This is a genomic window from Acidithiobacillus sp., from assembly GCF_023229925.1.
GTDB lineage: Bacteria > Pseudomonadota > Gammaproteobacteria > Acidithiobacillales > Acidithiobacillaceae > Acidithiobacillus.
The window spans coordinates 1-57671 of the sequence record NZ_JALNYM010000004.1 but is presented as its reverse complement, the minus strand read 5'-3'; the positions used below and the strand labels follow the sequence as shown (position 1 = coordinate 57671).

Below are 57671 nucleotides of genomic sequence, written 5' to 3'. Positions count from 1 at the left end.
CGGCCACGTCATCCAAAATTGGCAAGAGGTCGGCTGGCTTTGCTCCACCTGCCCGCAGCTTGAAAAGGCTGCCAAGAAAACCATCTTGCATGATCACTCAAAACGGCATATAAACACCTAAGCACTCAAACACTGGAGTAATCATGGATTCAGTTCGCTGGAACATCGCTGTGTCGCCGGAAACGGATCAGTCCGTGCGTATGTTCATCGCCGCACAGGGAGGCGGTCGCAAAGGCGACTTGTCGCGCTTCATCGAGGAGGCCGTGCGTTCGTACATTCTGGAGCGCGCCGTCGAACAGGCCAAAGCGGCCACCTCCGGCGTGAGCGAGACGGAAATGACGGACCTGATTGATGAGGCGGTGCAATGGGCACGTAAGCACTGATGCGGGTCGTTCTGGACACCAACGTTTTGCTCAGTGCATTGATTTCGCCCCACGGAGCACCCGACGCCATCTATAACGCCTGGCGGGCCCCACGATTCGAACTGGTGACATCTACAGTACAACTCGACGAACTGCGTCGCGTGAGCCGTTACCCGAAGCTCAAAGCCTTTCTTCCGGCTCATCGCGTCGGTGCGATGGTAAACAACATGCAGCGTGCCATCGTGCTGGAACACCTGCCGAATCAGCCGGATGGTATCGATGTGAATGATCCTGATGACGCTTTCCTGTTCACGATGGCTTTGACCGACGAAGCGGACTACCTCGTGACCGGGGACCGCCGTGCCGGGTTGCTGCAACTGGGCAGCGCCAGTCGCGCACGCATCGTCACCCCGGCCACTTTCTGCGCCGAAACGCTTTGATGCGATACCGGTCAGATTCCTGTCCATCACACAACGGGACTGTCTACTATCGCCAGGCTACCTCAGCCACGCCATGAGTGAACAGTCCAAACAGTTTTATCTGAAACAGGGATTTCTGGAATCCGAACTCGACAGCACCACGCTCCTCTATCCGTTGCCTCGCCACTTCTCCTGACCACGCCGTGTTTAACAGCGGTTCGGAGCCGCTGGATCGCTATTTGCGAGAGCCGGATGGGGCCTATAAACTGAGCCATCCGGTCAGCGCGGTGGGGTCGCCAAAACACGTGGCGGCACCACTGGCGTCCAAGCGTTCCGCGCTGTGTACGCCGCAGAGCACCCCCACCGGCAAGACCCCGGCGGCAATGGCCATTTCCATGTCATGCACGGTGTCGCCCACCATGATGGCCGCGGCTGGGGGCAGGTCGTAGTGCTGCAGCAGTTCATGGAGCATCAGGGGATCCGGTTTGGAGCGGCTTTCATCGGCACAGCGACTGGCGCTGATGCAAGCGGCGAGACGGGGATGTTCGCCCAGCACCCGATCCAGCCCGCGGCGGGCTTTGCCGGTGGCCACGGCGATCTCATAGCCGGCGTCGGCGAGTTGCACCACCGCGTCTTCCACCCCCGGAAAGAGGGGCATTTCACGAACCGGCGTGCCGAAAAAGCACTCCCGGTAACCCTTCAGAATCCGTTCCCGGGTAAGCTTATCCGCATCCGGGGCGAGGACTGATAGGGCGCTTTCCAGCCCCAATCCGATGATTTCCTGGTACTGCCGTGCACCACGGTCCGCCAGTCCTGCAGAGGCAAAAGCATGGGCCATACAGCCGCAGATGGTAGAGATGCTGTCCATGAGGGTGCCGTCCCAATCGAAAATGATCAGTCGGCAATCATCAGGGGGCAAAATCATCCGGCAGACTCCTTACGCAGTGGGGTGAGAATGGCTTGCAGATCAGCAGGCAGCGGGGCCTCAATGCGCATGGGCCGGCCATCCTGCGGGTGGCGGAAGGCCACCAGGGCCGCGTGCAAAAAAAGTCGCCGCAGACCCAGGGCGCGCAGACGCTGGTTGAAGGCCGCATCGCCGTATTTCTCATCGCCCGCCACCGCATGCCCGATCGCTTGCAGGTGAACCCGAATCTGGTGCGTGCGCCCGGTATCGAGATCAGCCTGCAGCAGCACCGCGCCGGGGAAATGTTCCAGTGGCAGAAAACGCGTATGTGCGGCCTTACCCTCCACCGGGTCCACCCGCACCATGCGCTCACCGGACTGCAGGGTGTTCTTGCGCAGGGCCAGACGCACGGAACGCGCCTTTCCCTGCCAGTCACCGGCCGCCAGCGCCAGATAGCGCTTCTCCATAAGGCCTTCCCGCAGGGCTTCATGGAGCGCGCGCAGCGCCGAGCGTTTTTTGCTGAGTATCAGACAGCCGGAGGTATCGCGGTCCAGGCGATGTACCAGCTCCAGTTCGCGGGCAGCGGGCCGCAACTGGCGCAACGCCTCAATGACGCCCCAACTCAGGCCCGATCCCCCGTGCACGGCCAGCCCGCTGGGCTTGTCCAGCACCAGCAGATGGCTGTCTTCGTAAAGGACAGCGGCTTCCAACTGACTCTGCAAAGAGGCGGGCAGTACGGCGGGATCGCTGGGCGCCGCCATCCGTACCGGCGGCAGACGCAATACGTCGCCCTCGGCCAGATGGTAGTGCGGCCGCGCCCGCCCCTTGTTTACCCGCACTTCACCACTGCGCAGGATTTTGTAGATATGGGAGCGCGGCACGCCTTTCATCACCCGCAGGAGGAAGTTATCCAGCCGTTGCCCCGCCTCCGCGTCGGTTACCTGCCATTGTCGCACCCCATTGTCTGCCATTTTTCCTTACCCTTGCGCTTTTCATTTGCGATTCTATTCTTTTATGGCATATATTTCGACCTGGGACGCTGCGCTTCTCGGAGCGCGGCCCCAATTTCAGCATCGCCTGGTAAATCCCGGCGGTCCCAATTACAAACGCTGCGCTCCCTGACGGGTCCTTTCGGGCTTGCGGGTTGAGCGCCGGAGAAAGAAGAACTTATGAAACGGATGTTGATTAACGCTACCCACGCAGAGGAGTTGCGGGTGGCTTTGGTAGACGGTCAAAAACTCCTCGATCTGGACATTGAACGCGCTTACCGGGAGCAGAAAAAAAGCAACATATACAAGGGCCGCATCACCCGTGTGGAGCCCAGCCTCGAAGCCGCCTTCGTCGATTACGGTGCCGAGCGGCACGGCTTTCTGCCCCTCAAGGAAATCGCCCGGGAATACTTCCTGCAACAGGAACAGGGCCGCAAACGCATCCAGGATCTGGTGCGGGAAGGTCAGGAAGTCATCGTTCAGGTGGACAAGGAAGAGCGCTCCAGCAAAGGTGCGGCGCTCACCACCTTCGTCAGTCTGGCCGGACGCTATCTGGTGCTGATGCCAAACAACCCGCGTGCCGGTGGCGTCTCCCGGCGCATTGAAGGCGAGGACCGCACCCAGATCCGCCAGCACCTGCAACTTCTGGACATTCCCGAAAACATGGGGGTCATCGCCCGCACGGCGGGGATCGGTCAGGAGCTGGAGGCCTTGCAGCGCGATCTGGAGTATCTCAAACAGATCTGGCAGGCCATCGTCGATACGGCGGCACCGCGTGCCGCTCCTTTCCTGATTTATCAGGAGGGTAATGTCGTGGTCCGCGCGCTGCGCGATCATTTCTCCGAAGATTTCGGGGAGGTGCTGATCGACGACGAGGCAGCCTACAATGCTGCGGTGCAGTTCATGGGCTCCATGATGCCGAAGATGGTGCATCGTCTGAAGTATTACGACAACGACGTACCCCTCTTCTCTCGCTATCAGATTGAACAGCAGATCGAGTCCGCATTCAGCCGCGAAGTGCGCCTGGAGTCGGGGGGCGCCATCGTCATCGATCATACCGAAGCGCTGGTGGCCGTCGATGTGAACTCGGGCCGCGCCACCAAGGGCCAGGACATCGCGGAGACCGCGTTTCAGACGAACCTGGAAGCCGCTGAGGAGATCGCTCGGCAGATTCGTCTGCGCGATTTGGGCGGGCTCATCGTGGTCGACTTCATCGATATGGAATCCCCCAAGCACCAGCGCGAAGTGGAGAACAAGCTCAAGGAGGCCCTCAAGCTGGATCGGGCCCGGGTGCAGTTGGGGCGCATCTCCCGCTTTGGCCTCATGGAAATGTCCCGGCAGCGTCTCGGCGCCAGCCTGGAGGAATCGTCTTCTGAGCCCTGCCCGCGCTGTAACGGTACCGGTCAGATACGGGGCTGCGAAGCCACCAGCATGCACGTCCTGCGCCTGCTCCATGAGGAGTGCATGAAACCCGGCGCCGCCGAGGTGGAATGTCAGGTGCCGGTGGATGTGGCGGTGTATCTGCTCAACGAAAAGCGCCGCCCGATTCTGGAATTGGAGGCCAAGACCGATACCCGCATCCTGATCATTCCCACGCCGGACATGGTTACGCCCCATTATCAGATTCAACGGACGCGCGTGGAGGGCGGCAGCAGCCGGCCGACGCCGGTGCCCAACGGTGACAGCAACACGCTGCCCGCACGCCCCAGCCGTCCGACGAGCGAATCAGCGGCGCTGAGTCCATTGACCGCGCCGCCGCCGCCCGAAGTGTTACCGCCATTACGCACACCACCAGCACCTAGCGGCCCGAAGGCGAAAGCGCCCGCCAAGGCCGTTCCGCCGGAAGAAGGTATTCTGGCCCGGCTGGTGCGGGCTCTGGTATCCCGTTATGTGCCCGTTGACGCGGCGACTTTCCTGGCGGAAACCAGTGGCACGGAGCTGCCGACAAGCACGGAGCCCGTCAGCGAGACGAGCACCGAGGATCAGGAAAACGACGGCGAAGGCCGCAGCAGCCGGCGCCGGCGCCGCGGTGGACGCCGGGCCCGTGCACGGCGCTCCATTCAGGGCGGAGAGAATGGCGCAGAATCACCTTCTGCAGATGAGGAGGTCTCTGAGAAGAATACCTACACGACAGGGGGGTTCCAGGAGAACGATCTGCTGGCGGGTCCCGAGGAAGACACCCATGTCGCGGAAGCACTCGTCTATCCCGGCACGGTACCCGCCGCCGCCGACTGGCACCAGATGCTGGTCCCCGCCAAGGCGCTGACTCCAAGTGCGGTGCATCAGGAGGAGACCGCCCAGGAACCCGTACAGGGTGACTTACTGGCCGTGGAGGCGATCCCCGGTGAAACCGAGCAGCAGTCTTTCCCGCTGGACGAGCGCTGAGAAACGGCTACTTATCGCTCAAACCGGGTAAGTAGTGCCTCATTCCCGCCGCCACATGGTGCCGCCGGGGCCATCTTCGAGGATGACTCCCGCGGCGGTTAATTCCTGCCGGATCCCATCGGCACCCGCAAAGTCGCGCGCCTGCCGCGCTGCGGCGCGCGCGGCGATACGCTCCTCGATCCAGCGCGCATCGGTCGCATTGCCGCGGAGAAAATCTTCTGCTTCTTGTCCCAACAAGCCCAGCACACCCGCCAGTTCACGCAGCAAAGTGGCGAGCGGCGCGGCTACTTCGCTGCCTTCATCCCGCAGGCGATTTATCTCGCGGGCCAAATCAAAGAGCACGGCAAGGGCTGCTGGCGTATGAAAGTCGTCGCTCATGGCGGCATGGAAACGTTCCCGCCACTCGCTGCCCAGCTCCGCCACGATTTTGCGCTTGGGCATCCCGCGCAGGGCGGTATAGAGCCGGGTGAGGCCCGCCTTGGCTTGCTCCAGCGCCTCTTCCGCATAATTCAGTGGGCTGCGGTAATGGCTGGACAGGATAAAAAAACGCAGCACCTCGCCCGAATAGCGGGGTAAGAGTTCCCGTACCGTGAAGAAATTATTCAGCGATTTGGACATTTTCTCGTCGTTGATGCGGACAAAGCCGTTGTGCATCCAGTAATGGGCAAAAGCGCAGCCCGCGCCCTGTGACTGAGCGATTTCATTCTCATGATGCGGGAACTGCAGATCCGCACCACCACCATGAATATCAAAGGCGCAGCCCAGAGCGTCGGCGGACATGGCGGAACATTCGATATGCCATCCGGGCCGTCCTTCTCCCCAGGGGGAGGCCCAGGACGGCTCGCCGGGCTTGGCCGCCTTCCACAGGGCAAAGTCCAGAGGATCACGCTTGTCTTCGCCAATATCCACCCGTGCGCCCGACGTCAATTCGTCAATGGATTTGCCGGACAGGCGCCCGTACTCCGGGAAGCTGCGCACCGCGTAATACACATCGCCATTGGCCGCCGCATAGGCGTGCCCTCTGTGGATGAGTTCGCCGATCAGGGTCTGCATGGCGCCCACATGCTCCGTCGCCCGCGGTTCCTGATCAGGGCGCTGGCAGAGCAACGCCGCCTCGTCTTCGTGCATGGCGTCGATGAAGCGTGCCGTGAGAGACTGGATCGATTCGCCACGCTCCAACGCCCGACGAATGATTTTGTCGTCGATATCGGTGATATTGCGGACGTAAGTCACCTCGTAGCCGCGTTCACGCAGATAGCGCGCCACCGTATCGAAGGTGACCATGACCCGGGCATGGCCGAGATGACAGAAGTCGTATACGGTCATCCCGCAGACGTAGAGTCCCACCTGATTGGGGCGCAGCAGCTCCAGCGGCGTTTTACGGCGGCGCAGGGTGTCATAGAGGGTCAGTACCGGCAGGGTGGTCATATTTTTAGCCTCGACAAGCGTTCAGGAGCGTTGGGCGGCGGCATGAAGACGCGTTAACGCGCGCGCTTCACCGATGAGGGGGAGGAGCGCCGCCAGTTCCGGTCCGTGGGTGAGCCCGGTAAGCGCGGCGCGCAGGGGCATGAACAGCGTCTTGCCGCGCTGCCCGCTGGCGTGCTGCAAGGCTTTGGTCCAGAGCCGGTAGTCGCCACCCGACGCCTGCAGCGTCGCCTGGGCGATGGACCAGAACTCAGGGCTGGCTCCGGTGATGGCCCCGACCGCCTCGGCATCGACGGTGGGGGAGGCAAAACAGCGTTCAGCCCAATCCAGTGCGTCGACGGGCAGCCGAATATTGGCACGCACCGCCGCCACAAAATGCATTTCCTGCCCTGGCGGCACCTTGTCCTGCAGATGGGGTGCCAACCAGTTCCAGACGGCGGCATCGTCCAGCGACTGTACCGCTTCGTGCTGCCAATGCTGCAACTGCACCATATCAAAATGGCTGGGCGCCCGGCTGATCTGGGCCAGCGCAAAGCCCTGCGCCAGTGCGCTGCTATCCAGAAAGCCCGTCGCGCTGTAATGATGACCCAGACGGGCGAGGTAGTTAAGCACCGCCGGGGCCAGATAACCGGTCTCGCGCAGACCGCGCAAGCTGACTGCCCCGTATCGCTTGGACAGAGGTTGACCGTCGGCACCGAGTAACAAAGGCAGATGACCATAATCGGGAACCGGCAACCCCAGCGCCTGCAAGATCAGGATTTGGCGGGGGGTATTGGTCAGGTGGTCCTCGCCACGCAAGACCAGATTCACCCCCATCAGCGCATCGTCGACCGCGTTGGCAAAGAAAAATGCCGGGCTGCCGTCACTGCGGCGGATGACGAAGTCCCCCAGATCAGCCAACGCATACTGGCGCTCGCCCCAGACCAAATCCGATACCGGGAGGGTGCCCTGATCCGGCACCCGGAAACGCAGCGTGGGCCGGATGCCCGCCGCCTCCCGTTCAGCCCGCACCTCGGCATGAAGATGCCGACAATGTCCACCATAGCGTGGTGCCTTACCCGCGGAACGCTGTACGGCGCGCTCAGCGGCCAGGTCGTCGGCGCTGCAATAGCAGGGATAGGCCTGTCCACTGGCCTGCAAACGGGCATAGTACTGGTCATAAATGGCCAGACGCTCCATCTGCCGGTATGGACCGTGATCACCACCCCGGTCCGGGCCTTCGTCCCAGTCGATACCGAACCACCGCAGGTCTTCCAGCAAGGCCTTCTCATAAATTTCGGGAGAGCGCTGCTGATCCGTGTCTTCAAGACGTAAAATGAATGTTCCACCCGCGCCACGCGCCGCCAGCCAGGCGAAAAGAGCTGTGCGGGCGTTGCCAAGGTGCAGGTAACCGGTGGGGCTGGGTGCGAAGCGACTCTTTAGATTCATGGTGGTATAGTATTGCGCCATCGGCCGCGTCGCAATGCAAAAGCCGGGACAGGATACTTCGCAAAGTGCAGACTCGAATGCACTTTGCGAAGTACTCATACACACGGAAGAAACGGAATGGCTCAAGCTAATACCCCGCGCACGCGCTCTAAGCAACCTAAGCGCCACCATTACGGACGCTGGATTTTACTGATTATCCTGTTGATTCTGATTAATATCGGGATTGGTGTCGGTATCTACGTCTACCGCATCTGGCAGACCCTGCCGCCCATCCACGAGCTCAAGGAATGGCGTCCCGACGAGCCTCTGCGCATTTATGCCGCGAATGGCGCACTACTCCAGGAGGTCGGTCCGCAGATGCGTTATGCCCTGCCCATCGACCAGATCCCGGTCAAGTTGCAGGAAGCCTTCATATCCGCCGAAAACGCCCGCTTCTACAGCGACAACCCCCTTAACTACCCGGTCAGCTACCCTGGGATTCTGCGGGCCGCGATAGTGGACGTTATTCACATGGCACCGGTCCAGGGCGCCAGCACTATCCCGGAGCAGGTAGCGCGCAACTTTTACCTGACTCCGCAAAAAACCATTTCCCGCAAGATCGCGGAAATCCTTCTGGCCTACAAACTCGCCAATCACTTTACGCACAAACAGATTCTTGAGCTTTATCTGAACAAGATTTATCTCGGTCAGGGTGCCTACGGTGTGCAAGCTGCGGCCCGGACCTACTTTGGAAAAGGCGTCAGTCATCTGACTTTAGGGGAGATGGCAACCATTGCGGGACTACCGCCGGCACCTTCCGTTTTAAACCCTGTCGTGAATCCCGATCTCGCCAAAAAACGGCGTGCTTATGTGCTCAAACGCATGGAAAGGCGCGGTTACATTTCTGCGGATGAAGAGGCGAAGGCCAACGCGGAACCCATTCTTTCGCGGTATCATGCGGCTGCCAGCAACGGTGCACCGTATGTCACCGACTGGATCGCCAGTTGGCTTACCCAGCAATTCGGCAGCGATTTCACCTACCGTTCCGGACTCAAGGTGTATACCACCATCCTGCCACAGGATCAGGAGGCGGCGAATGAAGCGGTTGCCGTGGGGCTGGAAAACTACGATATGGGGCTATCCAGTATGGACCCCAAAAGCTACCGCGGCCCCATCGCGCATCTCAGCGGGGACACGCTGCAGGCCGCACTCGCGGGTAAGCGGCCCGATGTGCTGCCACCCCATGACCCTGCCAACCTGCGCTGGGGCGTAGTGGTCAGCGCCGATGCCAAAAGCGCCACGGTCTCTCTGGAGGGCAAGAAAAACGTCATTCTCACCTTGCGCGACGTGAGTTGGGCACGCCCCCGTTACGGCGCCCCCAAGCCACGTTCGGTGAATGCGGTTCTGCACAGCGGTGACTTGGTCTGGCTGCGCCCTTATGTACATTCGGTTACAGCGGGGGCGGGTCAGGAATGGGGTGCCAATGTCTGGTCCTCTGCCGGCAAGGATGCGGGCTGGCAGCTTTCACAGATTCCTCAGGTACAAGGCGCTTTGGTGAGTCTGGACAGCCGTACCGGGGCTATCCACGCCCTGGTGGGTGGCTTCAGCTATGAACTCAGCCATTTTGATCGCGCCGTTTTTGCTTATCGGCAGCCGGGCTCGGGCTTCAAGCCCTTCGTTTACGCCGCGGCCATGGATGCGCCAGCGCTGCTGGCTTCAGGCAAGAGCAGTTATATGACGCCACAGACGCCGATTCCAGATACCCCCCTGTCCATTACCCTGCCCACCGGACAGGTCTATGCGCCAACCAACTATAGCAATCAGTTTTCCAATATACCGATCCCGGTGTGGTCGAATCTGGCTTACTCTCATAACGTACCCAGTGTTCGCATCCTCATGGATATCGGCATCCCCTATGCGGCGCAGTATGTGCAACGCTTTGGTTTTCCGGCCAAGCAAGTACCGCAAGTCCCCTCCATGGTGCTTGGCGCGGGAGATTACAGCCCCTTACAGCTCGCCCGCGCCTATGCGGTCTTCTCCAGCGGCGGTTTTCTGCCCAATCCCTATCTCATCACCAAAATTGTGAATAGCCGCGGTACGCAAATTTCCTTGCTCAATTGTCCCATGGGCTATACCCCGCCCGCCCAACAGACGGCCATACCTCCGGGCGTAGCCTATTTGCTGACGGAGATGATGCAGCAGGTGATCAAGATCGGAACGGGCGTCGCGGCACAAAGTCTGGGGCGCAATGACATTGCGGGCAAAACCGGCACGACCAACCACGAAGATAATGCGTGGTTCAATGGGTTCAGTCCGCATATCACCACCAGTGTCTGGGTGGGTTATGATGACAACCGCACCATGGGCCGTTGGGCTGCGGGGGCGCGCGAGGCACTGCCTATCTGGATTCACTTTATGCGAACGGCCATGGCAGGCAGCCCGGCCACCGGCTTCTTCCGGCCGCCTTCGGTGACCGGCCCCACCATCAGTGGCGGTAGTAACGTCATTGGTGTCAGTGATTATCTCGCCGGGTATCCACCGGTTGCGGCTTCCACAGCTTCCACGGAAAGTGGTGCTGGGGATAGTCTTGGCGACAAATTGATTAACACCATCAAGAACCTTTTCTAAAGAAAAAGCGGGGATCGGCGGGTGGCTATGGCGCCGCCTCCGGTACTTCGTTCAGACTTTCCACATAATCTCTCATCACCTGATCGGCCACCCTGGTGCGCAATGCCACAAAAAGTATAACGAGACTAAATAGAGCAATGATTCCCATATCCCAGAAGAAAGGCACGAGGCCTTTGCCGCCGAGATTTTGCGGGCCCAGATAGCTGCAGATCCATAGACCGGCAAAATAGGGTAATACCCACCACGCATAACGCCATCCCAAACCCTCCGCACGGCGCTCTTTGACCAGAACATAATGGTAAATCAGAAAAATCACCATCAGCATGGCCAGGGCGACAAAGGTAAAGCTCAAGGTGGCGAGCCCGGCCCAGAAGATAATCCAATTGGCCACCACAAAGGCCGCCGGAGCGATCACTTCCGCGCCCCGGAGACGAAAAGGACGTGCCGCATCGGGCATGGCGCGGCGCAATTGCAACAGCACAATCGGCCCCAAACTGTAGGAGAGCACGGTTACCGAAGAAATATAGCCCACCAGTTTCTGCCAGGAAGGAAAGGGGAAAAAAAAGAGCGCGCCAACCGCATATACCACCAACAGAGCGATCCACGGCACGCCACTGCGGTTAATCCGCGCCAGCCCTTGCGGTGCACTGCCCATCTCCCCTGCCGCCATGGTAACGCGTGCCGATGAGGTCGTGTAAATGAAGGCGGTCCCCGCTGGCGACACCAGGGCATCCACATAGAGGATGACGCCCCACCAGGTGGCGCCCACGGCTGCGGCCAACGCCGCAAAGGGGCCAGTGAGCCCGGTAAAAGTCAGGTGTGACCAGCCCCCGTGCGCCAGACCGGCCGGATCCACAGCCACCAGAAACGCGAATTGCAACCCTTCATACAGCAAGGTGCCAATCAGCACCGAACCGATGACCGCTATGGGGATGCTACGCCCCGGATTCCGGCTTTCTCCCGCCAGATCAATCGCCTGCCGAAACCCGAAAAAGGAAAAAATAATCCCGGCACTGGCCACGGCAGTGAACATGCCCTCCAGCTCCCCCTGGGAATGATGCAATTGCAGGTTCTCGGGGTGCCAGGACAAACTCAACAAGACGAAAATAGTGGCAGCCGGAATAATCAGCTTCCACCAGGTCGCGGCGCTATTCAGCAACAGCACCCAGCGAATCACCAGAAAATTAAGCAGCACAAAAACGCCCAGCAGCAGAATAGCGGCGCCAAAACCCCGGCCACTGAGCACGCCCGCCTCACCAGAAAGAAAACCCGGCAGATAATTATTCGCATAGGTGAGCACCGCCGTCACTTCGACCGGCGCAATGGAGACATAAGAAAAAAAGAGGATCCAACTCCAGATGCGGCCTAACAACGGGCCATTACCCAGGTGACTGATATGGACGATAGAACCGCTGCGCGGAATCATTGGCCCCAATTCGGCGTAAACCAGCGCCAGTAGTAAAATGGCTGTCGCCCCCACCGCCCAGGAGCCCAGGCTCAGCGGCCCTGCCTGCTGCGCCGCATGCAGCGGCCCAAACAGCCAACCGGAACCCACTATGGCTCCCAGACTCGCGTAAAGCAGCCCGATCAGCCCCCCTTCTCGCCGCAGATGACCCGCCGCCATGGCATATTTCCTCGTTTATGGCCTGTGTAAATAGCAGAACTGAGTGGGGAGTGTAATGCAACCTTGCGCATCACAACACTGCATCAGTTGGTTTTCCCGGTCTCGCCCATGGCGCAGGCCGTCTATTGAGTACGTTGACGATATCCCTGCGAATCAGAGAGGATATCGCTCAAGCAGATATGGCTTACCCGACAAAGGAGAAATGGAGATTGGCAGCCCGCAAAAAAAAGCAGGTCAAACCCGCTCGTGGCCGATGGGTGATTTTCGGCGTCCTGACGGTCCTGTGCGCAGCCGCCGCTGCGGGCATTGCGCTTAACCTGCCGATTCATTTGCGCAAAATCAGCGCGCCCGTAGCGACACCGGAGCGGACGGTGTCAGCGCCCGTTCAACGTGCCGTCGATCTGGGGTCTTATGGCGTCACCGTCACGAATCATGCCGGAAAAATCCAAGCGCTGACTATTCATCCGGTGGCGATCATGCAGGGCAATGGCCCCTGGAAGAAGCTTCAGCCCCTGCAGGGACAACTGGACGCGCGTATCGCCAACCCCTTCATGGCTTTTCCGGACTTGGCTGGCATCACCACTTCCATCTCCGCCCAGTCCGCACTGGAGCAACAAATTCTACAAAACATTGCGCCGCTGCTGAAGGGCGCGGAACCGGGCTGGAAAATCATCGGGATACAGCTGCACCCGGCGCTGCAATCTCCACCCTAATGAAATATCTGGGCCGCCTGAATCCCCACGATCCATTCCACGCGTATCTGCAAGAGCAGATATTCCCACAATTGCTCACCAAACAGCCCCCCCATCAATTCCGGGTATTCCAGTTTCCGGCATCCAATGCGGTTTTTCTCTACGAGGAAACCCATTCACAGCATAAAGTCATCGGTAAATTCTTCAACCGGATCGGGAAGGATCCGCAACAGGCCTGGGAGCGGGCCCATAACGAATGGCAATATATGCATACGTTGCGCGACCTGGGCTTCAAAACCGGGCGATTGTATATTCCGCAACCCCTGGGAATTTCATGGGATATAAACAATGTCATCATAGAGGAATTCTGTCCGGGACAATCCCTTTCCGGAGTCATTGCGGAGAGCATTGAGCGCAATGATGCAAAATTATTATATGCACGCCTGACGGACCTCGCCTATTTCCTTGCCAAATTACATAACTGGACAGCGCGCTCTGAAACCGTGCGCTTTGATGCGCACTTTGCCTATTTCGACAAGATCATCGCGCGTCTGCAAAGACGCCACCGGATATCCAGCCATCAAACCAGTGAGTTCTACCATTACCGGGAACTCTGGCAACAGATGGGCAGTATGTGGGCGGACCGGCAAGTCTTGATCCATGGCGATGCCACACCCTCCAATTTTCTCTTCGCAACCCATCGGCGTACCACTGCCATTGATCTGGAACGTATGCAATTTGCAGATCGCGCGTATGATCTCGGCATGATTGCCGGAGAAATAAAACATCATTTCATGCGCACCACCCATCATGGGGAACATGCCGAACCATTTATCGGCCATTTTCTCTGGGAATACAGCACTCATTTTCCGGACCGCCATGCGGCTTTTGCATCGATTACCGAGCGAATTCCCTTTTATATGGGTATGACCCTGTTACGCATCGCCCGTAATTCCTGGCTTGACTGGCGTTACAGCCAAGCCCTGGTCCACGAAGCCGTTCACATTCTGCGGAGGTAGCACCATGTCCATACGCGCCGTTTGCATAGATCTTTATGGCACCATGATCAACATTGAAACCAATGAGGAAATGGAAGATATTTATCGTGGCATCTCCCATTATCTCACTTATCACCGGGTCTTTATGAACCGGCGAGAGGTCCGGGAACGCTACTTCGCCATCATGAAGGAGAGAAAACGTCAATCTGCTGAACGATACCCGGAAATAGACGTCGAGGCGATCTGGCACACCTTGCTCACCCAGGAGAACAGCAAACCGGTCAAGGGCCGGGAAAGACTGGCCAAAGAGTTGGCACGCCTGCACCGTGGCCTCTCCCGCACTCGCCTGGAGCGTTACGATGGCATCAAACGCACACTGAAAAGCCTGCAGGAAACCTACCGCCTGGCCACCATTTCTGACGCACAACGCTGCTTCGCCCTCCCCGAAATGCGCGCGATGGGTATTAAGAAATATTTTGATGTACAGATTATTTCCGGTGACTATGGTTATCGCAAACCCGACTCCCGGTTATTCGCCATGGCCGCAGAACAATTGGAAGTGGCCCCCCATGAGGCCATTTATGTCGGCAATGACATGTATCGCGATATTTATGGCGCCCAACAGGCGGGGATGAAAACCATCTTTGTGGACTCCAATCAGGGCAGCAAATCCTATAACGACGTAGCGCCGGATTATTATGCGCGTGACTTTTATCAAGTGCTGGATGGCGTCGGCTTTCTGGCACAAAAACATGCAGACGGCGATGACTGATTACGGTTTTATCCCGCCGTAAGAGCGCGTGCCATCAGGCCCTTGAGTGGTGTCATCTTGACATCTCCGGAGCGCCGAATCGGTACCCAACCCCTTTTTCGGTCACCAGATACTGCGGCATTCCGGGATCATCCTCAATCTTTTCCCGCAGGCGTTTGATATATAACCGGACATAGTGGGCCTGACCGCCACTGTGCTCTCCCCACACGGCATTGAGAATTCGTCGATAGGACAATGTCCGCCCCTGATTCATCACAAAAAGGTGAAACAGTTGATATTCCTTGGGCGTCATCGGAATGGTCACCCCGTCCTTGCGAACGGTATGGGTGAGATCATCCAGCTCCAAGACGCCAATGGCCCAATGGAATGATTCGACGGATGAACCTGCTGGTCGTCGCCGCAAATGCGCGCGCAGACGTGCGAGCAGCTCGCCAATGGTAAACGGCTTGGTGAGATAATCGTCGGCGCCACTATCGAGGGCTTGTACCTTGTCAGCCTCGCTTCCGCGCGCAGAGATGACGATGATGAATGCCTGCTCCCCTTCCTGCTCGCGTATTCGATGGATTAGTCCCTGTCCATCCCCATCCGGTAAACCAAGGTCCAGCAGAATCAGGGCGTACGGCCGACCTTCCTGGATTTGTCGTTTTTCCCAAGCCTTCCAGGCGTGTTTCAGCGTGGTTACCCAGTGCAAGCGATACCCTGGTTCGCGGTCCATCGCTGCCTGTAGAAACCCGCCAATACTCGGGTCATCCTCCACCAGCAGGATATCGAGATCGCCTTCGTGCGTGGTCGTCATGGCTTAGTCTCCGTCCGGTGGCATAGGCGGTTCAGTCTCCCGAGGTACGGTAAAACAAAACACCGCGCCGCGCACGACGACCCGGTTACGCACCCAAATGCGTCCTCCATGCAGCTCAATAATCGCAGCGCAAATCGCTAAACCGAGTCCGCTTCCACCCAATCCGACAGGGGGTTTAATCTGGCTGAAACGGGTGAATATTTCCTCTTCGCGACCGGGCGGCACGCCAAAGCCGTGGTCGATGACGCAAACGGTAATCTCCGCATCGTTCGCATAGGCCTCTAATTCGATAGCGCGGCCCTGCGGGCTATATCTGCAAGCATTTTCCAGGAGATTAGCGAGCACTTGCACCATGAGTTGCGGATCCACGAGGAGCAGTGGCAAGTCTTTGGATATCCGCGCCTGAAAAGGGCGATCGGTGCATGCGGCCTTAACCTGATCGCGCGCTATGACCAACAGATCTTCCAGAGGAACCCATTCTTTTCTGATATGGAGTCGCCCGGACTGCAATGCGGCCATGTGCAGAATGCGATCCACGGTGTGTTCCATCTTTTGGGTTTGCTCGCGGATATTCTCCAGGAGATCGTGCTCATCGGCCGTCAGGCCCTGCGCATTGCGTTGCAGTGTCGTCGCTGTACCCAGTACGCCAGCCAAGGGCGTCCGGAGGTCATGGGAAACGGCGCCCAAGAGCGCATTTTGTAATCGCTCGACCCGCAAACGGACATCCGCTTCCGTACGTTGCAGGGATGCTTGCGCTGAATCCAGAGCCACCGCGATGAGTCGCGCCACCGTTTCGAGAAAACGCAACCAGTCTGCAGGGGCGCGACGCAGGTCGAGATCGGACAGCATCATGACCCCCAGCGCACGCTCGCCGGACAGCATGGGCATAAACAGCGCCGGGATATCCGCCAGCGTGTCGGTGCTCATTCCGGCGTTCTTTTTATTGAGGAAACTCCACCGGGCGGCAGCCCGCAGGTTGCGTTCTGGCGCTTCCAGTTCGGTGGACGCTGGAAACATCTGCAACGGACTATCCGCATTGTCCGCCGGTGGCAGCCAGAATGCGGTCGCGATACCCAGGGTCTGATGCAAATTCTCGATGCTGGCGTTGAGAATCCCTTCGACACCACGGGCGCCGCTGAGCGCCTGAACCAGTTGATAGAGATTGCGCGCGCGCCGCTCGCGGGTCCGGGCCATGAGCTCCTGATCGCGGGATCGCGCCACCAGTTGGCTGATGAGCAGGATCAAAGAGAGGATCAGCGTAAAGTAAGCAAGCGAGCCCACCGTCGTTGGCAAACCACGATCCAACCCAAACGAGTAATAACTGACCACGGCGGCAATGAATGTGATGAGGGAGGGCCAGCGGCCGTACATCAGGGCGGTGCCCACCGCACCCAGCATGTAGAGCATGAAGACTCCGGCAAAACCCAGGTAAATCCCCAGAGACCAGGCCAAACCACTTAAAGCGAGGCCTAACGCCCCGCTGATCACAAAAGCGCGATTCCGGGTGCGGCGTCGCAGGGACGTGTCCACGATGCCAAGGTACTGTTGATTTCGCAGGCGTCGATCTTCCGAAATAAATTTTTTTACCGGCAACGGATGAATCACTACATCAATACCGCGCTCGCTGTTCAACAGGTGCGCCGTCAAAGAACCGGGCCACCACCAAAGAAATTTGCGCAAACCCTGCGTCTGTCCCAGTACAATCTGGGTGACGTCGCGCAGTCGCGCATAAGCCAACACTTCCGCGCCGACATTTACTCCGGTCAGACGTGAGGTTTCCGCGCCCAGACTTTCCGCAAGATGCAGGTGATTCCATATCCACGCCTGGGTCTGAGGTTTCTGCAGCAGGCCGCGTGGGGTGTCCACATGAATCACCAGCCAGTCGGCCCGTTGAGCGGTCGCCAGATGATAGGCCGCGCGCACCAGATGCTCATCTTCCGGGCGGCCACTCACGGCGACCAGCAAACGATCCCGGCTACCGCTGCGTCGCCCCTCTTCCGGATTCTGTTGATGAAACTGTCGCAACTCCAGATCAACCCGGTCCGCTGCCAGTCGCAATGCCAACTGCCTCAGGGCGATCAGGTTACCTTTACGAAAAAAATGCGTCATCGCGCGCTGACCGCGTTCGCCCAGGTACACCTTACCTTCTTTAAGCCGTTGCAAGAGATCCTCGTCAGTGATATCTACCAGAATCACTTCATCGGCCTGCTGGATGATCTGATCCGGCAGGGTCTCCTGAACCTGTATCCCGGTAATCTGCTGGACGACTTCGTGAACGCTCTCCAGGTGCTGAACATTCACGGTGGTCGCCACGGAAAGGCCCGCGTCCAGTAGTTCCTCCAGGTCCTGCCAGCGCTTCTTGTGACGTGAGCCAGGGGCGTTGCTGTGGGCAAGCTCGTCCAGCAGAAGCAGTCCGGGGCGGCGAGCAAGGGCCGCATCCAGGTCAAACTCTTCAAGCACCACATTTTTATAAGGAATATGCACGCGCGGTAATACCGGCAGGGCATCGGCCAAGGCTTGGGTTTCACTGCGCTGGTGGGTTTCGACGATACCCACCAAAACATCCACCCCTTTGGCCATCTCTTGCTGCCCGTAGCGCAGCATGGCGTAGGTCTTCCCAACACCCGGGGCGGCACCAAAGAAAATCTTGAGGCGGCCGCGCTGGCGCGCCTGCTCCTCTTGCTGCACCTGTGCCAGCAGGGCATCCGGATCAGGTCGCCCATCTTTGCGATCTTTAGTAGCCATCGGTTATTACCAGGTACCGGATACCACCGTCCATAACGCTCCCTCGTTGCCACGCCTGCCCGCGCTTGAGCATAGGCCAAAGCCCGGCCATTACCAAGCGGGTTCACGCCAAAGTTATCTGCAACGAGTAAGGTGTACCCCAAAAAAGCACCATTTATATAGAATTTATAGATGCTTTATATGGGATTTATAGATGAAGCCTTGCTAGACTTTCATGCGAGCATTTTATGATTGGGTGCGGGATGTTGGCCCGTGCTCACGCAGGAGGTTGGCATGGAATTTGTGTACTTATTTATTATTATCGGCTTTTTCCTGGCATCCATAGGCGTTGTTGAGCTATTGGATCGCCTGAGGAGCATAAAATGAACGCGTTCGTGTGGATAGGCCTCGGATTGGGCGCCATGCTCTTCATCTATCTTCTGGTATTTTTGATTAATCCGGAGCGGTTCCTATGATATCCACTACCATACTGACAGCCGCGGTTTTGTTGTTGACCATTCTGCTGGCCTTACCTCTGGGACGCTATATGCATCGCATCTATGCGGGCGATCGATTCTGGGCGACACGTCTGATGGGTCCCGTGGAACGGGGACTGTACCGCGTCACTGGCGTTTCGGCGAGCGAGGAAATGGGTTGGAAGCGCTACGCCATCGCTCTGTTGATCTTTAACCTGATCGGTGGCGTTTTTCTCTATACCTTGTTGTTGGCGCAAGGTGCGCTGCCCCTAAATCCTTTACACTTCGGTGGCGTCCAGGGTGGCTCCGCATTCAATACTGCAGTGAGCTTTCTCACCAATACCAACTGGCAGGATTACGCTGGCGGCTCGACCATGAGTTATCTCTCGCAGATGCTGGGCCTGACCGTGCAGAATTTCCTTTCGGCGGCGACGGGTATCACCATCGTCCTGCCCATCATTCGCGCTATCGCCCGTCATAGAACCAAGGACCTCGGAAATTTCTGGGTCGACATGACCCGCACCGTTTTATACGTGCTGCTTCCCCTCTCCGCGCTCTTTGCATTGATTCTCATGGAACAGGGCGTGGTCCAAACCCTCACCGGTGCGGTGCGGGCAGATCTTATTGCACCCTTTGTATCCGGCGGCAAGACCATTCTTCATCAGATAATGCATGTGGGACCGGTAGCCTCTCAAGAGGCCATCATGATGCTCGGCAACAATGGGGGCGGTTTCTTCAATATGAACGATGCCCACCCTTTCGAAAATCCCACCGCTCTTACCAACTTTCTAGAAAACCTGGCCATGATTCTCATCCCCTCCGCACTCGTGTTCCTGTTTGGGCATATGGCTAACGCCAAGCGCACGGCATGGGCCATCCTGATTTCCATGCTGGTGCTCTTTATCCCCCTGACGCTCGTAAGTCAGCACTATCAACTGGCCGGGAACCCTGTGCTTACCCCGTTGGGGATCTCCCAGGCCAACACCGCGAGTCTTGCCGGTGGTGGCAATATGGAGGGAGTGGAAGACCGCATCGGTGCTGGCGCGACCGCGCTCTTTGCCACGGTGGCCACCGCGACCTCTACGGGGGCGGCCAACGGCGCCTACGATTCCCTCATGCCGTTGTCCGGGGGGGTAAATCTTTTCCTGATGCAATTGGGTGAGGTCGTGTTTGGCGGCGTCGGTTCAGGGCTCGCGACTTTCCTCGCCTTCATGATTTTTGCGGTTTTTCTCGGTGGTCTCATGGTGGGACGCACGCCGGAGTTTCTCGGCAAGAAGATCGAGTCCTTTGAAATAAAAATGACCTCTCTCTCCATACTGGTCATGCCGTTGCTGGTGTTGATTGGTACTGCCCTTGCCGTCACCACGGTGGCGGGGCGGGCCGGTGTATTCAATCCCGGGGCGCACGGTTTCAGCGAAATGCTCTATGCCGTGACGAGTCCGGCCAACAACAATGGCAGCGCATTTGGCGGCCTGAGCAGCAACACCCGGTTCTACAACCTGCTCACCGGCATGTGCATGCTGCTGGGCCGGTACTGGAGCTATTTGCCGTTGCTGGCACTGGCGGGTGCCCTGGTCGAAAAAAAGAAAATTCCCGCAGGATCGGGAACGCTGACGACTTACACGCCTATTTTCATTGGCCTGACGGTTGGCGTCATTCTTCTGGTCGGCGCGCTCAACTTCTTTCCGGCGCTGGCACTGGGTCCGATTGCAGAGCAACTGGCGCCCCTTGCCACCCTGACTCATTGAGGAATCATATCCATGGAATCTACCCATCATACACATGCGGCATCTCCGATCCACTGGAAAGATCAGAGCCGGGGCGCCCTGTGGGACAGCTTCAGCATGCTCTCCCCGCGTCGCCAGTTGCGCAATCCGGTGATGTTCGTCGTCTACGTCGGCTCCTGGCTGCTGCTGGCCCTCTTTTTTCACGATCTGATCGTGCATAACGGTGAGGCGCCTTTTACCGGCGTGATCGACCTCTGGCTCTGGCTCACACTGATTTTTGCCAATTTTGCCGAAGCGCTGGCCGAGCGTCAGGGCGAGGCCCAAGCCAACAGTTTGCGGCAGAGCCGCCAGGAAGTTACGGCCAAAAAACTGCCCAAAGCGGTGCGCGAGGCGGGCTATAAGGAGGTTCCCGGCGCCAGCCTGCGCAGCGGCGACTTTGTCCTGATAGAAGCGGGCGACCTCGTCCCTACGGACGGTGAGGCGGTGGCGGGAGTCGCGGCCGTCGATGAGAGCGCCATCACGGGCGAGAGCGCGCCGGTCATCCGCGAAAGCGGTGGTGATCGTAGCGCGGTCACCGGCGGTACCCGGGTGATCTCGGATTGGCTCATCATCCGGGTGACACAGGAGGCCGGACACACCTTCCTCGACAAAATGATCGCCATGGTGGAGGGGGCGTCGCGGCGCAAAACCCCCAACGAAATCGCCCTGAGCATCCTGCTGGTCGTGTTGACGCTGGTCTTTCTCGTGGTCACCGTCACCCTGTTTCCATTTTCCTGGTATAGCGTGCATTACGCTGGCCACTCCGGATCAGTGATCAGCCTGACGGTGCTGGTCGCCTTGCTGGTCTGCCTGATTCCCACCACGATCGGAGCGCTGTTACCCGCTATCGGCATCGCGGGCATCGTGCGGTTGTTGCAATCCAATGTGGTGGCGACTTCCGGGCGCGCCATCGAGGCGGCGGGCGACGTGGACGTGCTACTTCTCGACAAAACCGGCACCATTACCTATGGCAACCGATCCGCAGCGGCGTTTTACCCCGTGTTGGCGGTTACCCAGGAAACCCTCGCGCAGGCGGCCCGCCGCGCCTCTTTGGCCGACGAGACGCCGGAGGGCAAAAGTATCGTGACCCTTGCCGAGAAACATTACCCGCAAAGCCGGGAAACCTTACCACCTGAAGCGCAATTGATTCCTTTCAGTGCCGAAACCCGCATGAGTGGGGTGGACTGGAATGGGCAGCAATTGCGTAAGGGATCTCCCGACGCCATGAAGGCGTGGGTCCAGTCGTTGGGGGGCGCCTGGCCTACAGAGCTGGACGGCATAGTGCAGGAAATCGCGGGTGGTGGTGCAACACCCCTGGTGGTCTGCTCTGGCGCCGGGGTGTTGGGGGCCATCGAGTTGCGGGACATTGTCAAAGCCGACATCAAATCGCGCTTTGCCGAATTGCGGGAGATGGGTATCCGCACGGTCATGGTGACCGGCGACAATCCGTTGACGGCCGCCGCCATTGCCGCCGAGGCCGGGGTTGACGATTATCTCGCGGAGGCCAAGCCCGAAACCAAACTCGCCCGCATCCGCGCGTATCAGAATGAGGGCTATATGGTGGCAATGACCGGAGATGGCACCAATGACTCGCCGGCACTGGCCCAGGCCGACGTTGGTCTCTGCATGGCCAGTGGTACCCAGGCGGCGCGCGAAGCCTCCAACATGGTCGACTTGGACTCCAACCCCACCAAGCTGCTGGAGATCGTCCAGATCGGCAAGCAACTGCTGATGACCCGCGGCGCCCTCACCACCTTCAGTGTGGCGAACGACGTGGCCAAATACTTCGCCATCATCCCGGCGGCGTTTGTATCGACTTACCCCCAACTGGAGGCACTGAACGTCATGGGCTTGAGTTCACCCACCCACGCCATCATGGCCGCTGTCATTTTCAACGCGCTCATCATCCCCTTTCTGATCCCCCTGGCCCTCAAAGGCATCAGGTTCCGTGCCGACTCGGCGCAACACGTCCTGCGCCGCAACGTGTGGATCTACGGATTGGGCGGCATTATTGCGCCATTTATCTTTATCAAGTTGATCGACATGCTGCTGGTTGTACTGTAGGAGGATGACACCATGATCAAAGACATCAAAACCGCGCTGTTGCTGTTCCTGATTCTGGCCGTGATGACCGGTCTGATTTACCCCCTGACCATGACGGGTATCGGGCAGGTGGTGTTTCCCCATCAGGCCAACGGCTCTCTCATTCGCCAGCATGGGCGGGTCGTGGGTTCCAGCCTCATTGGTCAATATTTCCGCGAACCGCAGTACTTCTGGAGCCGCCCTTCGGCGACTGCACCGGTGCCATACAACGGGGCGGGGTCCAGCGCCTCCAACCTGGGTCCGAACAATCCTGTTCTGGCGCAGCACGTGGCGGCACGAATCAAAGCCCTTAAAGCCGCCGATCCCGCGGAAAAGGGGCCGGTCCCGGTGGATCTCGTGACTTCATCGGCGAGCGGGCTTGACCCGGATATCAGCATCGCGGCGGCGCTCTATCAGGTCCCGCGCATTGCGCAGGCTGGTGGTGTCCGTATCGTAACATTACACCAGCTGATCAGGGAGAATACGACAGAACCCTTGCTGGGATTCATCGGTGAACCCGTGGTCAATGTGATGAAACTCAACCTCGCGCTGCATGCGCGATATGTCGCATCGCTGCGGGCACCAGAATTTCCTGCACCGGTACCCCAATAGTGACCGGTCACTGCCCCTTACTAAGCATTCTGGCCATTGGGAATCCTGGGGGAATGGGACTGGACCTGTCGAGCTTGGTACCGACGCCTGTGCCTTGGGTCGCGCTTGCGTAGCGGCGACGCCTCTTTTACAATGAGCGTATTCAGTTGGGCTGAATCAGCGCAGCGCGAATCAGAACGCTCCCTCCATCAGGAGGTTTGGGTACGACAGGTCTCCTGATCGTACCTTTTTTATTTTGAACTGCCACTTTTTCGGAGGCCGTGGGATTTATGGGAGAGATTACGAGGGCGCTCATCAGCGTTTCCGACAAGCGGGGCGTAGTGGAATTTGCCCGGCGGTTGCGGGATTTTGGGGTGGAGATACTCTCTACCGGCGGCACCGCCAAAGTCTTGATGGCCGACGGTGTCGCGGTGCAGGAAGTGGGCGACTACACCGGTTTCCCGGAACTGCTGGAGGGCCGCCTCAAGACCCTGCACCCCAAAATCCACGGCGGACTGCTGGCGAAGCGCGACAACAGTAGTCACACCCGGCAGATGATCGAGCACGGCATCCCCGCCATCGATCTCCTCTGCGTCAATCTTTATCCCTTCGCCGAGACCATCGCCAGCGCCGATTGCACACTGGAAGAAGCCATCGAACATATTGATATAGGCGGCCCGACCATGCTCCGTGCGGCAGCGAAGAACTGGGAAGGCGTCACCGTCCTCGTCGACCCCGATGACTATGCCGCCGTGCTGCAGGAAATGGAACAGAGTTACGGCGGCGTCGGCGCCAGCACCCGCTTCCGTCTGGCCACCAAGGTCTTCGCCCACACCACGCAATATGACGGTGCTATCGCCAACTATCTCTCCAGCCTCAGTGCCGATGGCAGCCGGACCACCTTCCCGCAGACCCTGTCCTTGCAATTTGAAAAAGCGCAAGAACTGCGCTACGGCGAAAACCCCCATCAGGCCGCCGCCTTCTACCGCGATGGCAGCGGCGGCGGACTGGCGGACGCCCACCAGTTGCAGGGTAAGGAACTGTCTTACAACAATATCGGGGACGGTGATGCCGCCGTCGCGCTGGTGATGGAGTTTGCCGGACCCGCTTGTTGCGTGGTGAAGCACGGCAATCCCTGCGGCGTGGCCGTGGGACCGGATCTGCTCAGCGCCTATCAGCGCGCGTGGGCCGGCGATCCGGTATCCGCCTTTGGCAGTATCATCGCCTGTAACCGACCACTGGACGCCCAGACTGCCGAACTCATGAGCAGCCAGTTCATCGAGATGGTACTGGCCCCTGCCATTTTGCCCGACGCCCGGCCCATTCTGGCCAAAAAGAAAAACCTGCGGGTGCTGGCCTTTGACGATGGCTGCGCTTGGCGGCGGGCTGGCTGGGATTACAAGCGCGTGCGCGGCGGCCTGCTGGTGCAGGACTTTGACCAGGTCATGGAAGCGGAAGCAGACTGGGCAGTGGTCTCAGAACGCGCACCGACGGCACAGGAAGCCCGTGACCTCGCCTTTGTCTGGCGGGTCGGCAAATACGTGCGCTCCAACGCCATTGTCTATGGCCGCGAAGGCCAGACCGTCGGCATCGGTGCGGGACAGATGAGCCGGGTGGATGCCGCCAAATGCGGTGCGGCCAAGGCCCTGGAACTGGGTTTCGACTTACACGGTGCGGCGCTGGCTTCTGACGCCTTCTTTCCTTTCCGCGATGGGGTCGATGCGGCGGCGGCGGCGGGCGTAAAGGCGATTATCCAACCCGGCGGTTCCATTCGTGATGAAGAAGTCATCGCCAGTGCCAATGAACACGGCATCGCCATGGTCTTCACCGGCGTACGCCATTTCCGGCATGGTTGAGGAGAAAACGCAAATGGGTGCGAAAGTCATGGTCCTCGGCGGTGGCGGACGCGAACATGCCATCGCCTGGAAGCTGGCCCAGTCGGCCGAGGTGGCGGAGATCTACTGCGTGCCCGGTAATCCCGGTACGGCGGCGGAGGCCAAAGTCCATAACCTGGCCCTGAAGCCGACGGATGCCGATCAGGTGGTCGCGGCCGCCCATGCGTTGGGCATCGCCCTGGTCGTCATTGGCCCCGAAGCCCCATTGGTAGCGGGCGTGGGTGATGCCCTGCGCCGGGCCGGCATTCCGGTCTTCGGCCCCAATGCCGCCGGAGCGATGCTGGAGGGCAGCAAAACCCACGCCAAAGCGTTCATGGAGCGGCACGGTCTTCCTACCGCCCATTACGGACATTTTACCGAGGCTGGCGCGGCCCTCGGCTATCTGCGTGACCACCCGTTGCCGGTAGTGGTCAAAGCCGATGGCCTGGCCGCTGGCAAGGGGGTCGTCGTAGCTTTCGAGCAAACAGAAGCCGAAGCCGCCGTGCGCCAGTTCCTGCAATGGGGCCCCATCATCATCGAAGAGTTTCTTGCGGGGGAGGAAGCCAGCTTCATCGCCATCGTGGTGGATGGTCAAGTCCTGCCGCTGGCGGGATCACAGGACCACAAGCGCCTGCGGGACGGCGATCAGGGCCCCAATACCGGCGGCATGGGTGCCTATTCCCCCACCCCCGTCCTCGACACCGCCATGAGCGAGCGGGTGTTGCGCGAGGTGATGCGCCCCGCGGCACAAGGGTTGATGACAGATCGCACACCCTACCGCGGCTTTCTCTACGCCGGCCTGATGATCGGCGCCACCGGACCCAAGGTGCTGGAGTTTAACTGCCGATTGGGCGATCCCGAGACGCAGCCGCTGATGATGCGTTTGCGCTCCGACCTCTATACGCTTTTGCTGACTGCGGCCCGCGGCGATCCACTGCCGAAGGCGCTCGACTGGGACCATCGCGCTGCGCTCTGCGTCGTGCTGGCGACTGCCGGTTATCCGGATCATCCGCAGGTCGGTGACCCAATTCTCGGTCTCAATAAGACGCAGGAGAATACGGTCAAAATTTTCCATGCCGGAACTGCGGCAGACGACGACACCGTCGTCACGGCTGGTGGTCGGGTGCTCGGCGTCACAGCGCTGGGGGAAAGCCTGGCGATCGCGCAACAGCGGGCTTATGCCGCCGCCGCCGATATTCGTTGGCCTGGCCTGCAGTATCGGCAGGACATCGGCTACCGCGGCCTGCGGCGCACCTGATCGCGTTTTCGGCCGATGCTGCCCCGCCATCCACACCGTCAGGACGTTCGCCGGGGGGTTGCGCATTTACGGCGCGGTGGGGTCATCGCCTATCCTACGGAAGGGGTCTGGGGACTGGGCTGTGACCCGCGCCAGCGCCGCGCCCTGCGCCGGATTCTGGCGCTGAAAGGACGGCCACAACATAAAGGCGTTCTTCTGGTGGCCGGTCGGACGGCAGAAACCCGACACTACTGGTCTGCGCAGGGAATAGACCCGGCTCTGCTGGCACAACTCTGGCCCGGAACGACACTGGTGCTTCCCGCCGCACCGACAGCCCCCTTCTGGATACGTGGACGCCATGAAAGCGTTGCGGTGCGGATCAGTACCCACCCGGCTATCGTGGTGTTGTCGCGGGTCTTTGGCGGCGCCATAGTCTCCACCAGTGCCAATCCAGCAGGGTACCAACCGGCCCGCGACCTGCGCACCTTGTACCGCTATTTTGGTCGTTCCCTGTGGGTACTACCGGCCCGACTAGGTGGTCAACGCCGCCCCAGCCGCATGGTCGATGCTCGCAGTGGCCACGTCTTACGGGAGTGAAAACATGCAACAACCATCCTTGGATGCAATGGAAACTTTTCTCCGCGGCCTGCAAAATCGCATCTGCGACGCCTTGGAGGCAGCAGACGGCACCGCGAAATTCCGCGAGGATCTTTGGGAACGGCCCGGCGGCGGCGGTGGTCGCACCCGGGTTATTGCCGAAGGCGCTTTGCTGGAAAAAGGCGGGGTCAACTTCTCCAAGGTCCATGGCGACCAACTTCCCCCCGCGGCTACCGCGCATTGCCCCGAACGGGCGGGACAGGCCTTCACCGCCCTTGGCGTCTCCTTGGTATTGCATGCCCGCAACCCCTACGTCCCCATCGTCCACATGAACTACCGCTTTTTTTCGGCAGGACCGGCGTGGTGGTTCGGCGGCGGCGCCGACCTGACACCCATCTACGGCTTTGAGGAAGACGCCCGGCATTTCCATGGCACGCTCAAAACCGCTTGTGATCGCCATGACGCGGGCTTTTATCCGCGCTTCAAAGCCTGGTGCGATGACTACTTCACCATCAGGCACCGTCAGGAAATGCGCGGGGTCGGCGGCATCTTTTTCGACGATCTCCATGGCGATGGCGCGCTTCTGCAGGCCTTCTGGGAGGACATGGCCAACAGCTTCCTCGACAGCTATCTGCCCATCGTCGCCCGGCGCCGGGACCTGCCCTACGGTGAACGCGAGCGGCAATTTCAACTCCTGCGCCGGGGGCGCTATGTGGAATTCAACCTCGTCCATGACCGCGGCACCCTCTTCGGCCTGCAGTCCGGCGGGCGCATCGAAAGCATCCTCATGTCCTTGCCGCCCCTGGCGGCCTGGACCTACGACTGGCAGGGCGAAGCCGGGAGCCCCGAAGCCCGCCTCAAAGAAGACTTCCTCACGCCCAGGGATTGGGCATGAGCTACGGCCTGCTGCGTCCCCTGCTTTTTACACTGGACCCGGAGCGCGCTCACACCCTGAGTATCGCTGCACTGGAAGCACTGGGGCACATGCCACAGAGCATGGCCTACCTGACAAAGCACTATGGCGTCACCGATCCGCGCCTGGCGCAGGACTTTTGGGGGCTGCATTTTCCCAACCCCGTCGGCCTCGCTGCTGGCTATGACAAAGACGCCCGCGCTGCCGCCGTTCTCCCTGCCCTCGGCTTCGGCTTCATCGAAATCGGCACCGTGACCCCGCGCCCACAGCCGGGTAATCCACGCCCCCGGGTCTTTCGTTATCCGGCACAACAGGCGGTCATCAACCGCATGGGTTTCCCTGGGGAAGGGGCGGCGGCAGTTGCCCGAAGACTGGCGGCATTACCTGGCCATCCGGTGCCTATCGGCATCAATCTCGGCAAAAACAAGGACACCCCGCTGGAGCGGGCGCCGGACGACTATGTCGCCGCGCTGGAGTTGCTTTTTCACTATGGCGACTATCTCTGCATCAATGTCAGCTCACCCAACACACCGGGACTGCGACTGCTGCAGGGGGAGGAAGCCTTACGGGGACTGCTCAGTGCCGTTGCTGCAGCCAATCAACGTCTGGCCGTGCAGCATCAGCGTCCCCCGCTGCCTCTGCTCCTGAAGATCGCTCCAGATCTGGAGAATGAGGATATTCATGCTCTCGGTGGTCTGGCCTTAGGCACAAAACCTCTGGTAGATGGCTTTATCGCCACCAATACCACTGTAGAACGCCCGGTCTCCCAGCCTGTGCTCTCCGAAAGCGGGGGCTTGAGCGGTGCACCATTGTTGGAGCAATCCAACGCCGTCATCGCCCAACTCTATCGTGCGACCCAGGGACAGGTACCCATCATTGGCGTTGGTGGTATCCTCAGTGCGGCAGATGCCTATGCCAAGGTCCGAGCGGGAGCCAGTCTACTGCAGGTCTATAGCGGGCTGATTTTTCGGGGACCGGAACTGGTGCGGGAGATTCTGGAAGCGTTGCCGGAGCTGTGGTTAAAGGATGGTTATCCCGATCTTGCGCATGCCCGGGGTAGTGCCACCTGATATCCGCTCCGCTACAGCATCCGAACGGTTCCCAGTGAGATCAAAATAGCAAAAATCCGGTGACCGCAAGGCCACCGGATAGAGGACTTTTGGAAACCCGCCGCCAACCGGCGGATACCAATCAGACTTTAGAACTTCGCCGCCACGCTGGCACCGACAAAAGCCGGTGCACTCGCCTGCGCGGAAATGAAGTTTCCGCCATATTTTGCACTCCGCAACTGTTCGTATTCATACGGGATGTAATTGGTGTTAAAGATGTTATCCACATACAAGTCAACAGTAACCTTTTTCACCCCCAAACCACTTGGCCGCCACGCATAACCCAGATTAAGATTGGTGATATTGTAGGGATGCAAGGAAACTCCCGCAGGCGCACCCTTATTGGTGTTGATATACTGGGAACCGACAACATGGTCGGTAACCCGTGCACTGAATCCGGCGTAGTGATAACCCAGACCAAAGTTAAGATTGTACATGGGGACATCGCCGACGTATTCCCCATTGCTGACAGATGCACCATCGGCAGCATCAAAGTTCGACGTATATTTCGCATCGGTCAAACTATAGTTGATGAACGCATTCATATGGTCGGGTAATTTAGCATCCACCGAAGCAGTGACCCCCTGATACAGCGCGCTACCCACATTATACTGGAAGGTCTGCCCGGTCTGGTTATCATAGAAATAACCGAATTTATTGCTGAACATCCGGCGAAAATAGGCCAGTGACGTTTTGATATCACCGAAGTTATAGCGGATACCCGTATCGATACTATCCACGTACTCCGGTTTGACCAACATTGGCCCCGGCGTTGGTGTAGAGCCTATAACCGAATAATAAGCACTGATATTTGGTACTTTATAGACCCGGCCATAATGGAAGTACAAATCCGCATTCTTGGTAGCGAGGAAACTTACCCCAAAAGACGGCTCCCAGTAGTTAAAGGTATTACTGACGCTACCCCCGTAGTTGTAATAATACCCCTCAACATCGTTACTTGTCGTATCGACCAGGTAATACTTGGCACCCGGAGTGAGGATCAAACGATGATTGAACAAAGTAATACGATCTTGTAGATAGACATCCCCATAATTACGGGTATCATGCTCATCCCATGCGTCATTGTAACCATTGATCATCGGAACTGCGGGCTGGCCATACCAGTACTCTGCCGAATGGTCCCTACTGAACATATACAGTCCACCGAGCGTGACGGTATTATTCGGCAAGAGGAAGGTCAGCGATGGCATCAAGCCTGCATTACCGAAATTGTCGACATAGCGCTGATACTGTGTACCATTATAGCTGTTTCCGAATAACGCCGTCGGATTATAGGTATTACTTGGTCGGCCCGTCTTGCTGGGATTGGCGTAGCTTTTTAGTGCTGTTGGCAACGGGTAACCATCATATCCAGCTTTATAAGCCGCGTTGGCATAGGCCGTGCGGTCGTTGTTATTCTGGGTTATGAAAAACTTTGATTTGGCCAGTATGTACTGATTCAGGATGGATTTCCAGCCCAAGATGGTGGTGTACGAACTTGTAGTGGTTCGATCATTCCAGATGTTGGGAGCCCACTGAAAGCTGCGGCCGTATTTTTGTAACAAAGGCAAGGGCACCGTGGATGGCTGTTGAGCAATCTCATGATTGTAGATCGTAATCAGTGAGAGCTGGGACATGCCGTGGTTGTAAGGCTGTACTGCCGCAAAGTAGTAGTTGTTGTTGGTGGAGAAAACATGGTTGATAAAGCTGTGGAAAGGACTGTAATAGTAGTTGGCGTACAGTTTGGTTCCCGTATACGGCAAAACGCCCGAGTTGACACTAAACCCACCGGCGGCACTGTCACCAACGCCACCGGAGTAAAGTCCGCCACTACCCGAAACCTCGGCATAGAATTTTGAAGTGGGCATACGCGGCTTATAATTCAACGTCGCACCCAACGCATTGATGCCTGTCTCAGAAGGGGTGTTGGCACCGCTGTACACCGAGACTCCCGAAAATTGACCGATACCAATGGGTGTGAGAGCGTGGTCATCACCCTGACCGTTCGTACCACCGCGAAAAGTGTTAATCAGAGGTACACCGTCCAGATTCACGCCAATCTGATCGCTGTTGAAACCCTGGTAGGTAAAGGTGCTGTCACCGGTGGTCAGGTTACCGGGTCCAGTGCTGGTTACGGTAAAGCCCGGCACGTTGCGCAACACACTCTGAAAGTTTTCATTTGGGCTGGCATGCGTCACCAGTTCTTTACTCAGGGAGCCAGTGCCACGCTCCGGCGGCGCTTCTTTCTCTACTTCACCAATGGTCACCGGAGCATTGCCACCAGTGGGGACAGCCGTAGCCGTCTCGGCACCGCTGACGGTAGGGGCCGTCGCATCGGCGTGAGCGAGAATGGGTAGGGCACAAAGTGACATGATTACCGCAGTGCGCAAAGTTGGGCAATATACCATGATAATATCCTCATCAGGAGAAAACTTGTTATAAATCATCTACAACAGTGCAGCATTCTAGCCACACAACATGACATTATTATGACGATTCAATGACCAAATTCTGACAAATGGCACTTGTGTTGGGAGGGGGAACAGATGACAGCAGAATCACCAGGCAAGAAAATCAAGATGGTACATGTACAGTCGTTGTATTCTTGCCGCATGGCGCAAGAAACAGAAATGGTTGCCCTTTGCGCGCTCGTCAATAGTGTGTATCGAGGCGAAACTGCCAAAGATGGATGGACTACAGAAGCGGATCTACTGGACGGTCAGCGTTGTGACCTGATGATGCTCAAAGATCTGGTAGCAAAACCGAATAGCGGTTTTCTGGTCCTCTGCAATACAGAGGAAATAGTCGCCTGCTGTTATTTACAACTTGTCGAAACAGAAGTAGCCGAATGCGGAATGCTTTCGGTGACGCCGACTTAGCAAAATCTCGGCGTGGCTAGCCTATTGTTACATACTGCAGAGGAATATGCGCGAGACACCTGGGAGGCCCAGCGTATGCGTCTGTGGGTTATCAAACAGCGGCCTGAACTGACTGCTTATTATCAGCGGCGAGGATATCAGCTGATCGGCACCACCCTACCCTTCCCGGAAGATAGTCGTTATGGCATACCCAAGGTTGCCGGACTCTGCCTTCTCGCCATGGAGAAGGCATTGACATTGCCGGCCTGATCCGTCAGATGTTGAAGTCCTCAGGTTTCTGATCCCAGTCAAAGGCACCCATCATATCGTAGGCATCCCGGTCACGGTGGTTGAGGGCCTGCAGGCCAAAACGGGTTTCGATGAATTTGAGGATGCTGGCGGTGCTGGCCAGGTGATGATCCACTAAACCCTGGCGCGCCCAAGGACTGATAAGTAAGGCCGGAGTACGGGTGCCAAACCCATAGTCGTCCACCACTTTAGGCGGCAACGAATCCCAGAAGCCACCGCCTTCATCATAGGTAATGAAGATGGCGGTTTTGTCCCAGGCTGGCCCATCCGCGGCAGCGCGCACCAGTTGCTCGACCCATTCCATGCCATAAACAGGTGCGCAGTCGGCTGGATGTTCGTCATGGGCGGCACTGGCCCTGACGAAGGAGACACCGGGCAGTTTGCCGGCACGGGCGTCGGCAAGAAAATCGTCACTGTCGCGCATACGGCCGTTCTTCACATATTCTGGCCAACGCGGGTAGTACTGGAAGGGATTATGGTGGGCCACATACAACTGACCCGTGTCAATTACCGCCGAGCCATCGCCTGGACCAAAAGCGGTCTTGAGCGCCCACGGCTTTACCCGACTCCAGTTTTCGTTATACCAGGCCCAGGATACTTTGGCGCCATCCAGACGGTCCCCGATATTGTCGTAGGTCTGTGCCTCCGGGGGTGGGGATATCTTCAGGGCCTTCATTGCATCCGCATCGGTCGGTCCCTGCACCGGCGGCAGATCGTTGACCAAGACTTTTTTGTGGTCATAGGGCAAATCAAAGAAGCCATGTTCCAGACCGGCCTCTTTCGGATCGAAGGGTGCGCACACCTCCTTGGGTGCATTGGGATAAACACAGGAACGAGCAGCCGTCAGATAAAGCGCGTTACCGGTACTGCCGCCACTCATGGCCTGAAAGAAATGATCAAAGAGCGTGTACCGGTGCGCGACATGATGATAGAAGGGCAGATCTTCGCCGGTATAATACCCCAGCACCGGACCACTGGGACGAGCCAGGTCAAAGGCGATCTGGTCCTGGCCCATTTTTTGGAAGTCGTCCCGCGCCAAAAGGGTTTTTCTGCCGCCTGCCAGGGCTACGAAACGATCCATCTTACCGTTATTAATCTCCGCCATCATACGGAAAAATCGATGTTGTGGATCCCAATGTACATTGCCTTTAGCGGGAATATAGGGTGCCATGTGGAAAGGCTGATTAGGCAATTGCACGTTCTGAAAGCCCGGAATATCCGTAGGTAACGGCAGGTTACCATAAGCGATACCTGCCGGATTTTTCTGCATGCCGAGAAAACGACGGTCCAACTGTCCCTGTGCATCTAGCAAATTGATAATTTGTTGCCCGTTTTTCGGCTGGAAGGTACCGAAGTAATGATCAAAACTCCGGTTTTCCTGAAAGATCACCACCACATGCTCAATCTTCTGACGCAGGAGACTTTCCTCGCTGACCCCCGCAGCACGTGCCACACCCAGCAGATGCGGAGCGGCAATAACTGCGCTGCTTCCCAGTCCCAACTGCTTCAAAAACTGCCGACGATTCTGTTGTCCCATAGAAAACACCCTCGTTTATTGATTATGAGTAATGATCTGCTATTCTGATATCTGCGGCAGAACGGTACGCCTCGCTGGCACCATGGCTCTAAAATTCACTTTCAAAGTGCTGAGTTATGGAAGAGACATCCGCGAGTCCTCGCATACCCTTTGGCGGGTCCTCTTCGTCTCAGTCCACCTCACCAGCCTGGTAGGCAGCCACGGGCGCATGCTGTTTTCTTGCGTAAATATCAAGATACTGCATTTCCCGATGCCAGGATTTAATTCCCTTGGCAGCAATCCATTCCTGCTTCATCTGCTCCGGACCAGGCACCTTCAGCAGCGTTGTCGGTGCATACGCCTCGGATTTGGCGGGCGGCGCTATTCCCGCACCATTCTTGGTCTGATGCTGCATAAACCAGGCTTCATTGAGATTATGCCCTGCAGCACCAGCCTCTCTACGCAGCAGGGTATAGTCGGCGCATTGTCCCGCGTTAAAGGCCAGCGGCACCTGCAACGGCAGCACTTTCGCCTCTGCATCGTCCGGATGCGATGTCCACATGCCCGAAAAGATGCTGGCATTCTCGTCCCACTGCGACATGGGGGGCAAACCAAAAATCGCCTCTGTAGTTTTGAGAATATTCACCTGAGAATATCGATGGGTTTCCAGATGGCCTTTTTTGATCCAAGGTCCGATGGCCAGGGCAAAAGTCCGATGGGCATCAATGTGATCCGCCCCCGACTGTGCGTCATCTTCTGTCAGAAAAACCACCATGTGCTTCCATTGCGGTGTCGTCGACAGATAATGAACGAACTTTGCCGTAGCATAATCGTTATCGGCCACATAATAATTCGGTGTGTAATAGCAGGGTGAGCGCCCTGCCGTATGATCATCGGGCAGCCAGATATATATGAAGTGAGGGAATTGCGTACCCGGATGGGCTTTCAACCACTGTTCTGCCACCTTTTCTCGATAGCTATCGAGCATCATCCGGTCCCAGCCCGGAAAACCTGTAGCCAGATGTTTTTTCATCGCCGTGGAGATATTCCCTGCCTGAGAACGGGAGACGAATTCCCCAAAGTCTTCAAAAGATATTTTATGATCCAGCAAGTCATTGAACAGAAACAGGCGCTCAGGATAACTAATCCAGGGATTCGACCATTTACCTAATGCCGAAAGGTTTTCATAAATCGCATAGGGATTATCGACGCCCAGCGGTATGCCGCCGGTACCCGTAGCTTTTCCGGGTATGAGAGACTGTGTCCAACCCGGATTGGGAACAATACCACGTCTTGAATAGTATTCCGGCCAAGTCCGCTGCACAAAGTCCGAGTCTGATGCCGCGGTGGTCCATTGATGGCCTTGGGCAGTGACCTCACCGTCGGCCATGAAATGGACGAAAAGGGTATATCGACTCGCTAAATGGTAGAGGTTGGGGAGTTCCTTCGGGCCATAGAGATCCAGTTGCGGGTCCGCCCAGACTCCCGCCGGTTTATAATCACCGAAATCCTCATCAAAGGTTTTGTTCTCACGCAGAATAAAAACCACATAATGGATATGGCTATGCAGGAATTGTGTCGCTTTCACATCTTCCGCATGTCGTGCCGCGCGCTGGGCGCTGGTAAAGCCATTATTTTCCAGGCTCTGCTGCGTCCATAGCGACAAATACCGCGACAAATCACTCAGATCAATTTTTTGCACCAGGCCGTCCATCATATCGCCGACCCACTGATGCTGTGCGTTCGGCCCCGAACCCAAACCCTTTGCGGCAACCACATAGAGGGCTTTGCCCGTATGGGTAATAGCGGTCGGATACCAGCCCGTCGGAATCAGGCCCAGTCCTTTTCCAGTCTGTACGTCATAAACCGCTACATCATTATTGCCGGCATTGGCCACGAACAACTTGCCGTCAACCACGGTCAATCCGTCCGGGTAACTTCCTGGAGGGGCATCGGGATAAGGGCTATCGTTGATGAATCCCTTCACGGCCAGTCTAGCTGTATCCACTTCAGCCACACGATCGACATTGGCCAGCGCGACAAAAACATCGGGGGAATGGGGTACAGCAGCCAGGGCGGTAGGATGTACACCCGCCTGTGTGTTGTCGGGACCTGTGGGCGGACCGACGCGCACGGTGCCCAGCATGTGCATCGTATTGGGATCGACTACCGCGACGGCATTGCCACCCCATAAACTCACCACAAGACGTTGGTTCTCGCCCGCAAAGGTCAGGGCATAAGGATAAGATCCAACGTTCAGATAGCGCGTTTCACCTGTCCGAATATCCACTCGTGCCAAACTGTTGGCAAGCATTCCCGTAACGTAAAGGTGTTTTCCGTGCGGCCCGACAACAACCGCGTCAGGATAATAATGACGCGTTTGCTCATCATGCTCGCCTTGATACTGATAGGGGTATTGATCTTTAGGAAACGCTTGCCATGCCAGAGGATAACGGTGCAACAAGCTCAGCTTGCCATCCTTGAACACGAAAGCAGCAACATCATCCGTTTGCCCCCCCGCGGCGTAAAGCGTTTGATCGGGCCCTACCGCCATCCCCTGAAAAAAATCCTGGTGCGCAATGCTATCACCTTGTTGATCACTGACCTCATTCGCGACAATCTGTCGGGGATCCACCTCTTTTTCATAGGCCGCGACTCGTGAAATCTTGCGCAAATCATTCTGTGCATACACGGTGATGGTCTGGGCATGGGTGGCACCATTCGCCATGGCGGCGATATGATCCGCCATGGGCAGCACCTGGGTCACAAAATTCGCTGCGCCATTTACTAACCCCACCGGACTGACGATGCGTCCTGTCGGCAGGACATGGGTAACCAGACTTCTGTTGTCTGCACTGACCTGAATAGGTCCGGTGAGATCACGGGTATGAGACGGAGTCTGGGTGTAGGCCAGAGCAACTGTCGGCATTGCCATAAAAGCCAGGCCCAACATCGGCAAGAACCATCTCGTCCACCAACTATGATCAGTCACCCCAGACTCCTTCATCGCAAACACCCAGAAACTACCACGCCAGCACTACGAGGAGTGGCTTGACAAATGCACTTCCACATTAAAATTGGTGGCATGTTTCGGCATATTCTTGGTAAAAGGCGGATAAGCACCCTCTTCTACCGATTTCAACGCCGCCTTATCAATTGGCCTCACACCACTGGATTGGGCAATTTTCGCCCACAGCAGTTGACCCGACGGCGCCAATCGGAAGGCAATCACGGCTGTGCCACTCAAATGCATCAGCCGGACGGCCTCCGGTACATGGGCATCAGCCTGGACCCGGGCGCGCACCATACCAGCGTACTGATCTACGGCCGCCTCACGTGCAGCCATGTTCGGCGCAGGAGGGGGCGGTGGTGGTGGAGGCGTGGTTACCGGCAGACTCGGCGGCACCACCGGTGCCGTAGGCAGCGGTGTTTTGGCCATCAACGGCTTGGGCGCAGGCGTGTGATGCACTACCGGCCTCGGCTGCGGAATGGGACGAGGTATCGGCTTAGGCACAGGCTTCGGATGCACTACCGGCTTCGGTGGCACCGGCTTGGGTTTAGGAGGCGCCGGTTGCATCATATGAATGGCGATGATCTTCTTTACCATCGGCCTAGGTGGTGGCGTATTACCACTTACCCAGATCAATCCACCCACTAACAACACCTCCAGCACAGCGCCGACCAGCAAGGCGCGCCCGAAGTACCCCTCCGGCTTTTTCGGACGTTGCGGCGCCCAGGACGGATCACTGACAATTGTATTCAACGATTATCTTCCTCATCAAATTACGTTTCGACGTTCAACCCTGACAAAAATTCGGCCAGTGCGAAAAAGGGATCTTTTGAGAAGACCCCCTCATAATCAGTTTTTTTACGCCGATCAGTCTAGTTGCTTATGCGATATAATAGGTATTTTTTCTAACTACTTGCCTTCGCGGCAATCCCGATATCACTCACCCCAGCCTTCTGACAACGGTCCATCACATGGACGAAGTCTTGAAAGGGCACCCCCTTGTCGGCAGCGATGGTGATCTGGGTCTTACTGGGATCCCCATCAGCGGCGAGCATTTTCTGCAGGTCATCGAGATCATAGTGATGACCTTTCACATTCACCGATCCATCCTTATCAATATTGATGGTGTAGTGCGGACGCGGAAGCTGCTGCGCCTGACTGGAGGCAGGAAGCTGCAAATTCAGCCCCTTATCGGGGATCATTTGCAGCGTGATCATGATAAAAAACACCAGCAGGAAGAGCATGATGTCGATCATTGGGATGATCTCCACCCGCCCCTTCTTCTGCTCGAAGTAACGGCGCTCCATCAACTGGCCCTCGCCACGGACAACACTTCACTGCGCTGCTTGTCACTGTTGTCCGGCGTCATCATGGGTTGACCGTCCATCCGATTGAGCAGCATGGTTTTTACGGAATCCAGTTGCAGGAGAATCTGCCGCACTTGATTGTTGAAGGCATTGAAGGCCACTAGACCGAGCATGGCAATAAACAGGCCCGTTGCCGTAGCGACCAGCGCGTCAGCCACACCACCGGTGACCGCCGTAGGCGCGTGCCCCGGCGCGGCCAGAACCGAAAAGGCGTGGAACATACCGATGATCGTGCCGAACAAACCCAGCAGTGGCGCCAAAGTGATGATCGTGTCCAGCAACCACAGGCGGCGATCCAGTTGCGGCGCCAACACCAGCACGCTTTCTTCGAGACGGCTGGCAAGGGCCTCACCCTTGACCTGACCATGATGGGAGGCGGCCATTCGCAGCAAAGTAGCTTCTGGCAGATCACCGGCACTTTCAGTCATTTTATTAAGCGTTTCACGATCCAATCGACCGTGGCTGCCCAGCTCCTGTACGAACACCAATCCGCGCAGAATGGTGCGCCGCAGGTACCAGAAGCGGTCTACCATCACCGCCAGCTCAACCAGCAGCAGAATACCAAGTATGTAAAGAACGCCATCTGAATAGTTGGCGAGATGAATGAGATATTGCAGGTTCATGGAAGTCCCTCTTCATAACGAAGAGGCTACCATAGCAAATCAATGTGACAGTTTTATGAACCTTTTATGACAATTTTACATGAATGGCATTTTTCTAAGGCAAGCTCAGGCGACAATCAAACCCATGCACGTTTATAGATACTCCACAGCTCCCGCCTTTCCGGCGCAAAGTCCGATCTGGATGCACACCGCCGAGCAAGCCCATTCGATGCTTCCGCCAAAATCAGAATAAGTGCCCCGGAAAAGCGGGCCCACCCCAAGGGGGTCACTGCAGTGGAATGGTTTGTTGTTGAGGCTGCTGCGGTGCCGTCGACTGGCTGCCGGTTGGGGGCAACACCGCTCCCGCCGGAGCTTCAGCACTGGCAGTCATCCCCAACCGCTGCGAAAGAAGTTTTTGGAATTGCAAAGACATTGGCTTGTCGCCAAAAGTCCCAATGCGGATATTGGCCTTGGTAACATCCGTCGCCATCGACGTCAGCGTCACCTTGACCGTCTGTCCCTCCTGGGTAGTACCTTCTATCAAATACTCAGAAGGACGCTTGCGGATTTCACCGTTATAGCGAATGCCCATTTCCCTGAATGCCGCCCGTGACGCCGCACTGACCTGATTCGCCGAGGTCGGGTAAAACGCGTAGAAATTGGCAACCCCGCCGTTCTCCACATAAGCTACCGCCCCGCCACCAGCTCCAGCTGCAACGAGCGCCACACATCCGCCAAGCGGCAGCGTCACCACCGCACTTGCCGCCACCGCCAACCACGTCAACCGCCGCCGCATCGCCATGCCAACCCCCTAGCTCCGTGAAAGAAAACGGCTACAAAAAAACCCGGCAGAACCGGGCTTCTTCAGTTTTTTGGTACCGAGAGTCGGACTCGAACCGACACGATGTCACCACCACCGGATTTTGAGTCCGGCGCGTCTACCAGTTCCGCCATCCCGGCAAAATACCAGAAAGCATAATAAGTAATCTGCCCGCCCTAAGCAAGACCGGGCAGACCATCAGGGATTAACGCCATCCCCAGCCCGGCCCCCCCCACCAACCCCAAGGCCCCCAAGGTCCGCCATACCAGCCTCCGTTGATAAAGACCGTACTCGTGGTTGGTTCAGGTTCTTCCACCGGCCACAAATACACGGTGCTGGCTTGCAGATTTGGGTAGGGATACTCGTATCCTCCAATCTTTTCCACATGCACCCCTGTCACTGTACCCACAAAGGTAATCTCTCGTCCCGCCGCGTAGAGCACGGGGTCGTAGAACCCTGGAGCACAAGCAATAAATCGCCCTTCATCGAACCTTTTCTGACCAAGATAGGGCCGCCCATCCTGACGCAGTGGTAGCGCCATTACTGTAAAACACGTCTCCTGAGCCTTTGGCTGGGCCTGAATCAGCGTCCCCCCCCAGCGCACCAGCTTTCCGCCTTCTGCACCTGCCTGCGCCTGATGCGGCGTAATGGGCGGAAACTGCCCACTCACCGGCGTAACTGTTTCGCACCCCCCCAAGACTATCGCCACAATCACAGCCGTCAATGCCTTCAATATGTTCATTGCCCCCTCCCGCAGCATCGCCACCGTTCACAGTATAGACCATCTTCAGGAGCACATTACGGTACCGACCCAAGTACTTGCGGAACACTACGCGGCCCAGGACAACTCCGCACACAGCCCGCCTCCTGCGGAATTGAATAGGCGCAGGCGCATCCCCTGCGCTTCTGCCAACTGACGGGCAATCGCCAGACCAAGGCCACTGCCCTCACTATGCCCTCGCGCGTCATCCAGACGAATGAACGGTTCAAAAACTTTCTCCAAATCTACCTCCGGGATCCCCGAGCCCGCATCGCATAGACGTAACAGGAAATGCCCCGGTGTTTTCTGAAACTCTGCCGTCACCCTCCCGCCACCATAGCGCAAGGCATTATCCAGCAGATTGGACAACAGACGGCGCAAAGCCTCCCGGTCTCCCCGGAAGGGATAACGACGCGGTAATGTGGCCTCCCAGTGACCGCCCTCCCGCTGGAAATCCGCGCCCACTTCGGCCAGCAATACCATCAGATCAAAATCCGCCACCTTCGCTGCCATACCGCGACCCAGCGCAAGAGATTGGGCCAGCAGCTCATCCATCCGCTCCATATCCTGCAGCATGCCGTCCCGAAGACGCTGCGGCGTAGTCTCCGGCAACAACTCCCAAGCCATACGCAGGCGCGCCAGCGGTGAACGCAGATCGTGGGAAATCCCGGTCAGCAACAACGACTGATGATTAATCATCGCCTGCAAACGGGTCCGCAGGTTAGCGAAAATATTGAGGATATTCTGGAATTCATAAGCACCGCCACGCGGCAAACTCGGCAACGGTGCCTTTAACGATCCACGCAATGCCTCTGAAATCACCCCGAGAGGCCGTAATACCCGGCGTACCAGAATCATCGTCAGCACCAACAGTGCGAGTGTTGAAAAAACCAGCACAAAAATCATCGCGATGGGCAGAGACGAGGCCAACCGCCCTCGGTCAAAATGTACCCAAACCGTTTGTCCAGAAACAGTAACCGGCACCCAAAACGTACGCACGCTCCCGCCCAAAACATCCACCCGCACGGATTCTCCTAAGCGTCTGGCCAGCGCACGACTAAGCAACCAGCCGTATATATGTCCATGGGTATGCTTTATAGAACGATCGAGATGCGCGGCAATTTCTACCCCATTATCAGCCCGCAGGCTGGCTAAAAAAGCGGGGCGCTCTTGCGGAGACAGTTCGGCATAGGTTTTCGCACTGATCACAATCAAACCTGCCAAGTCCTCCGCCGAGCGCTCGGCCAGCGGATATAGCACCGTAGCTACAATGATCACCAAGGTCAGAATTTGCAGAACAACAATGCCCAGCCCTAAGGTCCAGGCCGTTTGTGAAAACAGGCTGCGTCCGCGCCACAAACTCATGGGACAGGCATGAACCGATACCCAGCGCCACGCTCTGTCTGCAAAAAGCGCGGTTGCCGGGGATTTTCTTCAATGATTTTGCGCAGACGGGTCACCCGTACATCGATGCTCCGATCAAAACGCCCGTCCCCTTCACCACCTAATAAGTGCAGCAATAGGTCGCGACTCAGGATGCGCCGTGGGCGCTGCGCAAAGACCAGCAGCAGGTCCATTTCCGCGGGATTCACATCAACCTCCGCATCACCGCGATAGAGCCGTCGCTCGGCCATATGCAAATGAAAATCACCAAAGTAGAGTTTTTCGCCGCCTTCATTTTTTCCGCTGCGGCGTAACAAGGCCCGGAGACGCGCCAGCAACTCCCGGGCATTAAAAGGCTTAGCCAGGTAATCGTCGACACCACTTTCCAGCCCAAGAATACGCTCTTCATCCTCGCCACGGGCCGAGAGCATAAGAATCGGAGGCCCTCCATCCTTCCTGCGCAGATCCTTGGCGAGGCTGATGCCATCCTGTCCCGGCAACATCCAGTCGAGCACCATCACATCCACCGGCCCTGCCGCCAGTTGCTGACGCATCTGCTGCCCGTTGGCCGCCAATAGCACCGCGAAGCCCTGGGCCTGGAGAAACTCCCGTAACATCGCCGCAAGCCGCTGATCATCATCCACTATTAAAACAACCGCCATCCTAGCCTCGCAATATCCTGAAAACAGTTGCCGCTACATGCAGACAGATCGAACCTGCAAAAAAGCGTTCTCCGGAAATATACTCGAAATATGACGGGTCCATTGTAACACCATAGGCAGTAGCGGTACCCAAACCAAAAGATAGAGTGGAGCGAAAAGATCAGGCAGCCCGGTATCAACCAGCCTATTCAAGGCGCGCGGGTTGCAGCATAGGTTTTGTAGCGGTTGTTTTGCGGCTATTAGACGGGCTTCCGGCCCGTCTTTTTTTGTCCCACGGGCCTGGGCGTCAACCAGAATCGAAGCGACCCTCACCCCGAAAATTATTTTGAACAGGAAATATTTCAGAAACAAAAGCAGCGTAGCCTTGGTTCCATGACGAGGGGGCGGCTCCAAATCTCTGATGTGGGGAGACCGCCCGACGGGTTTATCACATCAAGAGCCAGAGGTCACGGCACTTAGTGAGAAAGGGTTTTGTAGCGGTTGTTTTGCGGCTATTAGACGGACCTCTGGTCCGTCTTTTTTTTTGGCCTGAAAGCGATGGTATACTAGCCCGACCCGACCAACAAGGATGCCGCATGGACCCCAAATCACACCGCCTCATCTGGATTGACCTGGAAATGACCGGTCTGCGGCCGGAACAGGATCAGATTCTGGAAATCGCCACGCTGGTCACGGACAACAGTCTGCGAATTCTCTGCGAAGGTCCGGTATTAGCCGTGCATCAGCCGGAATTCGTACTCGCAACTATGGATGACTGGAACCAGCGTACCCATGGCGCTTCCGGCCTCTTGCAAAGGGTCCGCGATAGTCGCCTGGATACATCTGCAGTAGAAACACAAACCTTGGATTTTCTGCACCAGCATGTTACGGCAGGCACCTCACCGATCTGCGGTAGCAGCGTATGTCAGGATCGCCGCTTTTTAGCCCGCCTGATGCCGCGACTGGAGCGTTTCTTTCACTACCGGATGATTGATGTGAGCACCATCAAGGAGCTCGCCACGCGCTGGTATCCGCATCTGCCCAAATTCCCTAAAGCCGAGCGCCACGAAGCACTGGCCGACATCCGCGAATCCATTGGTGAAATCGCTTACTACCGCGAACGGCTTTTCCCGCAAGCATCTTTACCAACCTCCGAGGCTGAAAACACAGAAACTGAATAGACCCATCTGCTGCTTCTTCCCGTTCCAGAGGCATCACCACTCATGATGGGCGTGCTGGTTTCGACGTCGGCCCAGTGCCGGCGCGCCTGCTCCAATGTTAAGATGGCGATTTGCAGCCGTTCAGCAATTTAGGGCGGGGTGGATGCAGTGCTCATCATGGAGGCGCCAGCGCCAGTGGATATTGATCTCTTCTATGAACTCGCCGTCCCGGCCCATCTAGGCCGTAGCGAGGCCCAGGTTTATCATGAAACCCTGGATGAATTCAGCCTCGCCGATACCCTGGGTTTCCACGGCGCATGGCTCGTGGAACACCATTTCATGCGCGAATACTCCCACTCCAGCAGCCCGGAAATCTTCCTCGCGGCGGCCAGCCAGCGCACCAAGAACCTGCGTCTCGGCCACGCTGTCGTCGTGCTGCCCTACAGCCATGCCGTCCGTGTTGCGGAACGCGCCGCCGCCCTGGATATCCTCAGCCACGGACGCCTGGAGATGGGCATCGGTCGAGGCTTTTCCCCTAAAGAGTATCAACTTTTTGGCAGCCAAATGGCGGACAGCAGGCTTCACATGCAAGAAGGGCTGCAGATCCTTCGCCAGGCGGGTGGTGGACCCTTCAGCCATCATGGGAAACTCTACCATTTCGATGCGCTGGATATTCTTCCCAAACCCCTCCAGCAACCCCATCCACCGCTGTGGACGGCAGCCGTGAGCCCGGCGACTATCCAATGGGCAGCGCGGGAAGGTATCGGCGTGCTTTCCGGGCCGTTTAAACCCTGGTTCCTCATCAAACAAGATCTTCGTGCCTATAAAAAGAACTGGCGACAACACCACGGAGAAGGTCCTTTGCGAGCCGGCCAAAACGCGGGTTTTGCCATGACCATTGGCTGCCTGTGTCTGGAGGATGCGGCGGAGGCACGTCGTTGGGCCGAGGGCTTCACCTGGTATTACCAGCGGCTGCTGGACCAAACACGGCCGGTCCTCGCACAACTAAAAGAAAGCTATGAATACTATCATCGTCTTGGTTTTCTCGAACCACTGCTGCGTCGTAGCCTCAATTTGCGGCTGCTGGAAACCATGGGCATGGTCGTCGTTGGCGACCCGGCTACCTGCCGCCAGCGACTGGCCCGCTATGCCCGCGCCGGAGTGGATCGCCTGATTTTGGCCGTCGGTGCTGGGATGGTCCCCAGCCACGTCACCCAGCGCTCGTTGCGCTTGCTCGCCGCCGAGGTGTTACCTGCCCTGCGCGGCACATCCCCCCACTGATGCAGGTACTGGTCACTGGCGCGGCAGGCCATACGGCAGCGGCTCTGCTTCCCGCCCTACTCATTCGCCCGGATATTCACCGGGTCATCGCACTGGATCGTCGGGCTCCCGCAATGCGGCATCCACACCTGCATTACCTGCCTTTGGATATCCGCGATCCGCGGCTTGTCGAGCACCTGACCGGCGTGGATTGTGTGATTCATCTCGCCTTTCTCGTGCTGAGTCCGCGCCTCGGGCCGCATCGGCGCTGGCGTGAGGAGATGCGCCAAATTAACCTTGATGGTAGTCGGCAACTGTTCCGTGCGGCGGCAAATGCCGGTGTACCGCAAGTCATCTACTCCAGTAGTGTGGCGGCTTATGGCGCATGGCCAGACAACCCGGTCCCCATTGCCGAAAGCCAGCCTTGTCGGCCTGTGCCAGGGTTCGCCTACAGCGAAGACAAGGCTGCACTGGAGCAATGGCTGGATGCGTTCACGACCAGCCAAAAGAAAACCGTTGTCTCCCGCCTGCGCCTGCATGCCATCATCGGTCCCCATGGGCAGGCATTGGTGAATGATATTGCGACGAGCCCTTACGGATTGCGTCTACGCAACCCGGACATGCCCATTCAGTGTCTCCACGAAGATGATGCGGTCACCGCTCTGCTGGCGGCACTGAGCTATGGACAGGGTGGTATCTTCAATATTGCGGCACCCGATCCCATCCCCTGGTCCAGCATTCCCCGCCGCTGGCAGTTGCCGCTCTCCCCCAGGCAACTGCACCGCGTACATACCTGGCTGCGCCCTTTTAGTACCGGCCTCGGCGATCCCGGCTGGCTGCAAGTGCTGGAAAACCCGCTTATTGTCGACATTACCCACGCCCAAAAGGCACTCGGGTGGCGCCCCCGTTATGATGTACGCCACAGCATCGCCCAGGTACGCGATGCCGGTGGGTTGGACCCAATACACCCTTGGAGCGGGTGAGCGTCCGTGGCAGAATGGCTCATGAACTTCGCCCAACGTATCCCCGCGCCGGCTCAGATTCAGCGTCATCATGATGCTTTGGTCGATCGGCTTAGCCAGCACAGCAGTAACTATCGGGACCCCGTCCAGACGGTTCCGTGGGAGAGCCTCGACGCGGAAGCGGCTTGGCTCCCGGAGGAATTGCTATCACTGTACGGATTGCCCGAATATGCGCAACTGAGTCAGGACGAACGTATCCGCCTTTCCCAGGTCGAATTCGTCTCCTTCTGCGAGCTGGGTCTATGGCTGGAGGCCCTCTTTATCCAGCGCCTGGGTGCCAACTCGCTACAGGTGATGTACCGCGATCCGGTCAGCTACCATTATCAGCTTCATGAACTGCGGGAAGAAGTGGGACACAGCCTCATGTTTCTGGAATTACAGCAACGCTCGCAACTCCCATTTATGACCCCCTTGAGTAAGCGCCCGCCCCTGGCTCGTCTTTTCGCCCGTTACGCACCTGAAGGCTCCGCGGCTTTCTGGGCAACCATTCTAATTGGTGAGAATGTGCCAGACCGCATGAATCGGCTGATCTTTGCGCATAAGGATCTGCCCGCAGCGGTGCTGGCCATTACCCACATCCATATGCGCGAGGAAGCGCGTCACATGGCTTTTGCCCGCACCACCATTCAGATGCGCAGTCAGGTCATGGGCCGCGCGAAAAAACGTTTCATCAGCCCGGTTTTGCGCGAGGTGTTTCGCCAGTTTTTGCGGACCAGTTTCTTTCCAAGCGAACAGGTCTATGCGGCGGCAGGGCTGAGCGATCCACGGATTTGGGCGCGCCGCGTGCGCCGCAACCCACATCGTATTAACCTTATGAATCAGTGTGCAGCACCCAGTCGCGATTTTCTGCGTACGCAAGGCTTTGCCTTGTGAACGGCCGTTTCCTGCTATAGTTTGAAAGTTATGGAGAATAAAATGCGATTCCATCCTGGAACTATCCTCGTCTCCCCCGACGCGCAAGCCATCTTCGAATCTGGAGAAATTGATCCGCAAGAACTGCTCCGTCATCACGTCCTGGGCGAGTGGGGTGAGGCTATGGAAGAAGACTTAATTGAAGCCAGTGAAAAGGCCATTCGCGACGGCGGGGCGGTCGTCAGTACCTGGCAGGTAAGCGGGTATACCGTCTGGATTCGTACCGATGCTGGTCGGGAAACCACTATTATTGACGTTCCACTCGACTCCTGAGGTGTGCCATGGCGGCATTGCAGATTGCAACTCAGCCCTTCGCCGATCAACGCCCCGGCACCTCAGGGTTGCGTAAAAAGGTCAAGGTTTTCCAGCAGCCGCATTATCTCGAGAATTTTGTTCAATCCATCTTCAATGCCATTCCTGATCGCGCTGGGGAAACCCTTGTTCTCGGTGGCGACGGACGTTTTTATAACCGTGAAGCCATACAGATCATCCTCCGGATGGCTGCAGCGAATGGCTGGGGCAAAGTCATTGTCGGACGGGGCGGGCTCTTCTCTACACCGGCCGTTTCCACAGTCATCCGCGCGCGGAACGCTCACGGCGGTATCATCCTCAGCGCCTCCCATAATGCCGGGGGGCCTGACCACGATTTTGGCATCAAGTACAACACAGCCAACGGCGGACCCGCGTCGGAAAAGATCACCGATGCCATCTGGGCTGCCAGTAAATCCATCCAGGATTATCAGATTCTGGAGAGCACGGATGTCGATATCGACCATGATGGGAAGTTTTTGCTGGGTGAGATGCAGGTAGAAGTCTGCGACCCGGTAGCCGAGTATGCAGAACTGATGGCCCGCATTTTTGATTTTGACGCGCTGGGACGGCTCTTGCAGGGGCCCTTCCAGATGCGTTTTGATGCGATGCACGCCATTACCGGTCCCTATGCCCACGAGATTTTTGAAAAGCGTCTGGGGGCACCGGTGGGCACAGTGGTCAATGGTATCCCGCTCATGGATTTTGGGGGCGGCCATCCCGATCCAAATCTGGTTTATGCCAAGCCCCTGGCCGATCACCTGTTCGCGGAGAACGCACCCGACTTTGGCGCTGCATCCGATGGTGATGGCGACCGTAACATGGTCCTGGGACGCCGCTTTTTTGTGACGCCTAGTGATTCGCTGGCAGTGCTCGCAGCCCACGCCACCGCGATCCCCGCCTACCGCCAAGGACTGAAGGGCGTCGCGCGCTCCATGCCCACCAGCCAGGCCGCGGATGTGGTCGCTGAGGCCCTGGGTATTGCGCACTATGAAACGCCCACCGGCTGGAAATTTTTTGGCCATCTGCTGGATGCGGGCAAAATCACCTTTTGTGGTGAGGAGAGCTTCGGCACCGGGTCGGACCATATCCGTGAAAAGGACGGACTCTGGGCGATACTGGCCTGGCTCTCAGTGATCGCACATACCGGGCAATCCGTGGCCGACATCGTCACCCAGCATTGGCAGCGGTTTGGGCGTCATTACTACACCCGTCATGATTACGAAGGGCTCCCGACGGAAACGGGCGAGCAAATCATGCAGAGCATGACCGCCCAATTACCGGTGCTCCCCGGTCAGGCACTGGCGGGACGTGAGATACTCACTGCCGATGATTTTACCTATGCGGATCCCATCGATGGCAGTGTCAGTGCGCATCAGGGCCTGCGCCTGCTCTTTGCCGATGGCGCCCGGCTGATATTCCGCCTGTCGGGCACGGGAACCGAAGGCGCCACATTGCGTATTTATCACGAGCATCTGGAAAAGGACCCGCAGCGTCAGCAACAAGACCCGCAGCGCGCCTTGCGCGACCTGATTCAGCTCGGCAGGAATCTCACCCGAATAGAAACCCTCACGGGTCGCAAGGCCCCCACTGTTATCACCTGATGAAGGAGTCCGATCATGATGAATTATGAAAGCGATAGCGATAATGGCATTGGCTACAGCGCCCTGGGGATCGCCTTGGTGGCAGGCGCGGTGGCCGGCGCAGTCACCGCCTTGCTCTTTGCCCCACAAACGGGTGATCGCACCCGCGAACAATTGCGGCATCAGGCTAATCGGGCCTGGGATCGTGTCGTTGCCTCGCGCGAGCGGATGAATGAACGGGTTGAGGAACTGCTCGACACCATCGCCATTTATAGCGAGGAGCTGGTGCAGAAGGGTAAGGAACTCAGCGACAGGGAGCGCCAACGCTTGAATGATGGTATTGGTCTTGCGCGTGGGGAACTGGACCGTTTGCGGCGCCGTCTTTCTCGTTTAGATTGACCGCGGCGGGGGGAGCGGCTATTCTCTGCGGCGACGGGGCGTAGCGCAGCTTGGTAGCGCGCCTGCTTTGGGAGCAGGATGTCGTAGGTTCGAATCCTATCGCCCCGACCAATCTTAGATGTCTGCACGACAGGGGTTGTGTCGCATCTTCCTCAGTACTCCTGTCAGAATGCACCGCATCAGTAGACCGGTCCCGGCGCTCGCATGTCTAAGGTTCAGCCTTAGAGAATACCGAGCATGGCAGCACGTAGAACCGCTACAGTCTTGTTGTTAACCCGCAACTTACTTATAGCATTACTTATATGGAAATTAACTGTCCGTTCAGTAATACCTAATATGCCTGCAACTTCACCAGCGGTCTTTCCATCACCTGTCCAGCGGAGCACTTCTACCTCCCGGTCAGATAACTGGATTTCCGTCTCCGGTTGGAATTTTTCCAAGGCGACGTGCGATAAGGCACCCAGTGCCATTTGCGACAACCACATGATCTCCATGGCTTTGCTTTCCCATTCGATGGCAGACACATTTTCTCCGGATCTTGCAAGCGTGAGGAGGCTTCCGATCCCGTTTACTCCGATGGAAGGTTGCGCCAGGCCAGCTACCAATCCGAACGAACGGGCCTCTTCCCAAAATTCCGGGGTAGCCGCAAAAACCTCTTCGGACCAGATGACCGGCGAAACTGTCCGTTTCGCGCGCTGTACTGTGGGATCAATACAGTAGTAATTCTTTAGCTTATATTGTTGCTGCCAGGCTGATGGATAGTTGCTGAAGATCATGGTTTTCGGCCGCGTAAGCGGGAGCGGCGCAGATAAACCATAGGCGCAGTAATCAAACCCCAGTGCGTGAGCGATGGGCACGAGTTCCTTCATGATCTGCGATTCGGTAGTAGCCTGCTCAAGCGCCTGCAGCAGGTCCTTTTTCCAGAAAGAATTCATAGCACAATTTCCTAACATTCTAATTTCGCAAAGCCAATCCCGTCTGGGGCTATGGCTCTCCCCGCTGCCAAGGTTAATTAGAGGATTATTGAAAAACTGCATGACCCATTCTGGATCAGGTGTGAGATCAGGGATTACTCAAGACCTCAGGTGAGCGGGTCGCGGTAGAGACTGCCGTTACCAGCGATGGGGTTACCCGTTTTGATAGCAGTACAAATTGTCACCCATCCGTATCCTTTCCAGATACCATACACTGGATAGTGGGGAGAGTCTTACCCCATTTCCTTAGCCGCCAACGGGAAACAACAGAAACTCTTTTGTAACCTCCTGTCATGGTTGACATTGTCACAAGCAGGGTGATTTGTATAACCTTGACTTTTAATAAATGGAAGAACAAATGTATTCCAAGGGAAAGTACGGGATGAAGCAGATGATAGGTGAAAATAGGGTGATTTCACAGGACGGCTATATCCGTCTGACACCAGAGGCGATGGTGGATGTCCAGCTGAAACATATGATATCCGGCCTAGATCAGGAGGAAAATGAAAGCAGGAATGGCGGTACAAGTAGAACCCGTATTACCGGATATACTGAATGGGTGAGCAATGACATTCCTTATATTTCTCTGGGTTGGGACTGGGAGCTGGATGTCATATCAGAACGGCTGGGTTATGTGAGGACAGGTGAAGCGCGAAGCAACATCATGATGATTAATAGCCACTATATAGACATTGGGAGAAGAGATACAAGAGAAATACTTGGATCAATAATTGACGTGACAGATTGGAAAATCGTAGTGCATCAATATGTTACAGAAAGATACCGTTACCTGTAAGATCTGACAGTATTTCCTCAACACTGGGCCTGCTATTTTCTCATCCGAATTCAGGCACGTTTGCGAGGATATATGCGGCTTGTATCTAACTGGTCCGAAAATTTTCTCCAAAATCAGTACAAAAGACTGGCAGAATATCGCCATCAGGTATTCGTCGAGCGTCTGGGATGGGAAGACCTTAGATCGGAAAGCGGATTAGAAATGGACCAGTTTGACCGCAACGACACAATTTATATCGTTGCAGAAGAAGATGATGGCCATATAGTAGGGTGCGCAAGGCTGCTTCCAACCACAAAACCTTATCTCCTTGGTGAGGTTTTCCCGCAACTGTACAACGGTCTTAATCCTCCATGTTCACCAGATGTATGGGAACTTTCAAGATTTGCGGCACTCGATATCAACAAAAGAAACGTGTCGTCAAGCCAGGTTTCATCGCCAATCGCAAGGCAATTGCTGGAAGAGTCAATTTCCTGCGCAGTGGCCCAGGGTGCAAAGCGGCTAATTACTGTATCTCCCCTAGGAATTGAAAGGCTGCTGTTGCGATCTGGCTTCAATTCACACAGAGCGGGTCCGCCAGTGATTATAAGTGGACATCCGACATTCGCATGCTGGATTGATCTGGAGTAGCCCGCAAGTCAAAACGTGCTGGATAAGTTCAAGAGATATCGAGCCGCATCTGGCAGCAATTGTTTTACCTTCGATAGCAGCATATTTCTAATTAACTTCAATGCGTTAATCAAAGCACTCGCGATCGTTTTTAGCCATGCGTGCCGGTCTTTGCGACAGGGCTGAACTCGGCGCGTCTCTGTAGAGTCAGCGGAGAGGAGCGGGGGATCGAAACGGATCTGCCGGTAGCTTTTCTGTCAATCATCACGAGAAGAGGAGTATCGAACATGGCAATTCAGAAAATTGGCAAACTCAGCCTTCACAACGGCGGCGGCTTCGTGGCTCGCGGGCAGGTCGCGTATATCGACGACAACGGCGAGAAGCATCTTTCGGGCTCGACGGGAGACATTCTCCTAGGGCAAACAAATGACATTGATCCGGGTGCCCTGGGCGTTCCGAATGGATCGATAATCTCACTATACGTCTTTGTGGTCTGGGGAACGGACAACGAGGCTCGCCAGTCCTTCATCTTCGAGCAGGGCAGCAAGGTGAAGGCCAACTACACGATCACGGGCACGACGCTAAGCAATACGCTGGGACTGATCAACGTCGATTGACCTTCGGGTTTTTTCCCTGCGATCTCGGGCGCGGGCGGTTTTGTAGTAGCAATCGAGTGGTTCCATGGACGGTTCGGCTTGCTGGAGCCGGCAAGGAGAGCGTACATCATGAGTGACTCAATCCATATCGACGGCGGCGACGGTACGACGTGGCGCAACTGGGCTGGCAATCTATCGTCACTGCCCGAGGAGATTCTGAAACCAGTCAGCCTGAAAGAGGTGCAGGAGTTGGTGCGCAACCGCAACGGCAACAAGATCCGTAGCTTCGGCACGGGGCACTCCTTCAGCCCGCTGGTGGTGGCCAACGGGCAGACGCTGGTGGACCTGTCGAACTACATGGAGGGCGGACGCAAGGCGTGGCGGTGGCAGAAGGACGGGCAGGACTTTGTGAGCATCCTTCCGTCGGCGCGATGGAGCGAGGTGCGCGATGCGCTCATGACGCGCGACTCTCCACTACCGCGCATGTACATGCCGAGCACAGGGGCACTGGCCTCGATCAACGCGGTGGGCTTTCTGGCTGCGGGGTGTCACGGCACCGGGTGGCACGAGAAGACGGTGTCAGACTTCATCACCGAGATCGAGTTCGTCGCTGCCGACGGTGAGGTGCACGTGTTCTCTGACGCGACCACGCCCAACGACATGCCGGCGGCGCGGGTGAGCCTGGGGCTGCTGGGCATTATCACTCGGGTGACGCTGCGGGTAGAGCCGGTCTTCAAGCTGCTGGACGAAGAGATTGTGGTGCCAACGGAGAATATCGTCGGGCCGAATCCTTCGAAGACGGGCGGCGAGATCAGCACCGTAAACCTGCACAAGTTGCTGGTCGGCAACGAGTACATCGAGCTGTTCTGGTTTCCCGGCAGTGGCTTCGACGGCAGCATCTGGGTGAAGAAGTTCAACCGGACGGATACCGAGATGCGCGACATTCCGTTGCGGCCCGACGGTTGGATCGACAAATACGCGTCGGCGGTGATGAGCTGGACCGCCGAGAACCCGATCATCTGGAACATCCTGCTTCCGCTGACCTGGAACACGATCCGCGATCGCTGCAAGGCAATTGAAGACAAGCACGGCTTTGTGGCGGAGGCGCCGCGCGTCTTCTTCTATGCGGACCAGGCGTTTCCCATCCTTGATCTGGAGGTGGCGATCCCGATCCCGGTCAAGGCGGACGGCACGTGGGAGCTTCGTAACGTCGTCGAAGCGTGGTATGCGGCGTTGAACTATGCCTACAAGGAGCAGGGGAACTTTCCGCTGACGACCTGCCTGCATGCGCGGTTTACCAAGGCGAGCCAGTCTCTACTGTCTCCGGCGTACTCGGCCAACCCGGAGGACCGCGTGTGCTGGATCGAGATACTGAGCGCATATCCCAAGGATGAACCGGATCCGGGGAAGCGTTCCCACGCGATGAAAGCACACATGGCCATGATCGAGGAGGTGGTGCCGAAGTGGATCAAGGACGGCAAGGGGCGGCCGCACTGGGCCAAGAACTGGCAGTACGTGCAGCCGACGATAATGATGCACGATCTTTATCCGGCGGAGAATCTGCGCGCCTTCAATACGCTGCGCCAGAAGCTCGATCCCGAGGGCGCTTTCATGAACGCATTTTTCGAGCATCAAAATCTCTTCTCGCGTTGACGGGAGGCCTTACGAGTAGGAAGGTGGGGAGCTTAGACGATTATCCCTAACCGCGTCCTTCAGCCCTTTGCCGGCCTTGAACGACGGGCTTTTTCGCGCGGGAATATCAATGGCCACGCCTGTTGCGGGATTGCGCCCCTGCCGCGCGGAGCGGTCCGCCACGGAGAATGAGCCGAAGCCTACTAAACTGACACTCTCGCCAGCAGCCATAGCGTTCGTTACCGCATGAATAACCGCATTGATGACCGCCGCCGCCGTCTGCTGTGAAACGTCTGCCACCTTAGCGACCTGATTTACCAATTCCTGCTTGTGCATAGGGATACTCCTTCGTTAGCTAATGACGCTTTATAGGTTTAGTCGAAGAATGTTGGCGACTCAAGGTTTCGTTCCCTCCGGATCATTTGAACACATCTCAGTCCTCGTCAAACCATACCCACAGCGCACGCTGCCGGCGACAACCCCATATCGACCGCAATTCCAGATGAATGTACTGCGGTGGTGGTCCAGTCGGAAGAAAAATACGTGTTTTTTTCTATAACAGTTTTATAGCCTATTTATAATACAATTGGTTATACTCAACACACTGCCAAATTGTAGAGGCTGCAAAGATCTGATATTCTTTTTTTATTTCATAATGTTACGGTGGTTAACCTGGTGCTTTTTGAACAGGATGTCGTAAGTTCGAATCCTATCGCCCCGACCAATTAAAGCGAAGTGAACCATGCCTGAGCCCAAGGAAGTAGAAGCAGCCTTCTGGCGACAGCCTTTGCCCAACCTTTTTCATGCGCTCAATAGCCGCCCTCATGGCTTGACCACAGCAGAAACCGCTTCGCGACTGGCATCTTTCGGCCCGAACGCGCTGCGGCCCGCGCGACGCGGCGCGCTTTTCCGGCTGTTTCTCTCCCGTTTTCGCAATCCCCTGGTCATTATCCTTCTGGTCGCCAGCGCGATTTCTGCCGTAACGGGCGACAAGGCCAGTTTCCTGATCATCAGCGCCATGGTGGTGATGAGCGTAGCCCTGGACACCGTGCAGGAATACCGCGCTGGGCAGGCGGCCGAGCGGCTCAAGCGATCCGTCGCCGTGCGCGCCACCGTCTTGCGCGATGGGCGCCCGTGCGACATTCCGATTTTCGAGTTGGTGCCAGGGGATGTGGTGCTGCTGACCGCAGGCGATTCGGTCCCCGCAGATGGGCGGCTAATCGAGGCACGGGATTTTTTTGTCAATCAGGCACTCCTCACCGGTGAGCCGTACCCGGTGGAAAAACATGCGACCGAGCTTTCCGGGGAAGCAGATCTGGACACCGCCGATAATGCGGCCTTCATGGGCACCTCCGTTATCAGTGGCAAGGCGACTCTCCTCGTCTGCCGCACCGGCCTGGGCACTGCCCTCGGCGAGATCGCCGACAGCCTGGCCAGCAAGCCACCCCCGACTTCCTTCGAACGGGGCACACGCCAATTCGGCATGCTGATCATGCGCCTGACGGTTTTGCTGGCCTTATTCGCGCTTTTCGTCAACACCGCGTTTCACCGCCCCCTGCTGGAGTCCTTTCTGTTCGCCGTCGCACTCGCGGTGGGGCTCACGCCGGAACTCCTACCGATGATCGTTTCGGTTACCCTCGCGCGCGGCGCCATCCGGATGGCCAGGAAAAAGGTGATCGTCAAACGCCTGGCGTCGGTGCAAAATCTGGGATCGATGGACGTGCTCTGCACGGACAAGACGGGAACGCTCACCGAAGCGCACATCCGGCTCGAGCGCCACGTGGATCCCTTGGGGCGTGAGAGCGGTAGGGTGCTGGAATTAGCTTATCTCAACAGTCATTTCGAGACCGGGCTGAAAAGCCCTCTGGACGACGCCATTCTCGCCCATCAGGAAATCAACGTCCGTGCCTGGCGAAAAATTGATGAAGTACCCTTCGACTTCGAGCGGCGGCGGGTCTCCGTGCTGGTGGAAAAAAACGATAGCCGACTTTTGGTAGTGAAGGGCGCTCCCGAGGACATACTTCGACTTGCCGTGGCGTATGAGGTGGAGGGGGTCCAAACCCCATTCGACACACCGACACGGGATCGGGCAGGGGCATTGTGCGACGAGTTGGGACAGAAAGGCTTTCGGGTGCTGGGTATCGCTTGGCGAAGTGTGCCGCTTGACCATCCCCACGCCGTGGTGAGCGATGAAACCGAGTTGGTATTTGCGGGCTTCGCCGCTTTCCTGGATCCCCCAAAGGAAACCGCCGCGCGTGCGGTTCGCGATTTGACCCAAAGCGGTGTAACGGTGAAGATTGTTACCGGTGACAATGATCTGGTCACCCGCCACGTCTGCGCGCAGATCGGCCTGCCAGTGAGCAGGGTCCTGACCGGCGCCGAGATCCAGAAGATGGACGACTTCGCCCTGCAGGCGGTGGTGGAGGAAGCGAACCTATTTTGCCGTGTTACTCCTGCGCAGAAAAACCGCGTCATCCTGGCCCTCAAAGCACGCAGCCACGTCGTGGGCTTTCTCGGCGACGGCATCAACGACGCTCCCTCGCTCCATTCCGCAGATGTGGGGATATCCGTGGACAGCGCGGTGGACGTAGCCAAGGATGCGGCGGACATGATCTTGCTCGAACGCGACCTCGATGTGTTGTATGAAGGCATTCGAGAAGGGCGGCGTACCTTCGGTAACGTGCTGAAGTACATCATGATGGGTACCAGCTCCAATTTTGGGAACATGTTCAGTATGGCCGGTGCCACCCTGATCATCCCCTTTTTGCCCATGCTGCCAGTACAGATCCTGCTCAACAACTTCCTTTACGACCTCTCGGAGGTTGCGATCCCGCTGGACAACGTGGATGAGAGCTATTTATCACATCCTCACAAGTGGGATATGGCCTTCATTCGCAACTTCATGATGGTGATCGGCCCGATCAGTTCGCTTTTCGACTTCCTCACTTTTTATGTCATGTTGCATGTTTTCCATGCTGGCGAGGAAATGTTCCACACCGGCTGGTTCATCGAATCCATCGCCACCCAGGTTCTGGTAATATTTGTCATTCGTACCCGCTTTAATCCCTTGACCAGCCGTCCGCACCCCGTGCTGGCGGGAACCTCATTAGCCGTGGTCGCGGTGGCGGCCCTACTGCCTGCGACCCCACTAGGCGCCGCACTGGGATTTGTGACGTTGCCATTGGATTTCTTCGCGATACTTATGGCCATGGTCATCGTGTATCTGATGGCGGTGGAAGGGGTGAAGAGATGGTTTTACCGACGCTTGGCGTAACGTCCTGGATGAGTTCCAATACGTCTCAGGTAAGAGGTCCGGCGGGGCATCTACTCAACCCTGGTAACGAGCACCCCGTGTTTTGGCCGACGCCGTGCCGCGCCGAAGTATTCCACAGGGCAAAAATTTCCGAGGGTTCGAGAACACCTCGATCTTATTTGGACACCCTACACAAGCAAGCCATCGACCTCATCAAGAGAGGATCAGGTCCGGCCCACGGTTGGCCAACTGACTTTTAAGCAGGGATAAAAAAGACAACGCAACATGGTTTTTTGCACCGCTATATATAACTGATAACACATGTTTTATTGGCGGATCTATGGGGAGTGTACAGTCCCCTGATTTGGGGTCAATCCCATTTAATCCAGACACAAAACTCACTCCCAAGCCACAGCTTACCGCATTACGAATGGCTGCAAGACCATTAAACTCATAGCGAATTTCTGGGCGTACGCCATGTTTTGAAATAGCATCAATGACATGCTCACGGATCCCTGAACCTTCTTCCCTCCAAATTAACGCTTCTTCACTCAACCAGCTTATCGGAATTGCTTTTCCATACGCAATCCAGCGATGTTTCTCCGGTACCAAAATTCTGATATCAGTCTCTATAAGCGTTTCCTGAATCCACCCACCAGTATCGCCTAATGCCTTGTCATCCTCCACGAAAATAAGGTCTGCCTGATTGCGATTGCGCTTGGCCTGCCGACTGTTTGTTGTCGTGAGACGAAAACTGACATCTGGATGCAATTTTCTGAAATCTGCAACGGCTTTAGGAATAAGTGTTTCAGCATTACTATGGCTGGCTATCAGAGCCAAGCTACCGTAAAGACGGCCCGATTCGTTATCACCCAAATACTTTATGGCTTCCAGGGCCGACTCTACCTGCTCAGCGATATGCAATAGGGACAGCCCCGCTGGCGTGGGGGTTATCCCGCGGTGATTGCGTAGATATAAGGTGTGTCCAATACGATCCTGCAACTGCTTGAGTCGCTGGGATACCGCAGGCTGACTCATGAACAAGGCATCAGCTGCCTCGTGCAGGTTACCTTTACGTGCAGCTTGGGCCCACACCAACAGTAGTTCTGGATCGATTTTTTTAGTCGACATGA

50 protein-coding genes and 2 tRNA genes are annotated in these 57671 nt (G+C 57.2%); 31 read left to right on the top strand and 21 right to left on the bottom strand.

What is annotated here, in order from left to right; all coding sequences use genetic code 11:
• Positions 1-143: 143 nt before the first annotated feature.
• Together M0P56_RS11740 and M0P56_RS11735 are read left to right on the top strand one after the other, a co-directional pair.
• Entirely contained in the window at positions 144-383 is a 240-nt protein-coding gene (locus tag M0P56_RS11740) for a ribbon-helix-helix domain-containing protein (protein WP_291510212.1), read from the top strand.
• The gene (locus M0P56_RS11735) at positions 383-802 is read left to right on the top strand and encodes a putative toxin-antitoxin system toxin component, PIN family (protein ID WP_291510211.1); all 420 of its coding nucleotides are present in this window, start codon (positions 383-385) and stop codon (positions 800-802) included. Before M0P56_RS11740 ends, M0P56_RS11735 begins: the two co-directional genes overlap by 1 nt.
• Positions 803-1040: 238 nt before the next feature.
• On the opposite strand, the gene M0P56_RS11730 is transcribed toward M0P56_RS11735, so the two are convergent.
• Both M0P56_RS11730 and rluC read right to left on the bottom strand, forming a co-directional pair.
• Entirely contained in the window at positions 1041-1706 is a 666-nt protein-coding gene (locus tag M0P56_RS11730; protein ID WP_291510210.1) for an HAD family hydrolase, read from the bottom strand.
• Positions 1703-2656, bottom strand: a complete 954-nt coding sequence (gene rluC / locus M0P56_RS11725) for a 23S rRNA pseudouridine(955/2504/2580) synthase RluC (protein ID WP_291510209.1) — start codon at positions 2654-2656, stop codon at positions 1703-1705. Before rluC ends, M0P56_RS11730 begins: the two co-directional genes overlap by 4 nt.
• A 198-nt stretch (positions 2657-2854) precedes the next feature.
• Here rluC and M0P56_RS11720 point away from each other — a divergent pair, with 198 nt between their 5' ends.
• Complete coding sequence (locus tag M0P56_RS11720) at positions 2855-5059, top strand: Rne/Rng family ribonuclease (protein ID WP_291510208.1); 2205 nt, start codon at positions 2855-2857, stop codon at positions 5057-5059.
• A gap of 39 nt (positions 5060-5098) precedes the next feature.
• Here M0P56_RS11720 and cysS read toward each other — a convergent pair whose 3' ends face one another.
• Both cysS and gltX read right to left on the bottom strand, forming a co-directional pair.
• Positions 5099-6487: a cysteine--tRNA ligase gene (cysS, locus tag M0P56_RS11715; RefSeq protein WP_291510207.1), complete on the bottom strand. Its 1389-nt coding sequence runs from the start codon at positions 6485-6487 to the stop codon at positions 5099-5101.
• Between the two features lie 21 nt (positions 6488-6508).
• Positions 6509-7933 carry a glutamate--tRNA ligase gene (gene gltX / locus M0P56_RS11710; protein ID WP_291510206.1) on the bottom strand — a complete coding sequence of 475 codons (1425 nt, stop codon included), beginning with the start codon at positions 7931-7933 and terminating at the stop codon, positions 6509-6511.
• A gap of 96 nt (positions 7934-8029) precedes the next feature.
• On the opposite strand from gltX, the gene M0P56_RS11705 reads away from it, so the two are divergent.
• Positions 8030-10519 (top strand): penicillin-binding protein 1A, encoded by a 2490-nt coding sequence (locus M0P56_RS11705; protein ID WP_291510205.1) that lies wholly within the window; start codon positions 8030-8032, stop codon positions 10517-10519.
• Positions 10520-10544: 25 nt separating this feature from the next.
• Here the strand turns inward: M0P56_RS11705 and M0P56_RS11700 are convergent, their stop codons facing one another.
• Positions 10545-12143: an APC family permease gene (locus tag M0P56_RS11700; RefSeq protein ID WP_291510204.1), complete on the bottom strand. Its 1599-nt coding sequence runs from the start codon at positions 12141-12143 to the stop codon at positions 10545-10547.
• Between the two features lie 209 nt (positions 12144-12352).
• On the opposite strand from M0P56_RS11700, the gene M0P56_RS11695 reads away from it, so the two are divergent.
• Genes M0P56_RS11695 through M0P56_RS11685 form a run of 3 tightly spaced genes read left to right on the top strand, consistent with a single transcriptional unit; the run spans position 12353 to position 14605 of the window.
• Positions 12353-12856, top strand: coding sequence for a hypothetical protein (locus M0P56_RS11695; RefSeq protein WP_291510203.1), 504 nt, complete (start codon positions 12353-12355; stop codon positions 12854-12856).
• On the top strand, positions 12856-13854 hold the full coding sequence (locus M0P56_RS11690) for an aminoglycoside phosphotransferase family protein (protein ID WP_291510202.1): 999 nt from the start codon (positions 12856-12858) through the stop codon (positions 13852-13854). Before M0P56_RS11695 ends, M0P56_RS11690 begins: the two co-directional genes overlap by 1 nt.
• Positions 13855-13858: 4 nt before the next feature.
• The gene (locus M0P56_RS11685) at positions 13859-14605 is read left to right on the top strand and encodes an HAD family hydrolase (RefSeq protein WP_291510201.1); all 747 of its coding nucleotides are present in this window, start codon (positions 13859-13861) and stop codon (positions 14603-14605) included.
• Between the two features lie 52 nt (positions 14606-14657).
• Here the strand turns inward: M0P56_RS11685 and M0P56_RS11680 are convergent, their stop codons facing one another.
• Positions 14658-15401 carry a response regulator transcription factor gene (locus M0P56_RS11680; protein ID WP_291510200.1) on the bottom strand — a complete coding sequence of 248 codons (744 nt, stop codon included), beginning with the start codon at positions 15399-15401 and terminating at the stop codon, positions 14658-14660.
• A 3-nt stretch (positions 15402-15404) separates the two neighbouring features.
• Positions 15405-18146 carry a sensor histidine kinase KdpD gene (locus M0P56_RS11675; RefSeq protein WP_291510199.1) on the bottom strand — a complete coding sequence of 914 codons (2742 nt, stop codon included), beginning with the start codon at positions 18144-18146 and terminating at the stop codon, positions 15405-15407.
• A gap of 362 nt (positions 18147-18508) precedes the next feature.
• Here M0P56_RS11675 and kdpF point away from each other — a divergent pair, with 362 nt between their 5' ends.
• The 9 genes from kdpF to M0P56_RS11630 all read left to right on the top strand — a co-directional run bounded on the left by kdpF (position 18509) and on the right by M0P56_RS11630 (position 28731).
• Positions 18509-18601 (top strand): K(+)-transporting ATPase subunit F, encoded by a 93-nt coding sequence (gene kdpF / locus M0P56_RS11670; protein WP_009569099.1) that lies wholly within the window; start codon positions 18509-18511, stop codon positions 18599-18601.
• The gene (gene kdpA, locus M0P56_RS11665; protein ID WP_291510198.1) at positions 18598-20349 is read left to right on the top strand and encodes a potassium-transporting ATPase subunit KdpA; all 1752 of its coding nucleotides are present in this window, start codon (positions 18598-18600) and stop codon (positions 20347-20349) included. The genes kdpF and kdpA overlap by 4 nt, the downstream gene beginning before the upstream one ends.
• A 12-nt stretch (positions 20350-20361) precedes the next feature.
• Entirely contained in the window at positions 20362-22431 is a 2070-nt protein-coding gene (gene kdpB, locus M0P56_RS11660; RefSeq protein WP_291510197.1) for a potassium-transporting ATPase subunit KdpB, read from the top strand.
• A 12-nt stretch (positions 22432-22443) separates the two neighbouring features.
• Positions 22444-23061: a potassium-transporting ATPase subunit KdpC gene (gene kdpC / locus M0P56_RS11655; protein WP_291510196.1), complete on the top strand. Its 618-nt coding sequence runs from the start codon at positions 22444-22446 to the stop codon at positions 23059-23061.
• A 269-nt stretch (positions 23062-23330) separates the two neighbouring features.
• Positions 23331-24896: a bifunctional phosphoribosylaminoimidazolecarboxamide formyltransferase/IMP cyclohydrolase gene (gene purH, locus M0P56_RS11650; protein WP_291510195.1), complete on the top strand. Its 1566-nt coding sequence runs from the start codon at positions 23331-23333 to the stop codon at positions 24894-24896.
• A 13-nt stretch (positions 24897-24909) separates the two neighbouring features.
• On the top strand, positions 24910-26172 hold the full coding sequence (gene purD, locus M0P56_RS11645; protein WP_291510194.1) for a phosphoribosylamine--glycine ligase: 1263 nt from the start codon (positions 24910-24912) through the stop codon (positions 26170-26172).
• A 15-nt stretch (positions 26173-26187) separates the two neighbouring features.
• Positions 26188-26748: a Sua5/YciO/YrdC/YwlC family protein gene (locus M0P56_RS11640; RefSeq protein ID WP_291510193.1), complete on the top strand. Its 561-nt coding sequence runs from the start codon at positions 26188-26190 to the stop codon at positions 26746-26748.
• 4 nt (positions 26749-26752) lie between these two features.
• The gene (gene hemF, locus M0P56_RS11635) at positions 26753-27643 is read left to right on the top strand and encodes an oxygen-dependent coproporphyrinogen oxidase (RefSeq protein ID WP_291510192.1); all 891 of its coding nucleotides are present in this window, start codon (positions 26753-26755) and stop codon (positions 27641-27643) included.
• A complete protein-coding gene (locus M0P56_RS11630) occupies positions 27640-28731 on the top strand; it encodes a quinone-dependent dihydroorotate dehydrogenase (protein ID WP_291510191.1) in 1092 nt (363 codons plus the stop codon). The genes hemF and M0P56_RS11630 overlap by 4 nt, the downstream gene beginning before the upstream one ends.
• A 128-nt stretch (positions 28732-28859) precedes the next feature.
• On the opposite strand, the gene M0P56_RS11625 is transcribed toward M0P56_RS11630, so the two are convergent.
• Entirely contained in the window at positions 28860-31217 is a 2358-nt protein-coding gene (locus M0P56_RS11625; protein WP_291510190.1) for a TonB-dependent receptor, read from the bottom strand.
• A gap of 99 nt (positions 31218-31316) precedes the next feature.
• Between M0P56_RS11625 and M0P56_RS11620 the strand changes: the two genes are divergently transcribed.
• Positions 31317-31649, top strand: a complete 333-nt coding sequence (locus M0P56_RS11620) for a hypothetical protein (RefSeq protein WP_291510189.1) — start codon at positions 31317-31319, stop codon at positions 31647-31649.
• Between the two features lie 12 nt (positions 31650-31661).
• Entirely contained in the window at positions 31662-31898 is a 237-nt protein-coding gene (locus M0P56_RS11615; protein ID WP_291510188.1) for a hypothetical protein, read from the top strand.
• Positions 31899-31902: 4 nt separating this feature from the next.
• Here the strand turns inward: M0P56_RS11615 and M0P56_RS11610 are convergent, their stop codons facing one another.
• From M0P56_RS11610 to M0P56_RS11565, 10 genes are all read right to left on the bottom strand, one after another.
• Entirely contained in the window at positions 31903-33474 is a 1572-nt protein-coding gene (locus M0P56_RS11610; protein ID WP_291510187.1) for an alkaline phosphatase family protein, read from the bottom strand.
• 169 nt (positions 33475-33643) lie between these two features.
• Positions 33644-36445 (bottom strand): bifunctional YncE family protein/alkaline phosphatase family protein, encoded by a 2802-nt coding sequence (locus M0P56_RS11605; protein WP_366110159.1) that lies wholly within the window; start codon positions 36443-36445, stop codon positions 33644-33646.
• A gap of 45 nt (positions 36446-36490) precedes the next feature.
• Positions 36491-37216 carry an energy transducer TonB gene (locus tag M0P56_RS11600; protein WP_291510186.1) on the bottom strand — a complete coding sequence of 242 codons (726 nt, stop codon included), beginning with the start codon at positions 37214-37216 and terminating at the stop codon, positions 36491-36493.
• Positions 37217-37368: 152 nt separating this feature from the next.
• Complete coding sequence (locus M0P56_RS11595; protein WP_291510185.1) at positions 37369-37770, bottom strand: biopolymer transporter ExbD; 402 nt, start codon at positions 37768-37770, stop codon at positions 37369-37371.
• On the bottom strand, positions 37770-38453 hold the full coding sequence (locus tag M0P56_RS11590) for a MotA/TolQ/ExbB proton channel family protein (protein ID WP_291510184.1): 684 nt from the start codon (positions 38451-38453) through the stop codon (positions 37770-37772). Before M0P56_RS11590 ends, M0P56_RS11595 begins: the two co-directional genes overlap by 1 nt.
• A gap of 265 nt (positions 38454-38718) precedes the next feature.
• Entirely contained in the window at positions 38719-39234 is a 516-nt protein-coding gene (locus M0P56_RS11585; RefSeq protein ID WP_291510183.1) for a DUF3568 family protein, read from the bottom strand.
• 71 nt (positions 39235-39305) lie between these two features.
• A tRNA-Leu gene (locus M0P56_RS11580) sits at positions 39306-39392 on the bottom strand.
• A 65-nt stretch (positions 39393-39457) separates the two neighbouring features.
• Positions 39458-39994, bottom strand: a complete 537-nt coding sequence (locus tag M0P56_RS11575) for a Slp family lipoprotein (protein ID WP_291510182.1) — start codon at positions 39992-39994, stop codon at positions 39458-39460.
• 87 nt (positions 39995-40081) lie between these two features.
• Positions 40082-41377: an ATP-binding protein gene (locus M0P56_RS11570; protein WP_291510181.1), complete on the bottom strand. Its 1296-nt coding sequence runs from the start codon at positions 41375-41377 to the stop codon at positions 40082-40084.
• The gene (locus M0P56_RS11565; RefSeq protein WP_291510180.1) at positions 41374-42057 is read right to left on the bottom strand and encodes a response regulator; all 684 of its coding nucleotides are present in this window, start codon (positions 42055-42057) and stop codon (positions 41374-41376) included. Before M0P56_RS11565 ends, M0P56_RS11570 begins: the two co-directional genes overlap by 4 nt.
• Positions 42058-42632: 575 nt before the next feature.
• Here M0P56_RS11565 and orn point away from each other — a divergent pair.
• The 8 genes from orn to M0P56_RS11525 all read left to right on the top strand — a co-directional run bounded on the left by orn (position 42633) and on the right by M0P56_RS11525 (position 48792).
• The gene (gene orn, locus M0P56_RS11560; protein ID WP_291510179.1) at positions 42633-43217 is read left to right on the top strand and encodes an oligoribonuclease; all 585 of its coding nucleotides are present in this window, start codon (positions 42633-42635) and stop codon (positions 43215-43217) included.
• 156 nt (positions 43218-43373) lie between these two features.
• On the top strand, positions 43374-44477 hold the full coding sequence (locus tag M0P56_RS11555) for an LLM class flavin-dependent oxidoreductase (RefSeq protein ID WP_291510178.1): 1104 nt from the start codon (positions 43374-43376) through the stop codon (positions 44475-44477).
• A complete protein-coding gene (locus M0P56_RS11550) occupies positions 44477-45439 on the top strand; it encodes an SDR family oxidoreductase (protein ID WP_291510177.1) in 963 nt (320 codons plus the stop codon). The genes M0P56_RS11555 and M0P56_RS11550 overlap by 1 nt, the downstream gene beginning before the upstream one ends.
• A 6-nt stretch (positions 45440-45445) precedes the next feature.
• Entirely contained in the window at positions 45446-46351 is a 906-nt protein-coding gene (locus M0P56_RS11545; protein WP_291510176.1) for a diiron oxygenase, read from the top strand.
• Positions 46352-46393: 42 nt separating this feature from the next.
• Entirely contained in the window at positions 46394-46663 is a 270-nt protein-coding gene (locus tag M0P56_RS11540) for a hypothetical protein (RefSeq protein ID WP_291510175.1), read from the top strand.
• An 8-nt stretch (positions 46664-46671) separates the two neighbouring features.
• Positions 46672-48303 carry an alpha-D-glucose phosphate-specific phosphoglucomutase gene (locus M0P56_RS11535; RefSeq protein WP_291510174.1) on the top strand — a complete coding sequence of 544 codons (1632 nt, stop codon included), beginning with the start codon at positions 46672-46674 and terminating at the stop codon, positions 48301-48303.
• Between the two features lie 15 nt (positions 48304-48318).
• Entirely contained in the window at positions 48319-48681 is a 363-nt protein-coding gene (locus M0P56_RS11530; RefSeq protein WP_291510173.1) for a YtxH domain-containing protein, read from the top strand.
• A 34-nt stretch (positions 48682-48715) separates the two neighbouring features.
• Positions 48716-48792 (top strand) — tRNA-Pro (locus M0P56_RS11525).
• A 110-nt stretch (positions 48793-48902) separates the two neighbouring features.
• On the opposite strand, the gene M0P56_RS11520 is transcribed toward M0P56_RS11525, so the two are convergent.
• Entirely contained in the window at positions 48903-49616 is a 714-nt protein-coding gene (locus M0P56_RS11520) for an autoinducer binding domain-containing protein (RefSeq protein WP_291510172.1), read from the bottom strand.
• Between the two features lie 385 nt (positions 49617-50001).
• Here M0P56_RS11520 and M0P56_RS11515 point away from each other — a divergent pair, with 385 nt between their 5' ends.
• From M0P56_RS11515 to M0P56_RS11500, 4 genes are all read left to right on the top strand, one after another.
• Positions 50002-50451: a DUF4902 domain-containing protein gene (locus M0P56_RS11515; RefSeq protein WP_291510171.1), complete on the top strand. Its 450-nt coding sequence runs from the start codon at positions 50002-50004 to the stop codon at positions 50449-50451.
• 72 nt (positions 50452-50523) lie between these two features.
• Complete coding sequence (locus M0P56_RS11510; RefSeq protein ID WP_291510170.1) at positions 50524-51078, top strand: acyl-homoserine-lactone synthase; 555 nt, start codon at positions 50524-50526, stop codon at positions 51076-51078.
• 266 nt (positions 51079-51344) lie between these two features.
• On the top strand, positions 51345-51674 hold the full coding sequence (locus M0P56_RS11505; RefSeq protein WP_291510169.1) for a hypothetical protein: 330 nt from the start codon (positions 51345-51347) through the stop codon (positions 51672-51674).
• A gap of 108 nt (positions 51675-51782) precedes the next feature.
• The gene (locus M0P56_RS11500; protein ID WP_291510168.1) at positions 51783-53306 is read left to right on the top strand and encodes a D-arabinono-1,4-lactone oxidase; all 1524 of its coding nucleotides are present in this window, start codon (positions 51783-51785) and stop codon (positions 53304-53306) included.
• Positions 53307-53315: 9 nt separating this feature from the next.
• On the opposite strand, the gene M0P56_RS11495 is transcribed toward M0P56_RS11500, so the two are convergent.
• The gene (locus M0P56_RS11495; protein WP_291510167.1) at positions 53316-53621 is read right to left on the bottom strand and encodes an HU family DNA-binding protein; all 306 of its coding nucleotides are present in this window, start codon (positions 53619-53621) and stop codon (positions 53316-53318) included.
• Positions 53622-54027: 406 nt separating this feature from the next.
• On the opposite strand from M0P56_RS11495, the gene mgtA reads away from it, so the two are divergent.
• Positions 54028-56559 carry a magnesium-translocating P-type ATPase gene (mgtA, locus tag M0P56_RS11490; RefSeq protein ID WP_291510166.1) on the top strand — a complete coding sequence of 844 codons (2532 nt, stop codon included), beginning with the start codon at positions 54028-54030 and terminating at the stop codon, positions 56557-56559.
• Between the two features lie 192 nt (positions 56560-56751).
• On the opposite strand, the gene M0P56_RS11485 is transcribed toward mgtA, so the two are convergent.
• The coding region (locus tag M0P56_RS11485) for a LysR family transcriptional regulator (RefSeq protein ID WP_291510165.1) at positions 56752-57671 on the bottom strand (920 nt) is incomplete at its 5' end.

What these genes read in the sequence shown, in the direction of transcription:
- M0P56_RS11740 (WP_291510212.1), top strand. Translation starts at nt 144, where the DNA reads ATGGATTCAGTTCGCTGGAACATCGCTGTGTCGCCGGAAACGGATCAG.
- M0P56_RS11735 (WP_291510211.1), top strand. Translation starts at nt 383, where the DNA reads ATGCGGGTCGTTCTGGACACCAACGTTTTGCTCAGTGCATTGATTTCG.
- M0P56_RS11730 (WP_291510210.1), bottom strand. Translation starts at nt 1,706, where the DNA reads ATGATTTTGCCCCCTGATGATTGCCGACTGATCATTTTCGATTGGGAC.
- rluC (WP_291510209.1), bottom strand. Translation starts at nt 2,656, where the DNA reads ATGGCAGACAATGGGGTGCGACAATGGCAGGTAACCGACGCGGAGGCG.
- M0P56_RS11720 (WP_291510208.1), top strand. Translation starts at nt 2,855, where the DNA reads ATGAAACGGATGTTGATTAACGCTACCCACGCAGAGGAGTTGCGGGTG.
- cysS (WP_291510207.1), bottom strand. Translation starts at nt 6,487, where the DNA reads ATGACCACCCTGCCGGTACTGACCCTCTATGACACCCTGCGCCGCCGT.
- gltX (WP_291510206.1), bottom strand. Translation starts at nt 7,933, where the DNA reads ATGGCGCAATACTATACCACCATGAATCTAAAGAGTCGCTTCGCACCC.
- M0P56_RS11705 (WP_291510205.1), top strand. Translation starts at nt 8,030, where the DNA reads ATGGCTCAAGCTAATACCCCGCGCACGCGCTCTAAGCAACCTAAGCGC.
- M0P56_RS11700 (WP_291510204.1), bottom strand. Translation starts at nt 12,143, where the DNA reads ATGGCGGCGGGTCATCTGCGGCGAGAAGGGGGGCTGATCGGGCTGCTT.
- M0P56_RS11690 (WP_291510202.1), top strand. Translation starts at nt 12,856, where the DNA reads ATGAAATATCTGGGCCGCCTGAATCCCCACGATCCATTCCACGCGTAT.
- M0P56_RS11685 (WP_291510201.1), top strand. Translation starts at nt 13,859, where the DNA reads ATGTCCATACGCGCCGTTTGCATAGATCTTTATGGCACCATGATCAAC.
- M0P56_RS11680 (WP_291510200.1), bottom strand. Translation starts at nt 15,401, where the DNA reads ATGACGACCACGCACGAAGGCGATCTCGATATCCTGCTGGTGGAGGAT.
- M0P56_RS11675 (WP_291510199.1), bottom strand. Translation starts at nt 18,146, where the DNA reads ATGGCTACTAAAGATCGCAAAGATGGGCGACCTGATCCGGATGCCCTG.
- kdpF (WP_009569099.1), top strand. Translation starts at nt 18,509, where the DNA reads ATGAACGCGTTCGTGTGGATAGGCCTCGGATTGGGCGCCATGCTCTTC.
- kdpA (WP_291510198.1), top strand. Translation starts at nt 18,598, where the DNA reads ATGATATCCACTACCATACTGACAGCCGCGGTTTTGTTGTTGACCATT.
- kdpB (WP_291510197.1), top strand. Translation starts at nt 20,362, where the DNA reads ATGGAATCTACCCATCATACACATGCGGCATCTCCGATCCACTGGAAA.
- kdpC (WP_291510196.1), top strand. Translation starts at nt 22,444, where the DNA reads ATGATCAAAGACATCAAAACCGCGCTGTTGCTGTTCCTGATTCTGGCC.
- purH (WP_291510195.1), top strand. Translation starts at nt 23,331, where the DNA reads ATGGGAGAGATTACGAGGGCGCTCATCAGCGTTTCCGACAAGCGGGGC.
- purD (WP_291510194.1), top strand. Translation starts at nt 24,910, where the DNA reads ATGGGTGCGAAAGTCATGGTCCTCGGCGGTGGCGGACGCGAACATGCC.
- M0P56_RS11640 (WP_291510193.1), top strand. Translation starts at nt 26,188, where the DNA reads ATGCTGCCCCGCCATCCACACCGTCAGGACGTTCGCCGGGGGGTTGCG.
- hemF (WP_291510192.1), top strand. Translation starts at nt 26,753, where the DNA reads ATGCAACAACCATCCTTGGATGCAATGGAAACTTTTCTCCGCGGCCTG.
- M0P56_RS11630 (WP_291510191.1), top strand. Translation starts at nt 27,640, where the DNA reads ATGAGCTACGGCCTGCTGCGTCCCCTGCTTTTTACACTGGACCCGGAG.
- M0P56_RS11625 (WP_291510190.1), bottom strand. Translation starts at nt 31,217, where the DNA reads ATGATTTATAACAAGTTTTCTCCTGATGAGGATATTATCATGGTATAT.
- M0P56_RS11620 (WP_291510189.1), top strand. Translation starts at nt 31,317, where the DNA reads ATGACAGCAGAATCACCAGGCAAGAAAATCAAGATGGTACATGTACAG.
- M0P56_RS11610 (WP_291510187.1), bottom strand. Translation starts at nt 33,474, where the DNA reads ATGGGACAACAGAATCGTCGGCAGTTTTTGAAGCAGTTGGGACTGGGA.
- M0P56_RS11595 (WP_291510185.1), bottom strand. Translation starts at nt 37,770, where the DNA reads ATGGAGCGCCGTTACTTCGAGCAGAAGAAGGGGCGGGTGGAGATCATC.
- M0P56_RS11590 (WP_291510184.1), bottom strand. Translation starts at nt 38,453, where the DNA reads ATGAACCTGCAATATCTCATTCATCTCGCCAACTATTCAGATGGCGTT.
- M0P56_RS11585 (WP_291510183.1), bottom strand. Translation starts at nt 39,234, where the DNA reads ATGGCGATGCGGCGGCGGTTGACGTGGTTGGCGGTGGCGGCAAGTGCG.
- M0P56_RS11575 (WP_291510182.1), bottom strand. Translation starts at nt 39,994, where the DNA reads ATGAACATATTGAAGGCATTGACGGCTGTGATTGTGGCGATAGTCTTG.
- M0P56_RS11570 (WP_291510181.1), bottom strand. Translation starts at nt 41,377, where the DNA reads ATGAGTTTGTGGCGCGGACGCAGCCTGTTTTCACAAACGGCCTGGACC.
- M0P56_RS11565 (WP_291510180.1), bottom strand. Translation starts at nt 42,057, where the DNA reads ATGGCGGTTGTTTTAATAGTGGATGATGATCAGCGGCTTGCGGCGATG.
- orn (WP_291510179.1), top strand. Translation starts at nt 42,633, where the DNA reads ATGGACCCCAAATCACACCGCCTCATCTGGATTGACCTGGAAATGACC.
- M0P56_RS11555 (WP_291510178.1), top strand. Translation starts at nt 43,374, where the DNA reads ATGGAGGCGCCAGCGCCAGTGGATATTGATCTCTTCTATGAACTCGCC.
- M0P56_RS11550 (WP_291510177.1), top strand. Translation starts at nt 44,477, where the DNA reads ATGCAGGTACTGGTCACTGGCGCGGCAGGCCATACGGCAGCGGCTCTG.
- M0P56_RS11540 (WP_291510175.1), top strand. Translation starts at nt 46,394, where the DNA reads ATGCGATTCCATCCTGGAACTATCCTCGTCTCCCCCGACGCGCAAGCC.
- M0P56_RS11535 (WP_291510174.1), top strand. Translation starts at nt 46,672, where the DNA reads ATGGCGGCATTGCAGATTGCAACTCAGCCCTTCGCCGATCAACGCCCC.
- M0P56_RS11530 (WP_291510173.1), top strand. Translation starts at nt 48,319, where the DNA reads ATGATGAATTATGAAAGCGATAGCGATAATGGCATTGGCTACAGCGCC.
- M0P56_RS11520 (WP_291510172.1), bottom strand. Translation starts at nt 49,616, where the DNA reads ATGAATTCTTTCTGGAAAAAGGACCTGCTGCAGGCGCTTGAGCAGGCT.
- M0P56_RS11515 (WP_291510171.1), top strand. Translation starts at nt 50,002, where the DNA reads ATGGAAGAACAAATGTATTCCAAGGGAAAGTACGGGATGAAGCAGATG.
- M0P56_RS11510 (WP_291510170.1), top strand. Translation starts at nt 50,524, where the DNA reads ATGCGGCTTGTATCTAACTGGTCCGAAAATTTTCTCCAAAATCAGTAC.
- M0P56_RS11505 (WP_291510169.1), top strand. Translation starts at nt 51,345, where the DNA reads ATGGCAATTCAGAAAATTGGCAAACTCAGCCTTCACAACGGCGGCGGC.
- M0P56_RS11500 (WP_291510168.1), top strand. Translation starts at nt 51,783, where the DNA reads ATGAGTGACTCAATCCATATCGACGGCGGCGACGGTACGACGTGGCGC.
- M0P56_RS11495 (WP_291510167.1), bottom strand. Translation starts at nt 53,621, where the DNA reads ATGCACAAGCAGGAATTGGTAAATCAGGTCGCTAAGGTGGCAGACGTT.
- mgtA (WP_291510166.1), top strand. Translation starts at nt 54,028, where the DNA reads ATGCCTGAGCCCAAGGAAGTAGAAGCAGCCTTCTGGCGACAGCCTTTG.